Origin of the sequence: Glaciihabitans sp. UYNi722 (assembly GCF_040549465.1) — a bacterium.
Lineage (GTDB): Bacteria > Actinomycetota > Actinomycetes > Actinomycetales > Microbacteriaceae > Lacisediminihabitans.
In genome coordinates this window covers 57,010-114,680 of sequence record NZ_JBEPTL010000010.1, presented here as the reverse complement: position 1 = coordinate 114,680, position 57,671 = coordinate 57,010, and the positions used below count along the sequence as shown (strand labels likewise).

Annotated in this window: 50 protein-coding genes and 1 tRNA gene (2 of these 51 only partly in view); 39 read left to right on the top strand and 12 right to left on the bottom strand. The window is 64.0% G+C overall.

Annotated elements, in window-relative coordinates; translation table 11 throughout:
- From ABIB56_RS09540 to ABIB56_RS09530, 3 genes are all read right to left on the bottom strand, one after another.
- Nucleotides 1-136, bottom strand: the start of a protein-coding gene (locus ABIB56_RS09540) for an alpha/beta hydrolase (protein ID WP_354568968.1). The gene continues 1,100 nt to the left of window position 1, outside the view; the window shows 136 of its 1,236 coding nt (coding positions 1-136); the start codon lies at nt 134-136; its stop codon lies off the left edge, out of view.
- Between the two features lie 303 nt (nt 137-439).
- On the bottom strand, nt 440-1,627 hold the full coding sequence (locus tag ABIB56_RS09535; RefSeq protein WP_354568967.1) for an alkaline phosphatase family protein: 1,188 nt from the start codon (nt 1,625-1,627) through the stop codon (nt 440-442).
- Between the two features lie 163 nt (nt 1,628-1,790).
- Nucleotides 1,791-2,096 (bottom strand): hypothetical protein, encoded by a 306-nt coding sequence (locus ABIB56_RS09530; RefSeq protein WP_354568966.1) that lies wholly within the window; start codon nt 2,094-2,096, stop codon nt 1,791-1,793.
- A gap of 241 nt (nt 2,097-2,337) precedes the next feature.
- On the opposite strand from ABIB56_RS09530, the gene ABIB56_RS09525 reads away from it, so the two are divergent.
- Nucleotides 2,338-4,290, top strand: coding sequence for an ArnT family glycosyltransferase (locus ABIB56_RS09525; RefSeq protein WP_354568965.1), 1,953 nt, complete (start codon nt 2,338-2,340; stop codon nt 4,288-4,290).
- 143 nt (nt 4,291-4,433) lie between these two features.
- On the opposite strand, the gene ABIB56_RS09520 is transcribed toward ABIB56_RS09525, so the two are convergent.
- A tRNA-Arg gene (locus ABIB56_RS09520) sits at nt 4,434-4,508 on the bottom strand.
- Between the two features lie 52 nt (nt 4,509-4,560).
- Between ABIB56_RS09520 and ABIB56_RS09515 the strand changes: the two genes are divergently transcribed.
- Nucleotides 4,561-5,220, top strand: coding sequence for a pyridoxine/pyridoxamine 5'-phosphate oxidase (locus ABIB56_RS09515; protein ID WP_354568964.1), 660 nt, complete (start codon nt 4,561-4,563; stop codon nt 5,218-5,220).
- A gap of 27 nt (nt 5,221-5,247) precedes the next feature.
- Here ABIB56_RS09515 and ABIB56_RS09510 read toward each other — a convergent pair whose 3' ends face one another.
- Nucleotides 5,248-5,853, bottom strand: coding sequence for an arginyl-tRNA synthetase (locus ABIB56_RS09510; protein ID WP_354568963.1), 606 nt, complete (start codon nt 5,851-5,853; stop codon nt 5,248-5,250).
- Between the two features lie 94 nt (nt 5,854-5,947).
- On the opposite strand from ABIB56_RS09510, the gene argS reads away from it, so the two are divergent.
- From argS to ABIB56_RS09455, 11 genes are all read left to right on the top strand, one after another.
- A complete protein-coding gene (argS, locus tag ABIB56_RS09505; RefSeq protein ID WP_354568962.1) occupies nt 5,948-7,603 on the top strand; it encodes an arginine--tRNA ligase in 1,656 nt (551 codons plus the stop codon).
- Nucleotides 7,604-7,605: 2 nt separating this feature from the next.
- Nucleotides 7,606-8,406, top strand: coding sequence for an LmeA family phospholipid-binding protein (locus tag ABIB56_RS09500; protein ID WP_354568961.1), 801 nt, complete (start codon nt 7,606-7,608; stop codon nt 8,404-8,406).
- Complete coding sequence (gene lysA, locus ABIB56_RS09495) at nt 8,403-9,872, top strand: diaminopimelate decarboxylase (RefSeq protein ID WP_354568960.1); 1,470 nt, start codon at nt 8,403-8,405, stop codon at nt 9,870-9,872. The genes ABIB56_RS09500 and lysA overlap by 4 nt, the downstream gene beginning before the upstream one ends.
- Entirely contained in the window at nt 9,869-11,188 is a 1,320-nt protein-coding gene (locus ABIB56_RS09490) for a homoserine dehydrogenase (protein ID WP_354568959.1), read from the top strand. Before lysA ends, ABIB56_RS09490 begins: the two co-directional genes overlap by 4 nt.
- Nucleotides 11,188-12,270: a threonine synthase gene (gene thrC / locus ABIB56_RS09485; protein WP_354568958.1), complete on the top strand. Its 1,083-nt coding sequence runs from the start codon at nt 11,188-11,190 to the stop codon at nt 12,268-12,270. Before ABIB56_RS09490 ends, thrC begins: the two co-directional genes overlap by 1 nt.
- The gene (gene thrB, locus ABIB56_RS09480; protein WP_354568957.1) at nt 12,267-13,211 is read left to right on the top strand and encodes a homoserine kinase; all 945 of its coding nucleotides are present in this window, start codon (nt 12,267-12,269) and stop codon (nt 13,209-13,211) included. Before thrC ends, thrB begins: the two co-directional genes overlap by 4 nt.
- A gap of 174 nt (nt 13,212-13,385) precedes the next feature.
- Nucleotides 13,386-15,629: a transcription termination factor Rho gene (rho, locus tag ABIB56_RS09475; protein WP_354568956.1), complete on the top strand. Its 2,244-nt coding sequence runs from the start codon at nt 13,386-13,388 to the stop codon at nt 15,627-15,629.
- A 3-nt stretch (nt 15,630-15,632) separates the two neighbouring features.
- Nucleotides 15,633-16,712, top strand: coding sequence for a peptide chain release factor 1 (gene prfA / locus ABIB56_RS09470; protein ID WP_354568955.1), 1,080 nt, complete (start codon nt 15,633-15,635; stop codon nt 16,710-16,712).
- A gap of 126 nt (nt 16,713-16,838) precedes the next feature.
- Nucleotides 16,839-17,708: a peptide chain release factor N(5)-glutamine methyltransferase gene (gene prmC, locus ABIB56_RS09465; RefSeq protein ID WP_354568987.1), complete on the top strand. Its 870-nt coding sequence runs from the start codon at nt 16,839-16,841 to the stop codon at nt 17,706-17,708.
- A 104-nt stretch (nt 17,709-17,812) separates the two neighbouring features.
- The gene (locus ABIB56_RS09460; protein WP_354568954.1) at nt 17,813-18,166 is read left to right on the top strand and encodes a PadR family transcriptional regulator; all 354 of its coding nucleotides are present in this window, start codon (nt 17,813-17,815) and stop codon (nt 18,164-18,166) included.
- Nucleotides 18,163-19,128, top strand: a complete 966-nt coding sequence (locus ABIB56_RS09455; RefSeq protein ID WP_354568953.1) for a hypothetical protein — start codon at nt 18,163-18,165, stop codon at nt 19,126-19,128. The genes ABIB56_RS09460 and ABIB56_RS09455 overlap by 4 nt, the downstream gene beginning before the upstream one ends.
- Nucleotides 19,129-19,331: 203 nt before the next feature.
- On the opposite strand, the gene ABIB56_RS09450 is transcribed toward ABIB56_RS09455, so the two are convergent.
- Together ABIB56_RS09450 and ABIB56_RS09445 are read right to left on the bottom strand one after the other, a co-directional pair.
- On the bottom strand, nt 19,332-19,940 hold the full coding sequence (locus ABIB56_RS09450; RefSeq protein ID WP_354568952.1) for an HAD-IA family hydrolase: 609 nt from the start codon (nt 19,938-19,940) through the stop codon (nt 19,332-19,334).
- A complete protein-coding gene (locus tag ABIB56_RS09445; RefSeq protein ID WP_354568951.1) occupies nt 19,940-20,569 on the bottom strand; it encodes an HAD-IA family hydrolase in 630 nt (209 codons plus the stop codon). The genes ABIB56_RS09450 and ABIB56_RS09445 overlap by 1 nt, the downstream gene beginning before the upstream one ends.
- A 111-nt stretch (nt 20,570-20,680) precedes the next feature.
- Between ABIB56_RS09445 and ABIB56_RS09440 the strand changes: the two genes are divergently transcribed.
- The 14 genes from ABIB56_RS09440 to ABIB56_RS09375 all read left to right on the top strand — a co-directional run bounded on the left by ABIB56_RS09440 (nt 20,681) and on the right by ABIB56_RS09375 (nt 31,993).
- Nucleotides 20,681-21,367 (top strand): L-threonylcarbamoyladenylate synthase, encoded by a 687-nt coding sequence (locus ABIB56_RS09440; protein WP_354568950.1) that lies wholly within the window; start codon nt 20,681-20,683, stop codon nt 21,365-21,367.
- Nucleotides 21,364-22,656 carry an MraY family glycosyltransferase gene (locus ABIB56_RS09435; protein WP_354568949.1) on the top strand — a complete coding sequence of 431 codons (1,293 nt, stop codon included), beginning with the start codon at nt 21,364-21,366 and terminating at the stop codon, nt 22,654-22,656. Before ABIB56_RS09440 ends, ABIB56_RS09435 begins: the two co-directional genes overlap by 4 nt.
- Nucleotides 22,653-23,120 (top strand): Cg1360 family ATP-synthase-associated protein, encoded by a 468-nt coding sequence (locus ABIB56_RS09430; RefSeq protein ID WP_354568948.1) that lies wholly within the window; start codon nt 22,653-22,655, stop codon nt 23,118-23,120. The genes ABIB56_RS09435 and ABIB56_RS09430 overlap by 4 nt, the downstream gene beginning before the upstream one ends.
- Before the next feature lie 117 nt (nt 23,121-23,237).
- Nucleotides 23,238-24,041, top strand: coding sequence for a F0F1 ATP synthase subunit A (gene atpB / locus ABIB56_RS09425; protein WP_354568947.1), 804 nt, complete (start codon nt 23,238-23,240; stop codon nt 24,039-24,041).
- Between the two features lie 64 nt (nt 24,042-24,105).
- Nucleotides 24,106-24,345 carry an ATP synthase F0 subunit C gene (gene atpE, locus ABIB56_RS09420; RefSeq protein WP_354568946.1) on the top strand — a complete coding sequence of 80 codons (240 nt, stop codon included), beginning with the start codon at nt 24,106-24,108 and terminating at the stop codon, nt 24,343-24,345.
- Nucleotides 24,346-24,347: 2 nt separating this feature from the next.
- A complete protein-coding gene (locus ABIB56_RS09415) occupies nt 24,348-24,935 on the top strand; it encodes a F0F1 ATP synthase subunit B (RefSeq protein ID WP_354568945.1) in 588 nt (195 codons plus the stop codon).
- A 2-nt stretch (nt 24,936-24,937) separates the two neighbouring features.
- Nucleotides 24,938-25,732 carry a F0F1 ATP synthase subunit delta gene (locus tag ABIB56_RS09410; protein ID WP_354568944.1) on the top strand — a complete coding sequence of 265 codons (795 nt, stop codon included), beginning with the start codon at nt 24,938-24,940 and terminating at the stop codon, nt 25,730-25,732.
- Between the two features lie 49 nt (nt 25,733-25,781).
- Nucleotides 25,782-27,419, top strand: coding sequence for a F0F1 ATP synthase subunit alpha (atpA, locus tag ABIB56_RS09405; protein ID WP_354568943.1), 1,638 nt, complete (start codon nt 25,782-25,784; stop codon nt 27,417-27,419).
- A 79-nt stretch (nt 27,420-27,498) separates the two neighbouring features.
- Nucleotides 27,499-28,398: a F0F1 ATP synthase subunit gamma gene (locus ABIB56_RS09400; protein WP_354568942.1), complete on the top strand. Its 900-nt coding sequence runs from the start codon at nt 27,499-27,501 to the stop codon at nt 28,396-28,398.
- A 26-nt stretch (nt 28,399-28,424) separates the two neighbouring features.
- On the top strand, nt 28,425-29,897 hold the full coding sequence (gene atpD / locus ABIB56_RS09395; protein WP_354568941.1) for a F0F1 ATP synthase subunit beta: 1,473 nt from the start codon (nt 28,425-28,427) through the stop codon (nt 29,895-29,897).
- A 2-nt stretch (nt 29,898-29,899) separates the two neighbouring features.
- The gene (locus ABIB56_RS09390; RefSeq protein WP_354568940.1) at nt 29,900-30,166 is read left to right on the top strand and encodes a F0F1 ATP synthase subunit epsilon; all 267 of its coding nucleotides are present in this window, start codon (nt 29,900-29,902) and stop codon (nt 30,164-30,166) included.
- A 24-nt stretch (nt 30,167-30,190) separates the two neighbouring features.
- Nucleotides 30,191-30,700 (top strand): P-loop nucleotide/nucleoside kinase family protein, encoded by a 510-nt coding sequence (locus ABIB56_RS09385; protein WP_354568939.1) that lies wholly within the window; start codon nt 30,191-30,193, stop codon nt 30,698-30,700.
- Nucleotides 30,700-31,449, top strand: a complete 750-nt coding sequence (locus ABIB56_RS09380; protein ID WP_354568938.1) for a YaaA family protein — start codon at nt 30,700-30,702, stop codon at nt 31,447-31,449. Before ABIB56_RS09385 ends, ABIB56_RS09380 begins: the two co-directional genes overlap by 1 nt.
- A 4-nt stretch (nt 31,450-31,453) precedes the next feature.
- Nucleotides 31,454-31,993, top strand: coding sequence for a DUF5684 domain-containing protein (locus ABIB56_RS09375; RefSeq protein WP_354568937.1), 540 nt, complete (start codon nt 31,454-31,456; stop codon nt 31,991-31,993).
- Between the two features lie 48 nt (nt 31,994-32,041).
- Here ABIB56_RS09375 and ABIB56_RS09370 read toward each other — a convergent pair whose 3' ends face one another.
- Nucleotides 32,042-32,557 (bottom strand): methylated-DNA--[protein]-cysteine S-methyltransferase, encoded by a 516-nt coding sequence (locus tag ABIB56_RS09370; RefSeq protein WP_354568936.1) that lies wholly within the window; start codon nt 32,555-32,557, stop codon nt 32,042-32,044.
- Nucleotides 32,558-32,677: 120 nt separating this feature from the next.
- Between ABIB56_RS09370 and ABIB56_RS09365 the strand changes: the two genes are divergently transcribed.
- Nucleotides 32,678-33,649 carry an aldo/keto reductase gene (locus ABIB56_RS09365; protein WP_354568935.1) on the top strand — a complete coding sequence of 324 codons (972 nt, stop codon included), beginning with the start codon at nt 32,678-32,680 and terminating at the stop codon, nt 33,647-33,649.
- A 14-nt stretch (nt 33,650-33,663) separates the two neighbouring features.
- On the opposite strand, the gene ABIB56_RS09360 is transcribed toward ABIB56_RS09365, so the two are convergent.
- Nucleotides 33,664-34,578: an NADP-dependent oxidoreductase gene (locus ABIB56_RS09360; RefSeq protein ID WP_354568934.1), complete on the bottom strand. Its 915-nt coding sequence runs from the start codon at nt 34,576-34,578 to the stop codon at nt 33,664-33,666.
- Between the two features lie 103 nt (nt 34,579-34,681).
- Here ABIB56_RS09360 and ABIB56_RS09355 point away from each other — a divergent pair, with 103 nt between their 5' ends.
- Genes ABIB56_RS09355 through ABIB56_RS09345 form a run of 3 tightly spaced genes read left to right on the top strand, consistent with a single transcriptional unit; the run spans nt 34,682 to nt 38,989 of the window.
- Nucleotides 34,682-35,290 (top strand): TetR/AcrR family transcriptional regulator, encoded by a 609-nt coding sequence (locus ABIB56_RS09355; RefSeq protein ID WP_354568933.1) that lies wholly within the window; start codon nt 34,682-34,684, stop codon nt 35,288-35,290.
- Nucleotides 35,280-37,013, top strand: a complete 1,734-nt coding sequence (locus tag ABIB56_RS09350) for an ABC transporter ATP-binding protein (RefSeq protein ID WP_354568932.1) — start codon at nt 35,280-35,282, stop codon at nt 37,011-37,013. Before ABIB56_RS09355 ends, ABIB56_RS09350 begins: the two co-directional genes overlap by 11 nt.
- Nucleotides 37,010-38,989, top strand: a complete 1,980-nt coding sequence (locus tag ABIB56_RS09345; RefSeq protein WP_354568931.1) for an ABC transporter ATP-binding protein — start codon at nt 37,010-37,012, stop codon at nt 38,987-38,989. The genes ABIB56_RS09350 and ABIB56_RS09345 overlap by 4 nt, the downstream gene beginning before the upstream one ends.
- A gap of 146 nt (nt 38,990-39,135) precedes the next feature.
- Here the strand turns inward: ABIB56_RS09345 and ABIB56_RS09340 are convergent, their stop codons facing one another.
- The 3 genes from ABIB56_RS09340 to ABIB56_RS09330 all read right to left on the bottom strand — a co-directional run bounded on the left by ABIB56_RS09340 (nt 39,136) and on the right by ABIB56_RS09330 (nt 42,512).
- Entirely contained in the window at nt 39,136-40,506 is a 1,371-nt protein-coding gene (locus ABIB56_RS09340) for an NAD(P)/FAD-dependent oxidoreductase (RefSeq protein WP_354568930.1), read from the bottom strand.
- Between the two features lie 128 nt (nt 40,507-40,634).
- Nucleotides 40,635-42,041, bottom strand: a complete 1,407-nt coding sequence (locus ABIB56_RS09335) for an aspartate aminotransferase family protein (RefSeq protein WP_354568929.1) — start codon at nt 42,039-42,041, stop codon at nt 40,635-40,637.
- 3 nt (nt 42,042-42,044) lie between these two features.
- Entirely contained in the window at nt 42,045-42,512 is a 468-nt protein-coding gene (locus ABIB56_RS09330) for an Lrp/AsnC family transcriptional regulator (protein WP_354568928.1), read from the bottom strand.
- A 123-nt stretch (nt 42,513-42,635) separates the two neighbouring features.
- Between ABIB56_RS09330 and ABIB56_RS09325 the strand changes: the two genes are divergently transcribed.
- From ABIB56_RS09325 to ABIB56_RS09290, 8 genes are all read left to right on the top strand, one after another.
- Nucleotides 42,636-44,072: an aminobutyraldehyde dehydrogenase gene (locus ABIB56_RS09325; protein ID WP_354568927.1), complete on the top strand. Its 1,437-nt coding sequence runs from the start codon at nt 42,636-42,638 to the stop codon at nt 44,070-44,072.
- Between the two features lie 15 nt (nt 44,073-44,087).
- Nucleotides 44,088-44,687, top strand: a complete 600-nt coding sequence (locus tag ABIB56_RS09320) for an FHA domain-containing protein (protein WP_354568926.1) — start codon at nt 44,088-44,090, stop codon at nt 44,685-44,687.
- 28 nt (nt 44,688-44,715) lie between these two features.
- Nucleotides 44,716-45,558, top strand: a complete 843-nt coding sequence (locus tag ABIB56_RS09315; RefSeq protein WP_354568925.1) for a PP2C family protein-serine/threonine phosphatase — start codon at nt 44,716-44,718, stop codon at nt 45,556-45,558.
- A 152-nt stretch (nt 45,559-45,710) separates the two neighbouring features.
- Nucleotides 45,711-47,129, top strand: coding sequence for a serine/threonine-protein kinase (locus ABIB56_RS09310; RefSeq protein WP_354568924.1), 1,419 nt, complete (start codon nt 45,711-45,713; stop codon nt 47,127-47,129).
- A gap of 69 nt (nt 47,130-47,198) precedes the next feature.
- Complete coding sequence (locus ABIB56_RS09305) at nt 47,199-53,006, top strand: Ig-like domain-containing protein (protein WP_354568923.1); 5,808 nt, start codon at nt 47,199-47,201, stop codon at nt 53,004-53,006.
- A 36-nt stretch (nt 53,007-53,042) separates the two neighbouring features.
- Entirely contained in the window at nt 53,043-54,014 is a 972-nt protein-coding gene (locus ABIB56_RS09300) for an AAA family ATPase (RefSeq protein WP_354568922.1), read from the top strand.
- Nucleotides 54,011-55,429 (top strand): DUF58 domain-containing protein, encoded by a 1,419-nt coding sequence (locus tag ABIB56_RS09295; protein WP_354568921.1) that lies wholly within the window; start codon nt 54,011-54,013, stop codon nt 55,427-55,429. Before ABIB56_RS09300 ends, ABIB56_RS09295 begins: the two co-directional genes overlap by 4 nt.
- On the top strand, nt 55,426-57,671 hold the 5' portion of the coding sequence (locus tag ABIB56_RS09290) for a transglutaminase domain-containing protein (RefSeq protein WP_354568920.1). The gene runs 73 nt beyond the window's last position; the window shows 2,246 of its 2,319 coding nt (coding positions 1-2,246); it begins with the start codon at nt 55,426-55,428; the stop codon falls past the right edge of the window. The genes ABIB56_RS09295 and ABIB56_RS09290 overlap by 4 nt, the downstream gene beginning before the upstream one ends.

Genomic DNA, 57,671 nt, shown 5'->3' with positions numbered 1-57,671 from the left:
ACACATTCCACACATCGCTGACCAACCACACCACGATCCAACCGACAAGGGCACCGACCATCGCGATGCCGATCCCCCGGATGAGGAGGCGGCGCTTGCCGCGCACTATCAGATAAATGAACAGTGACGCAGCCACCACGTCGACCGGGAGGAGAAAAGAGCGCCTACCGATGGACAGGTGGAGCAGCCAATTCATGTCGGAGCATCTTTCTGGCCTGTGAAGTGATTAGCGCTGGGACCGTCAATCCTGCAAGATATGCCACGACACAGAAGTGCTCCCCGAATGGCGTGGAGGATTCAAGAAATCGAACCTGACCAGGTGCCCCGATAGGCACATCCCCCTCGAACGCTTTCGCGCTGACTGGATGGTAGCAAACAGAGTTACCGGTCACTCGTATTCACGTCTCGTTGGCGAGTCGAGTTCATGTTGTGGCCGAGTTCAGACTGCCTTCGGCGGCTTCGGTGGAGTCTTTTTGACTATCCCGTCAGTGGGCGCAGGCAGAGAGCTGCCATCCAGGGTCACCAGAGGCGGCATCAGTTCATCGGTTGGACCGGCCCACGGTGCCGGTTGTTTCGGCACCGGAGTCGGTACGGGCGCGGCCGGTTGCACTATTGCGGTGCCGGGTGTGGGCGGTTGCGGTCGCTTCCCGTTCGCGTCGACCAGATGTGCGAGAGTTGGCGCGTCATCGACCCGGGCGACTCCGAATGGCCCGAGGCCGAGAAGGTCGATGATCGTCTTCGGGATTGACGCATGGGAATGCCACTCTGGATCGATGGTCTTGGCCACTTTCCCGCCGAACATCACCAGCGGGATCCGAGATCCGCCGATCGCTTGGAATCCTGCCGGGTGGAGAGCGTCGGGCACGATTTCGCTGCTCGGTGTGGGAACCGAGTCGGCGTATCCGCCCCAGTCATCCCAGGTCAGGATGAAGGTGGTGTCTTCCCAGCCTCCGCCATCGATCACGGCTTGAACTCTCTCCCAGACGAGGTTCTGTCCCTTTGTCGCGTAGCCCGGGGCGCTGATGTGGGGTGGATGTTCGTCATAGCCGGAGGGGCTCCACACGTAACAGACCTGCGGGAGCGTGCCGGCTTTGGCCATGGGGATGAAATCCTTCGGCGGGAAGACGTTCGCTGATCCGGGCGAGGTCGTCAGGCTGGTGTAGAACTTCGTCGGATACCCGGAGCTATCCGGGAACGCCGCCCACGACACGTTCCCGGTCTCAGCGACGGTGAAAATGCTCGGTAGATCCCAAACCGGATGTGGGCCGAAGAATGGTGGGTTCTTCAGGGTCGGCATCTGCCCGCCGATGGCCAGCATGTGGCCGGGCGTCGAGTTGGAGCCAGAGCCGAAATGGTGATCGGAGAACACGAATTGTTTCGCTAACCAGCTGTAGAACGGAATGACCGTGTCCGTGTCAACCTGAACGTCGAGCGCCGGATAGTCACCCATCCGGTAGTGCACCCAGCTGGAGCGGTCGTGGGGTTGGTCGAAGTTCGGTGGCGCCTGAAGCAGCTTCCCATTGTGGGCGACCTGGGCGCCCCACGCCTTCATCGCGGCGAAGTAAAAATCGGTGGTCTTGTTCTCTTGGATGAAGACAATCACCCGGTGCCCGGTTAGTGCAGGCATTGCGCACCTCCTCGTGGCGGTGCCAGAGTTTCCGGAACCCCCAACCAACCCTTCCACTGCGGCGGTCTTTTCACCACAAACAGTTGATGAACAGCAACCATGGCAGGCAACCTGGACAGAATGGTCTGATTCGTCGCGGAGTGCGCCTGCAGCGTGAGCGTGATTATCGGAGCGAGTTCGGAACTGCCGACGATTTCTTCCACTCCACCAACAACTCCTGGCCGTGGGGCAGAGCGCGAAGATCTCTCTCCAAATTGTCCATCAGGGATGGCAACGCCTCTTCGCTGTCCGCGACAAGATCGACGCGGATCCGCCCGGAACCTTCCGTGACTAGAACCTTTCCCACCTTCGGAACGTGAACGACCATCTTGTCGACGACTATCAGGTGGTGCTCGTGATGGCGGCGCAGGTCTTGTGCCAGCAGCGATAGCGACGTCACCGAGGCGGCGGGACGAAGGGTTGCGGTCATTGCGATCATTGACACAGCGTGCGGGGCGAATGAAGACGAATGGTGAATTTCACCTGAGGATCCGCCGCCAAACGGGCTTATATTCATCCCGAATTCAGGATGCCCTTCTCGCCTGGATCATGCACCGCGAGCATGTGGGCGGGCACCGGCAACCTGATCACAACCAATTCTTGTTAGGTTCTCAGATTCGGTCTAGTGATTCATGGATCTTTCTGAGGTTTCGCCCGGGATGCTTGAGCCGATGACATTCACCGGTCCAATCTCCGCTGCCCCTCTCGCGGTTTTACGCGGCCAGCGGCGCAGTACCCTCGTTGCTCTGGGGGCGATTCTGGCGGTCGCGGCGTTGCTCTACACCTGGAACCTCGGCTACAGCGGACTATCCACCTATTACGCTGCTGCGGCTCGCAGCATGTCGCGCAACTGGCACGCCTTCGCGTTTGGAGCTCTCGACCCTGGCGCACACGTGACGCTTGACAAGCTTTCGGGCTTCCTTGTGCCGCAAGCAGTCTCGGTCTACCTGTTCGGATTCCATGCCTGGGCGCTGTCGCTGCCCCAGGCCATTGAGGGTGTCGCTACCGTATATTGCGCCTATGTCGTGGGTACACGGTGGCGAGGAGCGGGGTTCGGGCTCGCTGCTGCCACGCTCATGACGGTGACACCGATGCTGGCCGCGATGTTCGGCCGGCCAATGGAAGACGGCATGCTCACCATGACCATGGTGCTCGCCTTCGTGTGCCTGCAACGCGCAATGCTCACCAACCGAATCGGATGGTTGGTGGGTGCTGGCGCGTGGGTGGCGGTTGGATTTCAGGCCAAAATGCTGCAGGCGTGGCTCATCCTGCCTGCGCTCGCTGTGGGCTACCTCATCGCATCTCGGGAACCATTGAGACGTCGGGTGGGCAAGCTCGTAGCGGTCGGCGCGGTGACAGTAGTGCTGTCGCTGGGTTGGATTACAGCCATTCAGGCGGTTCCCGCAACGGATCGGCCCTATATCGATGGCAGCACGAACAACAACGTCTACTCGATGGTGTTCGGGTACAACGGTGTCGACCGAATCTTGCCGGGGATTGTCCCTGGGGCCGTGCCCCAACTCGGTCACGCGGCAACCGGACCTGCACAGAAGGTTAACCACACTGCAACGAGCGACGCAGGTCACAGCATTGCGAAACTTGTATTGCCGCAGTTCACGACCCAAATCGGGTGGCTGTACCCGACGGCGATCGCCGGCGCCGCGCTAGGGCTGATAGCCGCAATTCGACATCGAAAAAACAGCGATCGAGTCGAACTGGCGACCATAATCACGCTTACGGTGTGGATAGCGGTAACGGGCGCGGTGCTGTCGGTGGCGTTTGTGCCGCACGCGACGTACTTCGCCGTGATCGCCCTCCCGCTCGCGTTACTGGCCTGTCTGGGAGGTATGGAGACAGTGCGTCTCTACTTGTCTCATCGCGGGCGGTCGTGGATTCCGCTGGTCGCCACCCTCGCCGCACAGACGGCGTGGACGGGGACCATCATTCTGAGCGCCCCTCCGGTGCTGCGCTGGATCGCGATCCCAGTCGCACTGTTCGGGGGAGGCGCCGCGATCGCCTTTTTCCTCTTCCGTTCACGTTCACCATCCCGCCGCACCCTTCTAACTCTGAGTGGGGCTGCGGCTTGTGCAGTGCTGATTGCGCCCGTCCTCTGGTCGGCTTGTGTGATTGCCCCCGGCGGGGGCGGAAGCGCAAGCGACGCGTTCGCCGGACCGCGCGTCACTGCCGCTCATGCTCCTGCCGTCCATGCGAAGATCGGATCGCTACGTCCCCCATGGGCAGCACCCACGACTCCTGGGTTGAGTGCCGATCAAAGCAATCTTCTCGCCTACCTGCAATCGCGCACGAGCGGACAGAACGTGCTTTTCGCGACCGACACCATGGCAATCGCCGTCAGTTTCACCCTTTACAGCCACTACGAAGTTCTCCCGATGGGAGGTTTTTCTCGTCAATCGCCGAACCTTTCCCCTCAACAGCTTCGCGCCGACATCGCCGACGGGTCAATCCGATTCGTTCTCCTTTCCGATTCGACCCAGGGTGCCCCACCCAATGCCATACTTTCAGCGACCCGGAGGTGGGTCACAGGGACTTGCTCTGCAAAGCTCACCGGTCATTACCGCGAAGGAAGCCAGACCACGCAAACGCTGTGGGAGTGCCGTGCTTGACTAATGATCAATAGCAGGGTCAGCGTCGGCGGGCCGGTACCAGTGCATCTGGATGTCGATCGCGTTGACGGCCGGATCGAAAGCTCCGAGAATCGTGTGTCCGAACTTCATGGCAGAAGTCCGGAGTTGAGAGGCACGTGACATGGTGCCCCCAGGCAGATTCGAACTGCCGCCCCTGCCTCCGGAGGGCAGTGCTCTATCCCCTGAGCTATGGGGGCCAGGAGTGCGTGTCTACGTTACCAGCCGGGGCGGCATCCGTAGGCTGCAGGTATGAGTAACAATTCCTGGCGCGATCGGCTTCGCGCGCTACCCGTGTTCGGCCATGATCTTCCGGGATTCGCGACGGATGCGGCCCCGGCCGATCCCATTGACCTTGTCACCGAGTGGCTGAGCTTCGCGATCGACGATGGCGTGTCTCAACCGCACGCCATGACTATCGCCACCGCGGACGCGGATGCCGCGGTATCCGCTCGCACGTTGATTCTCAAAGACCTCACGCCCGAGGGACTCTGGTTCTCGACGATGGCCAACAGCCAGAAGGGCCATGACCTTACCGCCAACCCGAACGCCGCGCTGCTCTTCTACTGGCGCGAGCATGGGCGACAGGTGCGGGTGAGTGGTGAGGTCAGCCCAGGCGACCGCACGATAGCCGAAGCGGACTTCCTCCAGCGCAGCACCGAGGCCCGGGCCGTCGCAATCGCCGGCCTGCAGAGTGGCGTGCTGGCTGGGCTGGAGCAGTTCGATTCCGCCGTTGCGGATGCCCGCGCCATTCTCGACTTCAAGCCCGACTACGTACCGGATGCCTGGACCGCTTATCTGGTGAAACCGATGACCATGGAGTTCTGGCAGGCGACGCGTGACCGTGACCAGATTCGCCTGCGCTACACGCGCACCGATGGCGGTTGGGCCCGCGAGCTGCTCTGGCCGTAGTCTGCCGACCGGCCGCTGGGGTCGTTTCTATTTGAGCGCGCCGATCGCGGGGGTGAGCAGCGCGCCGGCGTCGGTCGCCGCCGCGAAGTAGACGGAACTCGCCACGAGCCAGTACTCGCCGGTGAAGACATCCACTCGACCCGTGTCGCCGCTCATCGAGAAGTAGGAGGCATCGCCGTAGCCCGAGGCCGCCGTGCCCTTCGCCGCCGTGGACTTGATATCGCCGAGCTTGCTCACGCCGGGGCGGGCCACAGAGATGGTGATCGTGTCGCCGCTGGTCTGGTTGGTCCAGTTGCAGGCGACGCCGCCGTCGGCGACCGCCGTGGCGGCTGCGCTGCCGGACTTGGGGGAGAACGTGCTGTCGAGTCCGAAGTTGGCGTTGAAGTCGTACATCGCCTGGCGAGAGACCAGGGCATCGCAGCCGATCGTGACGGGCTTACCGCCGGCGGGCACCGTCGGGCTGATCGACGGCGTGGGAGACGACGGCGTCGAACCGGCCGAGGGGGAGCTCGAGGCGCTCGGCGACGGTTTGGCGCTGTGTTCACCCTTCGGAGTCTGGACGCAACCGGCAAGGGCGATTGCGGCCACCGCTGTGACAGCGATCACGAGTGGTGTACTGCGGAAAAGTTTCATGTGACGTGCCCCTCGACGTGTGGCTTCCATCTTCGCTGACGGCACGCAGCGTCGCCCGCGGGGCGCGCCCGGCTGCCGGATAGAATCGATGCTCGTGACTCCCGCCGAACTCTCCGCCCAGCTGCTCGCCATCGTCAACGGTGCGCTCGATCGTCGTGGTGCGAACCTCGTGACGATCGACGACGTCTCGCTCGACCGTCCGAAGAACCGCGACCACGGCGACTGGGCATCCAACATCGCCATGAAGCTCGCCAAGCCGCTCGGCACTAGCCCCCGCGACCTTGCCACCGAGTTCGCCGAAGCGATCAGGGGCGTCGACGGTGTCGCAGGGGTGGATGTCGCGGGCCCCGGTTTCATCAATATCAGCCTCGACGCTGCGGCTGCCGGCGCCCTCGCCAAATCGATCGTTGAGCAGGGCGCTGCTTTCGGACGCGGCGATCTGTACGAGGGTGTAACGATCAACCTCGAGTTCGTTTCCGCGAACCCCACCGGACCGATCCATCTCGGGGGCGTGCGTTGGGCTGCCGTCGGCGATAGCCTCGCCCGCATCTTCCAGGCCGAGGGGGGAATTGTCACCCGCGAGTACTACTTCAACGACCACGGGAGCCAGATTGACCGCTTCGCCCGCAGCCTGCTCGCGAGCTACCTCGGTGAGCCGACGCCGGAGGACGGCTATGGCGGGCAGTATATTTCCGACATCGTGGACCGCGTAGTGGAGCGCTACGACGGCGATCTCACCGGTCGTGCCCGTGATGAGCAGCAGGAAGTCTTCCGCTCGATCGGTGTCGACCTGATGTTCTCCGACATCAAGGCGAGCCTGCACGGTTTCGGTGTCGACTTCGATGTGTACTTTCACGAAAACGACCTGCACGAGACCGGTGCGGTGGAGCGTGCGGTTGCCCGCTTGCGCGAGCTCGGCCACATTTTCGAGGCGGATGGTGCCACCTGGCTGCGCACCACCGATTTCGGCGACGACAAGGATCGCGTCGTTGTCAAAAGTGATGGTGAGGGCGCCTATATCTCCGGCGATCTCGCGTACTACCTCAATAAGCGAGAGCGCGGTTTCGAACGCAACTTCATCATGCTCGGCGCCGATCATCATGGCTACGTTAAGCGGCTCATGGCTATGACCGCGGCTTTTGGCGACGTTCCTCATGTCAACCTCGAGATCCTCATCGGTCAACTCGTCAATCTGCTGCGCGATGGCAAGCCGTTCCGCATGAGCAAGCGCGCCGGCACCACGGTTGTTCTTGAGGATCTTGTTGAGTTGGTTGGAGCGGATGCCGCCCGCTACGCGCTCGTGCGCAGTTCGAGCGACTCGCAGCTCGACATCGATCTCGATCTGCTCAGTCGTCGCACCAACGACAACCCCGTCTTCTACGTGCAGTATGCCCACGCTCGCACGCGTTCGGTGGCGCGTAATGCGGGTGAGTCCGGCGTCGACCGCAGCGCCTTCGACGCGTCGCTTCTCACGCATGAGACCGAGAGCTCGTTGCTCGGCAGCCTCGCGGAGTTTCCACGCATCGTGCGCCAGGCTGCGGAACTCCGCGAGCCGCACCGTGTCGCCCGCTATGCGGAGGAACTCGCCGGCGCCTATCACCGCTGGTATGACAACTGCCGCGTGACGCCGCTCGGTGATGAGCCGGTGACCGACCTTCATCGCACACGGCTCTGGTTGAACGATGCGACCGGTACTGTGCTGCGTAACGCTCTCGGCCTGCTTGGGGTCAGTGCACCGGAACGGATGTAGTGATGACCAACGCCCTGCCGCAGTTCGAATTCGTGGATGTACCCAAGCGCAAGAGTCGCTGGGTGGGACCGGTGATCGTGCTCGTCATCATCGTCAGCCTGCTCACCGCAGCGTTCTTCGTTGTCGACAATTTTGCGCGCGGCTACGCGGCTAATCTGATCGAGACCAAGGTGCGCAGCTCGCTCGCGCTGCCCAAGTCGACGCCGGTTCACGTCACGATCGGCGGAACATCGGTGCTGTTGCAGCTCGCCGGCGGAAAATTCGACCAGGTCGATATCGCGATCGACGCGCTGAGCGTCGGTGACCTGAGCGGGGATGCCGTACTCACGGCACGTGGCATCCCCGTTGACCAGAGCAAACCGATTGATAACGCCCACCTGGTGTTCACGGCCAACCAGGAACAGCTACAGAAACTCCTGGTCGGCATCAAAGACGTCCCCGTCTCCACGGTCGCTGTCAAGTCCGGATCCGTGCAGCTCGGTACCACGATCACCGCACTCGGACTTTCGGTGCCGGTCGGAATCGCCCTCACACCGGCTGCGGTCGATGGGCAGCTGGCGCTCACCCCCACCAGCTTCGACGTGGGTGGAAAGACGCTGACCACAGCGGAGGTCGCCTCGACACTCGGCCCCGTAGGCGGTGCACTCGTGACTACTCGACAGATCTGTGTCGCCTCACTTCTCCCCAAGGATTTCGTACTCGACTCCATCGCGGTGAAGGGCGAGAGTCTCTCGCTCGGCGTCACCGCCAGATCGATCGTGCTGAACAGCCAGCTCCTCTCTACCAAAGGTGTCTGCCCGTGACGGTCAATCCACTTGCCCCGCCGTGGCTCGTCCATCCGCGGGATGCGAACGAACTCGCCACTTCCGTCTGGTCCCGGAACGTCGCCCGTACCGCGTCCGGCGAGATCGCGGTAGCCGGCGTCACAGCATCGGCGCTGGCTGCCGAGTTCGGCACCCCGCTCTACGTCGTGGACGAGGCCGATGTGCGCGCCCGCGCCCTCGCAGCCCGCGAGTCCTTCGACAGTGAGTTCGCCCGCGTCGGTTCGTCGGCGAAGGTCTACTACGCGGGCAAGGCGTTCCTCTCCACCGAGGTCGCGCGCTGGGTGACCGAGGCCGGTCTCTACATCGACGTCTGCAGCGGGGGGGAGCTCGCCGTGGCGCTCGCCGCGGGGGTCGACCCAGCCCGCCTGGGCTTCCATGGCAACAATAAGTCCCTCGCCGAGATCGACCGTGCAGTTTCGACCGGTGTCGGAGTGATCGTGATCGACAGCGTTATCGAGATCGACAGGGTCGCGGATGCCGCGGCTCGCCACCATCGTCAACAGCCGGTGCGCCTCCGCCTCAACAGCGGTGTGCACGCTCATACGCACGAGTATCTCGCCACCGCCCGCGAGGACCAGAAGTTCGGTATCACGCTCGGTGACGCGCCAGCAGCGGTGGCAGCCATCCGTTCGCACGACTCCCTCGACTTTCTCGGCCTGCACTCGCACATCGGTTCGCAGATCTTCGAGTCGGACGGTTTCGTCGAATCGGCGAAGAGACTGCTCGCACTGCAGGCTGAGTTGCTGGTCGACGGACCGATTCCCGAGCTGAACCTCGGCGGTGGGTTCGGCATCGCCTATACCAGTGTCGACGACGCCATGCCCATCGAGGTGGTGGCGGCACGGTTCGCCGACATCGTCGCCTCCGAGTGCGCGCGCCTCGGCATCCCGGTTCCGATCGTCGCCGTGGAGCCGGGCCGTGCCATCGTCGGGCCATCTACTTTCTCTCTCTATGAGGTCGGCACCATCAAGGATGTGGAGGTCACGCTCCCTTCTTTCCCTGCGCCCGGTTCTTCGTTCCCTGAGCCTGTCGACGGGGGCGAGGTCGCGACCCGCAAATACGTGAGCATCGACGGCGGCATGAGCGATAATGTGCGCCCGGCCCTCTACGGCGCCGACTACTCGGTGCGCATCGCCAATCGGAATTCGGATGCGGATCCGGCCCTCGTGCGAATCGCCGGCAAGCACTGCGAGAGCGGCGACATCGTCGTGCACGCCGACTACCTGCCCGGCGACGTGACGCCGGGCGATCTGCTCGCTGTTCCGGCGACCGGTGCCTACTGCTGGTCGCTCGCGAGCAACTACAACTACCTCGGACGCCCCGCGGTGGTCGCCGTGCGCGACGGTCATGCACGTGTGATCGTGCGCGGCGAAACCGAGGCCGACCTGCTTTCACGCGACGCAGGAATTTCGACTGGCTCAATGAACGATAGGGATGCACCATGATCGAGTACCGCAACCTCCGAGTCGCTCTCCTGGGCGCCGGATCGGTGGGCGCTCAGGTCGCCTCGCTCCTGCTCGCACATCGCGACGAATTGGCCAACCGCGCCGGTGCGGGCCTCGAACTCGTCGGGGTCGCCGTGCGCGACCTCGATGCACCCCGCACCGCCGACATCCCGCGTGAGCTGCTGACGACGGATGCCGAGACCCTCATCCTCGGCGCGGACATCGTCATCGAGCTCATGGGCGGTCTCGAGCCGGCGCGCACCCTGATCCTGCAGGCGCTCAACTCCGGCGCGGACGTCATCACCGGCAACAAGGCGCTACTGGCGACCCACGGCCCAGAACTTTTCGAAGCGGCAGAGCAGGTGGGCGCACAGCTCTACTATGAGGCTGCCGTCGCGGGTGCGATTCCGATCATCCGTCCGCTCCGGGACAGCCTGGCCGGCGATCGCATCAAACGAATCCTCGGCATTGTGAATGGCACAACCAATTTCATCCTCGATCGCATGGACACCGCGGGGGAAAGCCTCGAGGCAGCCCTCGCCACGGCCACCGATCTCGGGTATGCGGAGAAGTCGGATCCGTCGGCCGACATCGAGGGGTATGACGCCGCGCAGAAGACGGCCATCCTCGCGAGTCTCGCTTTCCACACCACCGTTCCGCTCGACGCCGTGCACCGCGAAGGAATCACCGGCGTCACGATCGAACAGGTCGATGCGGCACGCAAGGCCGGTTATGTGGTCAAGCTCCTCGCAATCTGCGAACGCCTCACGGATGCCGAGGGCGTCGAGGGCGTGTCGGCCAGGGTCTACCCGGCCCTCGTGCCACGCAGCCATCCTCTCGCCGCCGTGCACGGAGCCAAGAACGCCGTCTTCATCGAGGCCGAAGCGGCCGGGGATCTGATGTTCTACGGTGCGGGCGCCGGTGGAATCGAGACCGCCTCCGCCGTGCTCGGCGACCTCGTCTCCGCTGCTCGCCGTCATGTCATCGGTGGTCCGGGCGTCGCAGAGTCGACCCACGCCAACCTGCCGATCCTGCCGATGTCGCGCGTCATTACCCGCTACCAGATCACCCTCAGCGTCGTCGACCAGCCCGGGGTGCTCGCGGCGATCGCCACGCTGTTCAGCGAGCATGACGTTTCCGTGGAAACCGTTACGCAGTCGGTCCAGGTGCGGCCTGGCGACACCGCGTCCAGCGCTACCCTTGTGATTGGCACCCACGAGGCATCCGAAGCCGATCTCGCCGCAACCGTCACCGCACTGGGGACGAGTGACGTCGTCAGAAGTGTCACATCCGTCCTGAGAGTAGAAGGTTCATAATGGCTCACCAGTGGCGCGGGGTCCTCCGCGAGTACGCAGACCGACTGGACATCTCAGATGCCACCCCCATCATCACTCTCGGCGAGGGTGGCACGCCACTGATCCCGGCCCCCGCGCTCTCCGCGCGCACGGGTGCGACTGTCTGGGTCAAGTTCGAGGGGATGAACCCCACCGGCTCCTTCAAGGATCGCGGAATGACCATGGCCGTCTCCAAGGCTGTCGAGCATGGGGCGAAAGCAGTCATCTGCGCGTCGACCGGCAATACCTCGGCGTCCGCCGCGGCCTACGCCTCGCACGCGGGCATCACAGCCGCCGTGCTGGTGCCGGAGGGCAAGATCGCGATGGGCAAGCTCGCGCAGGCGATCGCTCACAACGCGGAGCTCCTCCAGGTGCAGGGCAACTTCGACGACTGTCTCGACATCGCTCGCGACCTCGCGGCGAATTACCCCGTGCACCTGGTGAACTCGGTCAACAACGACCGCATCGAGGGCCAGAAGACGGCGGCATTCGAGGTCGTCGAGGTGCTGGAAGATGCTCCGGACTTCCACATCGTCCCTGTCGGCAACGCGGGAAACTACACCGCCTACTTCCGTGGTTATAGCGAGGAACTCGAGCGTGGAGCCACCACCAGGCTCCCGCGCATGTTCGGGTTCCAGGCTGCAGGCAGCGCGCCGATCGTGCTCGGCCACGTCGTGAAAGACCCCGACACGATCGCCAGCGCTATCCGCATCGGCAACCCGGCGTCGTGGCAGCCCGCCCTCGCAGCGCGCGAGACCAGTGACGGCTACTTCGGTGCCATTTCGGACGACTTGATCCTCGAAGCCCACCGCATCCTGTCCGCCGAGGTGGGCATCTTCGTCGAGCCAGCCTCGGCGATCAGCGTCGCCGGCCTGCTCGAGCGTTCAGCGGCGGGGGAGATCCCGAAGGGCGCGACCGTCGTTCTGACCGTCACCGGCCACGGCCTCAAAGACCCGCAGTGGGCACTTCGCAATTCCAACGGGTCCGACGTTCAGCCCACCATCGTGGCAAACAACACGGATGAGGTTGCCGGCGTGCTCGGCCTGTCCAAAGTCGTCGGATGACCCGAGGCGTGCCAGCAGCGCGCACTGTCACGGTCCGCGTACCTGCAACCACAGCCAACCTCGGGCCGGGTTTCGACACGCTCGGCCTCGCGCTGTCGCTCTACGACGAACTGACTGTCGCAACGCGCACCGAGCCCGGCGCGAGCGTCGAGGTCATCGGCGTCGGTTCGGGGGAGGTGCCAATCGATTCGTCCAACCTGGTGGTCACGGCGATTGCGTACACTTTCGCTGCCTACTCGCAGCCACTGCCAGGACTCGACCTGATCGCGCACAACAACATCCCGCACGGGCGAGGCCTCGGGTCATCCGGCGCCGCGATCGTCTCGGGCATCATGGCGGCGAAAGGCCTGCTCGAGGGCGTTGTCGAGATCGACTCCAGTGCACTGCTGGCTCTCGCGACCGCGCTGGAGGGGCATCCCGACAACGTGGCACCTGCCCTCTTCGGCGGCCTCACGATCGCCTGGACCACGGATGCCGGCCCACAACACAAAAAACTCATGGTGCACCGCGGTGTCTCGCCCCTGATCGCCGTGCCGGAGAGCACCATGTCCACGGTGCTGGCTCGCAGCCTGCGGCCGTTGTCGGTGCCTCACGAAGATGCGACCTTTAATGTCTCGCGTTCCGCCCTGCTGATCGCCGCCCTCATCCAGAGTCCGGAACTGCTGCTCGCCGCCACCGAAGACAGGTTGCACCAGAGTTATCGTGCCGCAGCCATGCCCGACACCGAATCGCTGATCCTCGAATTGCGCGCGCAAGGCTTTCCCGCAGTCGTCTCCGGTGCCGGACCCTCCATCCTCGTACTCTGCAGTGACCCGGCCCAGCGTCTCGCGGCGGCCGAGCTGGTCTCGGCGCACGGTGGCGCGCCGTGGCAGTCGCTCCTGCTGGCCGTGGACTTCAAAGGTGCTACAGTTACAGTGCACCCGGTAGAAAACTCGGCATAGTCGAGCGCCCGGTTTGCACAATCACTAGCAATCTCTTCACCGCTTTTTGACTCTGTGCGGATGCCTAGAACGGCATACAACCAGCTCGGTGGAAAGTGTGAACGACAAACTCTCCCGCACAACCACTTCGCACCTGTCAGGTGCGGTACGTGCGAGGGGAAAGGAACCCTCTTAGTGACTGACCTCACTGTCCAGGCCTCTCGGCCGGACTCTAACAATCTCTCCAAGCTTCGCCTTCCCGAACTCCAGGCTCTCGCAGCCGAGCTCGGCTTGAGTGGCGCTTCCAAACTTCGTAAAGGAGAACTCGTGGACGCAATCTCCGAGATCCAGAACAACGCTTCCGCCGCCGAAGCGCCTGCGCAGGAGACCTCCGCGCCGGACGCCGCTGTGACGGAGGTTCCGGTGCAGGATGCCGCCACCCCGCCGGTAGTTGCCAAGAAACGCGCACCGCGACGTGCGAGCACCTCCATCGTCGACGCGGGTGCGAGTGCCGCGCCAGTCATCGACGCACCGGAGCGCCAGCCTAAAAAGAGGGCAGAGAAGGCGCCAAAGTCGGTAGTCGAGCACGTCAACGGCGCCGAGAGCGGCGTCGACCTCATCCCGGGTCAGGAGGCCGAGCGTGCCGCTCAGGCGGACGCCCAGCTGTCAGAGGGGCTCGACCGGATTCCCGGCCAGGAGGCAGAGCAGGAGGCGCAGGCCGATGGCGGCAGTGCCCAGCCGCGCCGCAACTCGCGCAACCGCAATCGCAATGACAGCGGTACGGACCTCATTCCCGGGCAGGAGGCCGAGCGTGCCGCCCAGGCCGACTCTGAACTGTCAGAAGGGCTCGACCGAATTCCGGGTCAGGAAGCAGAGCAGGAGGCGCAGGCCGATGGCGACAACGCCCAGCCCAGCCGCAACTCGCGCAACCGCAATCGCAACCGCAACGGCGACCGCCAGCAGAACGACAAGGGCGGCGAGAAGAACACCGACGCCAACCAGCAGGGTGGCAACCAGAACAATGCCGACCAGCAGGGCGAGTCGGGTCGAAACAACCGCAACGCGAACGGTCGCAACCAGAACAACAACGGCAACGATCGCAACCAGAACAATGGTCAGAATGGCAACGGCCAGAACGGCAACCGCCAGGCCCAGCAAGACAGGAACGGCCAGGACAGGAACGGCCTCGACGACGAGAACGATCGCGGCGGACGTAACCGTTACCGCGACCGCAAGCGTCGCGGCCCGGGCGGCAATGACGACTTTGAGCCAGAGATCACCGACGATGATGTGCTCATCCCGGTCGCCGGCATCCTCGACGTGCTCGACAACTACGCCTTCGTCCGTACCAGCGGCTACCTGCCCGGCAACAACGACGTCTACGTCTCGCTCGGTCAGGTCAAGAAGTACAACCTGCGCAAGGGCGACGCCGTGGTCGGCGCCATCCGCCAGCCGCGGGAGAACGACAACAACGGTCGCCAGAAGTACAACGCGATCGTCAAAATCGACTCCATCAACGGGCTGCCGATCGAGCAGGCAGCGGACCGCGTGGAGTTCGGCAAGCTGACGCCGCTCTACCCCTCGGAGCGCCTTCGACTCGAGACCGAGCCGCAGAAGCTCACCACCCGCATCATCGACCTCGTGTCGCCGATCGGCAAAGGCCAGCGCGGCCTAATCGTCTCCCCGCCGAAAGCTGGCAAGACACTCGTGCTGCAGGCCATCGCCAACGCCATCGCGAAGAACAACCCAGAGGTTCACCTCATGGTCGTTCTCGTCGACGAGCGTCCGGAAGAGGTTACCGACATGCAGCGCACGGTGAAGGGTGAGGTCATCGCCTCCACCTTCGACCGCCCGGCAGAAGACCACACCACGGTCGCCGAACTCGCCATCGAACGCGCCAAGCGACTCGTCGAACTCGGCCACGATGTCGTCGTGCTGCTCGACTCGATCACCCGCCTCGGCCGTGCCTACAACCTGGCGGCCCCGGCCTCCGGTCGCATCCTCTCTGGCGGTGTCGACTCGTCGGCCCTCTACCCGCCGAAGCGTTTCTTTGGAGCAGCGCGCAACATCGAAGACGGTGGCTCACTCACCATCCTCGCCACCGCGCTGGTCGAAACCGGATCCAAGATGGACGAGGTCATCTTCGAAGAGTTCAAGGGCACCGGCAACATGGAGCTCCGCCTATCGCGCCAGCTGGCTGACAAGCGCATCTTCCCTGCGGTGGATGTCAACGCATCCGGAACCCGTCGTGAAGAGATGCTCATGGGCGTTGACGAGACCAAGGTCAACTGGAAGCTCCGCCGCGCACTCGCCGGGCTCGAGACCCAGCAGGCACTCGAATTGGTGCTGACGCAGCTCAAGGACACCCAGTCGAACGTCGAGTTTCTCATGAAGATCCAGAAGTCGCTTCCAGGCGCATCAGGCGCAAAAGAGGATTAGTTCATGTTCGAGTCAGTAAAGACATTGCTGGCCGAGCATGAAGGTCTTCAGGAACAGCTCGCTGATCCTGAACTCCACTCCAACCCGGCCAGATCCAAGAAGGTCAATCGCCGGTACGCGGAACTCAGCCGAATCGTCGATGCATACAACCGATGGATGAAGCTCACCGACGACGTCGAAGCGGCGACCGAGATGGCGGCGGAAGACGAGTCCTTCGCCGAGGAACTGCCGAACATCACGGCTGAACTCGACGTGATGGAGGAGCGCCTTCGCCGGTTGCTCATCCCGCGCGACGAGAACGACGGCCGCGACGTGATCATGGAGATCAAGATGGGGGAGGGCGGCGCAGAATCCGCACTCTTCGCCGGGGATCTGTTGCGCATGTACCTGCACTACGCGGAATCCAAGAAGTGGAAGACCGAGATCATCGAGCAGACCTCGAGCGACCTCGGCGGCATCAAGGATGTCCAGCTCGCCATCAAAGGGAACTCGACCGACCCCGCCGACGGCGTCTGGGCACACCTCAAGTACGAGGGTGGCGTGCATCGCGTGCAGCGGGTGCCGGCGACCGAGTCGCAGGGGCGTATCCACACCTCCGCGGCCGGCGTGCTCGTCTTCCCAGAGGTCGATGAGCCGGAAGAGGTCGAGATCAGCCCCAACGATCTCAAGATCGACGTCTACCGTTCGAGCGGCCCCGGCGGCCAGTCGGTCAACACCACCGACTCCGCCGTACGCATCACCCACCTTCCCACCGGAATCGTGGTGGCGATGCAGAACGAGAAATCGCAGCTGCAGAACCGCGAAGCCGGCATGCGCGTGCTCCGTGCGCGGGTGCTCGCGCGGCAGCAGGAAGAGATCGACGAAGCCGCATCTGCCGTGCGCAAAAGCCAGATCCGCACCATGGATCGGTCGGAGCGCATCCGCACCTACAACTTCCCGGAGAACCGTATTGCCGACCACCGCACGGGCTACAAGGCCTACAACCTCGACGCGGTGATGAACGGAGCGCTCGATCCGGTCATCCAGAGCGACATCGAGGCAGACGAAGAAGCGCGGCTCGAGGCTCTGGGGGCCGAGGTTTGATGTCGTGGGGACGCCGGCGATGGTTCTGCCAGCGCCGCCCATAGAGGCCCACCACACCCGCGCTGGCAGAACCATCGGCGGCTCTGTTCGTGAAACGTTCGCCGTCCATAGTCAGTCGAAGTGAAGATGAATCTCGAGAAACGCACTATCGCGAGCGTGCTTGCACTGGCTGGTGAAGTGCTTGCGCGAGCGGGGGTGCCATCGGCTGACGTGGATGCCGAGCTGCTGGTCGGGCATGTGCTCGGGTTGAGCAGGGGCGCGGTGCAGGCGAAAGTGATCACCGACGCGGAGCTGTCGGAGGCCGAATCCACCGCCATCGAGACGCTGGTCGCGCGTCGGGCGGCACGCGAGCCGCTGCAGCACATCACCGGGCGTGCGCCGTTCCGATCGATGGAACTCGCCGTCGGTCCTGGTGTGTTCGTTCCGCGTCCAGAGACCGAGCAGGTCGCACAGTTCGCGATCGATGCGCTGCGTGCTGCGGCGACGCCCGAACCGATCGGCATCGATCTCGGCACGGGCACTGGCGCGATCGCGCTCGCAATGGCCGCCGAGGTTCCGCACGCCAGGGTCTACGGTGTGGAGAACTCGCCTGAGGCCTTCCTCTGGACCACGCAGAACTTCCGTGAGAGCGGCGTCGACAACGCACGGGCGGTGTTCATGGACCTGGCCGATGCGCTGCCGGAACTCGACGGCACAGTCGCCGTGGTGATCTCCAACCCGCCATACATTCCCGACGCGGCCATTCCGCGCGACCCTGAGGTGCGGCTCTTCGATCCGGAGCATGCGCTCTACGGAGGCGAGGACGGCCTGGATGTCGTGCGGCAGGTTTCGCAGACAGCCATGCGCCTGCTGCATCCGGGCGGCACTCTCGTGCTCGAGCACGGGGAGTCGCAGGGTGCCGCGATCGCCGCACTGCTCATCGAGGACGGCTGGAGAGCGGTTGCAACTCACCCAGATCTTCTCGGGCGCGACCGCGCTACGACAGCACTCCGCTAGTCCACTGAAACTCCGCCGGCCTCACTCGGTGGATGACACCGGAGGTTCGCACGACACGCATCATATGATCCGCTATATATCGATCGATTGAGTATTGTCGAAACATGGCAGACAGCGAAATGCGCGAACCGACGTTCTGGATACTGACCGCGCTGGCGAACGGCAGGAAACATGGCTACGCACTCATCGGCGAAGCAGCCGAGCTCTCGAGCGGACGGGTGCAGCTGAAAGTGGGCACCCTCTACGCGGCACTCGACCGACTCGGCCACAGCGGACTCGTCGAGTCGGCGGGGGAGGAGGTGGTCGACGGTCGGCTGCGTCGTTATTACACACTCACAGCGTCGGGTACTGAAGCGTTGAGGGAGCAGGTAACCCGCATGGAGAGCAACGCCCGCGAGGCCCGGATACGACTGAAGCTCCATCCGCTGTCCCCGCGAGTTTCGGAGATGCCAGCATGAACCGCTCCCTCGCCGAACGCTATCGCCGAGCCCTCCGCTGGTATCCGCGATCGTGGCGGAACACGAACGAGGATGAGGTGGTCGGCACTCTTCTCGACGTCGCCGACGGAGAGAGTCGTACCGCGCCAGAGCGTGGCGAACTCGTGAATCTCGCGGTCAACGGGATTGCTGCGCGGATCGGCGCTTTCATTCCCTCCGGAGTGCGCGATCGGGTCGCGGCGGTAGCGCTCGCTGCCGGCACTGCGTACTCGATGGTCTATCTGTTCTTCGACGCCTGGGCTCCATTCGCGACACAGTTCTACGTCGCGCCGTCGCAACGATCGGTCCCGCTCATCACGTCGGCGATGATCATCTGCGCACTCTGGATTCTCGGAATGGTCTTTGCACTTGTCGGGGTATATCGCGGCGCGCGGATCGCGATCGGTGCAACCATCCTGGCAGTCGGCGTACTCACGATAGTGAGCCATTCAGGCGCCACCGAGCTGTACTTCTTCGGGCCAACCGTGAGGGTGTTTGTACTCCTCGCCGGCCTGGGGGTTCTCGGCCTGGCAGGAGCGTCTCGAAGCCGAAAATTGCTGACTATCGCCTTTGTGGGCGCGTTGGCTTTCTTTCTGGCTGTCTATGTCAAGGCGGGCGTCTCCCTGGTCTATTTCCCCAGTGGAAGATCCCTCTGGGAGGAGAATGCTCTCGGCCGACTGGATCTCTCCTGGCTGCTTGTCGTCACGCTCATGGTCGCGATCGGCTTCGCCATTGCGGGGCGTGGCTCCATCGCCGCCGTTATTGCGTTGTCTACTCTGCCGTGGGTGGGCATGTGGTTGGAACTCTGGCTGGCCTACAGCCGGTGGACCATCATCGGCCTGCTCGTGCTCGTTGCACTCGCTGCGGGAGTTGTCGTTCTTCTCACCGTTGCACTGCGCCGGTCAGGATTCGAGATCAGCATCAAGCGCAGCGCGAGAAAGTAGCCTGCTCCATCGACTGGGCAGTTGTGGCGACTTTGCCGTTAGCAAAGCCGCAACAACCGACAAGTGGATGACTAAGCTACGCCGAGGTCGGCGGTGTCAAGGGGCGAAAATGGCGGCCTGAGATTCCCACTGGCTCATCGCCCTGGGGCGAAGAGCCACTTCTGTCCCACGACGACACCCGTCCGTCTACGATCGGCGTGACGCTAGCGGGATGCCGCGAAATCCTCGATCGCCGAGAGCATCGACGCCGAGTCCGAGAAATGATGGGCCGTGATGCCGATGCTGCGCGCCCCTTCGATGTTCACGGCCATGTCATCCGCGAAAAACGCATCCTTCGGCTCGACGCCGTAGCGGGCGAGCACGGCTTCGAAGACCTCCGGCTCTGGCTTGCGCGCGCCATAGTCAGAGGATGTGAAGAGGTGATCGCCGAACACCGGGCTGAGCTCGGGGGCGAGAGTGCGCAGGTGACGCGCGGTGAGCGGACCGTTGTTGGTCAGCAGTGTCACCTGCCCCAGCTGCGACGCACGTTCCACCGCCGCGATCGAATCGCGCCACGGCGTCATCGCCGATCCGCGCACGGTGACCCAGTCGTTCTCCTCCACCCGCACGCCGATGGCGACGTTGAAGGCTTCGAGGTAGTCGTCGGCCATGGCGAAAGCTCCCGCCTCCGCGGCCCGTTCGCCTCCGTCATGCCACCAACGTTCGCGCAACTGCTCGAGTGACAGGCCGGTGAGCCTGGTCATCCCGGCCATCCGCATCCGCCAGTCGTAGCGGTACAGCACCTCGTCCATGTCGAAGATGAAGAGCAGCATCAGTTGTTCCTGTGGGCGAAGCGCTCGATCGCCTCGTGTAGCGCATCGGTCTGCGGCACACCGTCAAGGTAGACCAGTTGGTGACCGGTGATGCCGAGGGATGCCGCCCCCGCGATGTTCTCCGCAGAGTCGTCGGCGAAAAAGGCGTCTTCCGCTCTCACGCCGAGATGGTCGAGTGCCAGCCGATAGATCTTCGGGTCGGGCTTTCGTACCCCGAGCTGGCAGCTTACGAGTCGATTCTCTCCGACGATCTTGGTGACGTCCGATGCCAGCACGGGGAGCGATTCGGCGAACGGGGAGGGATTGTTCGAGAGCACGGCGGTGGTGCCGAAGGTCGAGGCGAGGGCCAGGGCGTCCAGGCTGGCGGGTATCCGGGTGCTGGCGAGAGCACGGGCCTCCTGCCAGTTCTCCAGCGTGAGGTGGGCGCCGGTCACCCGCTCGAACTCGGCGAGGTATTCCTCGGAAGTGTTCCATTCGCCCGCCTCGGCGCGCTTCTCGAAACCGCCAGCCCACCAGGTTTTCGCCAAGTGGTACTGGCTCGAGCCGGTGACCAGGCTGAGCGCCGGGAGCCGCATCCTGAAGTTGTAGGCATAGAGCGTCTTGTCGAAATCAAAGAAGTACAGGTCCACCGGTCCGCTTTCGTCTCTTGATTATTCCAAGACTCCCTGAACAGCGATAATTCCGGCCACGCGCCGCTCCCACAGAACAACCACAGTCGCCGAAGTAGGATGGCTTCCGATATGGCGACGATCTACGACTGCTCGGACCCCGCCGAGCTTCTCACCGGCACGCGACTCGCCAGAGTCGCGATCGGCCGTGGCGAGCTCGTCGTGCTGCCTACCGATACCGTTTACGGCCTCGCCGCTGACGCTTTCAGCCCTGAGGCGGTGCAGCGTCTCCTCGACGCCAAAGGCCGCACCCGGCAGTCGCCGCCGCCCGTGCTCATCCCGGGGATCCCCACACTCGACGCACTTGCCGAAGAGGTTCCGCCAGAGGTGCGGGCGCTCGTCGCAGCCTTCTGGCCTGGCGGCCTCACGGTGATTCTCCCCGCCCAGGAGTCGCTGAAATGGGATCTCGGCGAGACCAACGGAACCGTGGCGCTGCGGATGCCGAATAACCACGTAGCGCTCGAACTGCTGTCGGAGACTGGACCGTTGGCCGTGTCATCCGCCAATCTGACCGGCGATCCGGCGGCCATGACCGTCGCGGACGCCGAACGGATGCTGGGCGCCAACGTGGAGATCTACCTCGATGGTGGTCCCGTCGGCGGCGACTATGAGGTCGAAGTGCCGAGCACCGGATCCACCATCATCGATGCCACCGGCCTGCTCCTGCCGGACGGAAAACTGCGCATCGTGCGTCACGGAGTGATCTCCGAGGAGGCGATCAACGCGGTCATCGCGGGCATGGAGGAGTCCTCCCCGTGAGATTCATCTTCTATGTCGCCGCCGGCGGTCTGGCCGCTGCGGTGACATTCCTGCTGGCGAAACTCACCGCCAGGCTCGGGATGAAGTATCGCCTGTATCCGCAGATCCGCGAGCGCGACGTGCACAAGAGGCCGACACCGCGTCTGGGGGGCGTCGCGATGTTCCTCGGCATCCTCGTCGCCTTCGGCGTTGCCTCTCAGCTGCCGCAGTTTCATCTCATCTTCGCCAAACCCGGGCCGATCTTCGCCATTCTCGGATCGGCGCTGATCATCGTGCTCATCGGTGTCGCCGACGACATCTGGGATCTCGACTGGGTCACCAAACTGGCCGGCCAGATCATCGCCGCAGGGTTCCTCGCCTGGCAGGGCGTGCAGCTCACCTCGTTGCCGATCATCGGTGGCATCGTGGTGCTGTCGTCCTACTCCGGGCTGATCGTCACGATCCTGGCGATCGTGCTCGTGATGAACGCCATCAACTTCATCGACGGTCTCGACGGACTCGTAGCCGGCGTGGCGATCATCGCCAATGGCGTGTTCTTCATCTACAGCTACATCCTGGCGAACCGCATCGCCGAGACCGAGTACTTCAATCTGGCCTCCCTCATCACGGCCGTTCTCATCGGTGCCTGCGTCGGCTTCCTTCCGCTCAACTGGCATCCGGCCAAACTTTTCATGGGGGATGCCGGCGCACTCCTCGTCGGCCTCCTCATGGCGACCTCCGCGATCTCGGTCACCGGCCAGGTCGACATCGCCTCGCTACAGTTTCCCAAGCAGCTCGCACCGGCCTTCATCCCGATCCTGCTGCCTTTCGCGATCCTGATTGTGCCGCTGCTCGATTTCGCGCTCGCCGTGTTCCGTCGGCTGCGCGCAGGCAAGTCTCCGTTTACCGCCGACCGCAAGCACCTGCATCACCGCCTGCTTGACATGGGGCACTCCGATGTTCGGGCTGTGCTGATCTTCTACTCCTGGACCGCCGTCGTCTCCGTGGGGTGTCTGGTCTTCCTCTTCGTGCCAGCGGTATGGGCGCTCACCTTCGTGGCCATCGGCTTCGTGGTGTGCATCTGGTTCACCCTCGCTCCGCTCACCAAGCGCAAGTCTGTGGAGGCCGCCGTGCAACTGGCGAGCCCGGATGAGGCCGACCACGCAGAAGCCACCAGGTTCGATCCGCTCGACGCTGCATCCAACTCCATCGAGCACGAGATCGTGATCGAGCAACAACAGCTCGAACTGGATGCCGCCGAGACCGCGGCCCTCGCCGCACTCACCAAGAAAGAAGGCCCCACCCCATGAGCGCAGTGCCGATCTTCAAGCGGATCCTTCTCTATGGCGGGATACTGGCAATCGTTCTCGGCGTGGTCGGCTCTGTCGTCGGCGCCCTGGTCGCCGGCAGCATCGGGGTGCTGAGTGCCCTCGTCGGCACCGTCATGGCGGTGGTTTTTCTCGGGATCACCACCCTGAGCGTTGTGATCGCAACCAGGGTGGCGAAGGGTGATCTGCTGAGTATCGCGTTCTTCGGCATCATCATGGGCGCGTGGCTGGTCAAGTTCGTGGTCTTCCTCATTCTGATCATCGTGCTCAGGGATCAGCCATGGGTGCAGACGACAGTGCTGTTTATCACCCTCATCGTCGCGGTCGTCGGAACGCTTGTGGTGGATGTCGTGGTCATCGCACGTTCGCGACTCCCGTACGTGAGTGACCTGCGCTCGACGGGCACTGCGGCGACCACTCCCGACGGTGCGGATCGATCCGAATAGCGATTCGGTTGCCCCTGATTCTGTTGATAGACTCGGTAAGAACGTTCCCCCTTTTTCATCGCCGCGTGAAGCCACGCCCCGATTCTGGAGACAGCGCTGTTATCTAACGCTCTCAAAATGCTCCTCCCCTTCGCGACTGATGGCGGTAGCGGGGCTGGAGGCTTTGTCGGGCCCAACATCGGCGAATTTTTCCCGCCGGTGGTGCTGTTCGCCGACACACCGTTCGAGTTAAATCGCCTGATGTTGATCAGGGTCATCACTACCCTCGTCATCGTCCTGGTGTTCTGGCTTGGCACACGCAACCTCAAGATCGTCCCGGGCCGTGGTCAGAGCATCATCGAGTGGGGGCTGGACTTCGTGCGGGTCGGAATTGCCGAAGACCTGCTCGGCAAGAAGGATGGTCGGCGGTTCCTCCCGATCCTCACCACGTTTTTCTTCATGATCCTGGCGATGAATCTGACCGGGGCTGTGCCCGGATTCAACCTCGCTGGAACCTCCGTGATCGGGGTTCCGCTGCTTCTCGCGGCGATCGCCTACGTGACCTGGATCTACGCGGGCCTTCGTAAGCATCCCGGCAAGTTCCTGCGCAACGCGCTGTTCCCGCCCGGTGTTCCGTGGTATTTCTACATCATCGTGACTCCGATCGAGATCCTCTCGACCTTCATCGTGCGGCCGGTCACGCACGTCCTTCGACTACTCATGAATATGATTGTCGGGCACATCCTGCTAGTGCTGTTCTTTCTAGCCACCTCATTCTTCTTCATCGAGGCCCCCGGCTTTTTCAAGCTCTTCGGTGTAGGTACGCTCGCCCTCGGGTTTGCGTTCACGCTCTTCGAACTCCTCGTCGCGGTGCTCCAGGCATACATTTTCACCATCCTGACCGCTGTCTACATCCAGCTCGCGCTGGCAGACGAGCACTAACTGAATCAGCACTACGCGAGTCGGGCAACCGCCCGGTTCACCATCACGGAAGGAATCACACAACGTGGACAGCACAACTGTCGCCGCGCTCAGCGGGAACATCGCGACAATCGGTTATGGTCTCGCGGCCATCGGTCCAGCTATCGGTGTCGGGATCGTCGTCGGCAAGACGATCGAGTCCGTCGCTCGCCAGCCGGAACTCCAGGGCCGTCTCCAGGTCCTCATGTACATCGGTATCGCCTTCACCGAAGCGCTCGCGCTGATCGGTATTGCGACGTACTACCTCTTCACCACCGGCCAGTAAACGTGTTGTCCACTGTCGTTCGCGCGGCCGAGACTGCCCCGAACCCGCTGTTTCCCGGAATCCCGGACCTCATCTGGTCTGCTCTGTGTTTCCTCATAATCCTGTTCTTCTTCTGGAAGAGGGTCCTACCCAACGTGCAGAAGAACCTCGACGCCCGCGCCGAGATCATTGAGGGCGGGATAAAGAAGGCGGAGAACGCCCAGGTTGAGGCGGCTGCTGCGCTGGACAAATACACCGAGCAGCTCGCCGAGGCTCGCGCCGAAGCTGCGAAGATTCGCGACCAGGCTCGCCAGGATGGCACGAAGATCCTGAACGAGCTCAAGGAGCAGGCATCCGGCGAGGCTGCACGCATCACGACAAGCGCGCAGGCGACGATTGAGGCAGAGCGTCAGGCCGCCATCGTCTCGCTGCGCTCCGAGGTCGGATCACTTGCGATCGATCTGGCATCCGGTGTGATCGGGCAGAGCCTCACAGACGACAAGAAAGCGACGAACCTCGTCGACCAGTTCCTTGCCGACCTGGAAGCGTCTGAAAAGCAGAGCGCTTCTGAAAAGCAGAGCGCGTCTGAATCAGAAAAGAAAACGAAGTAGACATGGGCTCAGCGACCAGAGGTGCTCTCGCCGCGTCCAGGGCGGAGCTGTCCACCCTGGGCAAAGTCGATTTGGCCACCGCCTCCGAGCTGTTCTCGGCAGGCAGGGTGATCGGTGAGTCATCACAGCTCATCTCGATCCTGTCCGACTCTGCGATCGAATCAGACGAGAAGCAGGCTGCTCTCAAAGCGGTCTTCGGATCGAGCCTCGGTGAGAAGTCGCTCGCGCTGCTCGGCGTGGTGGTCAGCAACCGCTGGTCACGCCAGGACGACCTGCTCGCCGGCATCGAAGAACTCGGCTTCCGCGTCGCGGCCGAATCGGCTCCGGCCAGTGTGAATATCGACGCTGAGCTCTTCACCTTCGGCGAAGCCGTCAATTCGGATGCCGAACTCGAGCTCGCGGTCAGCAGCAAGCTGGGCAGCACAGAGTCCAAGGTGGCGCTCGTCGAAGCGCTGCTCGCGAAGAAGGTCTCCCCGCAGACCCTCGCGATCGTACGGCACCTGATGCAACAGCCGCGCGGCCGCCGCATCGGTGAATTGCTGCGCACCGCAGCATCCATCGTCGCGGACCAGGCCAACCTCTCGGTGGCCATCGTGACGAGTGCGACGCCTGTAGCCGCGCCGCAGCTCAAGCGCCTGCAGGAGGGCCTCGCCAAGAGCTACGGCCGCGAACTCAAAATCAACCTCGTGGTCGACCCCGCTCTCATCGGCGGACTGCGCGTTCAGGTCGGCGACGACGTGATCGACGGCAGCGTCGCCAGCAAGCTCAAGGAACTCAGACTTCAACTCGCCGGCTAAGCGAGCAACAGCCCCGAAGCCCACCCGCTTCGCGAAGACAAGGAAAACAATGGCAGACCTAACGATCAGCCCGGACGAGATCCGCGACGCGCTCAAGGACTTCGTCAAGTCCTACGACCCCAGCACCTCCTCGAAGACCGAGGTCGGCTACGTCGTGGATGCCGCGGACGGCATCGCCCACGTGCAGGGCCTTCCCGGCGTCATGGCCAACGAGCTCATCCGCTTCGGCGACGGCACCCTGGGGCTCGCCCAGAACCTGGACGAGAACGAAATCGGCGTCATCGTGCTCGGCGCGTTCGGTGGCATCGTCGAAGGCCTCGAAGTCACCCGCACCGGCGAGGTTCTCTCCGTACCCGTCGGTGACGGCTACCTCGGCCGCGTCGTCGACCCGCTCGGCAGCCCGATCGACGGTCTCGGCGACATCGCCTCGGAGGGTCGCCGCGCGCTCGAACTTCAGGCCCCCGGCGTCATGCAGCGCAAGTCGGTGCACGAGCCCATGCAGACCGGAATCAAGGCCATCGACGCCATGATCCCGATCGGTCGTGGCCAGCGCCAGCTGATCATCGGCGACCGCCAGACAGGTAAGACGGCCATCGCGATCGACACGATCATCAACCAGAAAGCGAACTGGGAGTCCGGCGACACCAACAAGCAGGTTCGCTGCATCTACGTCGCCATCGGCCAGAAGGGTTCGACGATTGCCTCGGTGAAGGGCGCGCTCGAGGATGCCGGAGCCATGGAGTACACGACGATCGTCGCGTCCCCAGCCTCGGACCCGGCCGGCTTCAAGTACCTCGCTCCCTACACCGGTTCGGCCATCGGCCAGCACTGGATGTACGGCGGCAAGCACGTGCTGATCATCTTCGACGACCTGTCCAAGCAGGCAGAGGCCTACCGCGCCGTCTCGCTGCTGCTGCGTCGTCCGCCGGGGCGTGAGGCGTACCCGGGTGACGTCTTCTACCTGCACTCCCGCCTGCTCGAGCGTTGCGCCAAGCTCTCCGACGAGCTGGGCGCGGGATCGATGACCGGCCTCCCGATCATCGAGACCAAGGCGAACGACGTCTCGGCCTACATCCCGACCAACGTGATCTCGATCACGGACGGCCAGATCTTCCTGCAGTCCGACCTCTTCAACGCCAACCAGCGTCCTGCGGTCGACGTGGGTATCTCGGTCTCCCGAGTCGGTGGTGACGCCCAGGTCAAGTCGATTAAGAAGGTCTCGGGAACGCTCAAGCTCGAGTTGGCGCAGTACCGCGCACTCGAAGCCTTCGCACTCTTCGCCTCGGACCTCGATGCGGCCAGCCGTCGCCAGCTCGCCCGTGGTGCTCGCCTCACCGAACTGCTGCGCCAGCCGCAGTACTCGCCGTACCCCGTAGAGGAGCAGGTCGTCTCGATCTGGGCCGGAACCAACGGAAAGTTCGACGAGGTCGCTGTCGAAGACGTTCTCCGCTTCGAGCGCGAGCTGCTCGACTATCTCGGTCGCAACACCGAGGTACTGAAGACGCTGCGCGAAACCAACGTGCTGGACGACGACACCGCCAAGGCGCTCGACGAGGGCGTCGACAAGTTCAAGCTTGAATTCCAGACCGGTGAGGGTAAGCCGCTCGACTCCGTCGGAACCGAGAGGTTCGAGTCCGCAGAGGTCGAAGACATCAACCAGGAAAAGATCGTCAAGCAGAAGCGATAAGGCTTCGACAGGCTCAGCACAAGCAAGCTCAGCATAAGCAAGCTCAGCACAAGCAAATACGACAAGAAAGACACAGGACATGGGAGCGCAACTTCGGGTCTACCGGCAGAAGATCAAGTCTGCCCAGACGACCAAGAAGATCACTCGGGCCATGGAGCTGATCTCCGCTTCGCGCATTCAGAAGGCGCTCGGGCGGGTGCAGGCATCCGGCCCCTACGCGCGCGCCGTGACGCGCGCCGTCTCGGCTGTCGCGACCTTCTCGAACATCGATCACCTCCTCACCACAGAGCCGGAGAAGGTCGAGCGCGCCGCGGTCGTCATCTTCTCCTCCGACCGTGGGCTCGCCGGCGCGTTCAACACGAACGTGCTGCGTGAGGCCGAAGAGCTGAGCACCCTGCTCCGTTCGCAGGGCAAGGAGATCGTCTACTACCTCGTGGGACGCAAGGCTGTCGGCTACTTCGCATTCCGTCGCCGCGAAGCGGTGCAGGAGTGGATCGGTGGCACCGACAGTCCAGCCTTCGAGCTGGCGAAGGAGATCGGCGAAACCCTCGTCGCGAAGTTCATCCAGCCCGCGAGCGAGGGTGGCGTCGACGAGATCCATGTCGTCTACAACCGTTTCGTCAACATGCTGACGCAGACGCCGGAGGTTGTTCGCCTGCTACCACTCGAGGTCGTCGAAGGCGTCGAAGTGCCCGAGGATGACGACATCCTTCCGCTGTACGAATTCGAACCGGAAGCGGGGGATGTGCTCGACGCACTGCTGCCCGTCTACATCGAGAGCCGCATCTTCAACGCCCTGCTCCAGTCGGCGGCGAGCAAGCACGCGGCCACCCAGAGAGCGATGAAGTCGGCAAGCGACAATGCCGACAAGCTGATTACCGACTACACCCGGCTCGCGAACAACGCTCGCCAGTCCGAGATCACCCAGCAGATTTCCGAGATCGTCGGCGGCGCAGACGCCCTCTCGGTGAAGAGCTAGCACCCAAGAGAAGAGTAGAGAAGCCAATGACTACCACAGCCCCTGCTTCCAAGAAGGACGCTTCGGACGAGACCACCATTGCCGGCGTCGGGCGTATCGCCCGCGTCACCGGCCCGGTCGTCGACATCGAGTTTCCTCACGATGCGATCCCCGGAATCTACAACGCGCTGAAGACCACCATCACGATCGGCGACGAGTCGAACGAGATCACCCTCGAGGTCGCCCAGCACCTGGGTGACGACCTCGTCCGTGCGATCGCCCTCAAGCCGACAGATGGGCTCGTCCGTGGCCAGGAGGTGCGCGATACCGGCGGCCCCATCACGGTCCCGGTCGGCGATGCCACCAAGGGCAAGGTGTTCAACGTCATCGGCGAGGTGCTGAACGGCGAGCCCGGCGAGACCTACGAGTTCGCCGACCGCTGGTCGATCCACCGCGAGCCACCGCCCTTCGACCAACTCGAGTCAAAGACCGAGCTCTTCGAGACCGGCATCAAGGTCATCGACCTGCTGACCCCGTATGTTCTGGGTGGAAAGATCGGCCTCTTTGGTGGTGCTGGTGTCGGCAAGACGGTGCTCATCCAGGAGATGATCCAGCGCGTCGCCCAGGACCACGGTGGTGTCTCGGTGTTCGCCGGTGTCGGTGAGCGCACCCGTGAGGGCAACGACCTCATCGCCGAGATGGAAGAGGCCGGAGTCTTCGACAAGACCGCCCTCGTGTTCGGTCAGATGGACGAGCCGCCGGGGACGCGTCTGCGGGTAGCCCTCTCGGCCCTCACCATGGCCGAGTACTTCCGTGACGTGCAGAACCAGGATGTGCTGCTCTTCATCGACAACATCTTCCGCTTCACGCAGGCCGGTTCGGAGGTGTCGACGCTTCTCGGTCGTATGCCTTCCGCCGTGGGTTACCAGCCGAACCTCGCGGATGAGATGGGCACGCTCCAGGAGCGCATCACCTCCACGCGCGGTCACTCGATCACCTCGCTGCAGGCGATCTACGTGCCGGCCGACGACTACACCGACCCGGCCCCGGCGACCACCTTCGCGCACCTCGACGCGACGACGGAGCTCAGCCGCGAGATCGCATCGCAGGGTCTCTACCCGGCCGTCGACCCGCTGACCTCCACCAGCCGCATCCTCGACCCCCGCTACCTGGGCGCCGACCACTACCGCGTGGCGACGAACGTCAAGGCCATCCTGCAGAAGAACAAGGAACTCCAGGAGATCATCGCGATCCTCGGAGTCGACGAGCTCTCCGAGGAAGACAAGATCACCGTCTCCCGCGCACGTCGCATCCAGCAGTTCCTCTCCCAGAACACCTACATGGCGAAGAAGTTCACCGGTGTCGAGGGTTCGACGGTTGCGCTCAAAGACACCATCGAGTCCTTCGACGCGATCGTGAAGGGTGACTTCGACCATGTGGCAACCCAGGCGTTCTTCAACGTCGGATCGATCTCGGATGTCGAAGAGCAGTGGGCGAAGATCCAGAAGGAAGACGGCTAGCGATGGCCGACCTCACGGTGAGTGTGGTCTCGGCGGACAGCGAAATCTGGACCGGCGAGGCCTCGATGGTGGTGGCACGCACCACCGAGGGCGAGATCGGTATTCTGGCCGGGCACGAGCCGCTGCTGGCGATCCTCGCCGCCGGTGAGGTGCGGATCACGGATGTCGGCGGCAAGGGTGTCACCGCCAAGGCCGACGACGGCTTCCTCTCGGTCGAGCACGACACGGTCACGATCGTCGCTCGGTTCGCCGAACTCGTCCAGGCCTAGGCCGGCGCACCCATGCTGATTGCGATGGCGGGTCTTCCCGGTGCCGGAAAGAGCACGATCGCCGAGGTGCTCGGGGGTCGGCTCAACGCCACTGTCGTCTCGGTGGACCCGATCGAGTCGGCCATCCTCGAGGCGGGTATTGACAGCGACCAGCCGACGGGCCTCGCTGCCTACCTGGTCGCTGAGAAGCTGGCGGAGTTCGTTCTCTCGTCTGGACATCATGTGATTGTGGACGCGGTGAACGCTGTGGAACCGGCTCGTGAGCAGTGGGTGAAACTGGCCCAGCGCGAGAGTGAAACGCTGCGGTTCATCGAGGTCGTCTGTTCGGATGCCGACCTGCACCGCGAACGCCTCGAAGCTCGCAATCGCAAGCTGGCGCACCTGTCGGAACCCACCTGGCACGCGGTCGAGCAGAGCCTCGACGAATACGATAGCTGGACAGGTCCGAGTGCCGTCGTGGCTCGCATCACCCTCGATTCCGTGAACCCGCTCGGGGTGAACGTCGAGGCAGCACTCGCCTTTCTCGACAGCTAGTGCTGATCGTTCTGCCGCCCTCCGAGACCAAACGGGACGGGGGAGCGGAGGGCACGGTGCTCGACCTGGCCCGGCTGAGCCATCCTGAGCTTCGTGCGCCGCGGCGTACCACCCTCTCTTCAATGAGGAAGCTGGCCAGAAACCTGACCACCATGTCGGCAGCGCTGAAGCTTGGACCGAACCAGCGCTTCGAGCTGCTGCGTAACCGGGCACTCGTCACTTCTCCAACGATGCCCGCTATCGATCGCTACACCGGCGTGCTCTACGAGGCACTGGAGGCAGAATCACTATCGGATGCCGCTCGTGCCTTCGCAACGGAACATCTGGTCATCCATTCGGCGCTGTTCGGACTTCTGGGGGCTTCCGATGCTGTGCCCGCCTATCGGCTGTCACACGATTCCCGGCTGCCAGGCATCTCGCTGAAGTCGACCTGGCGCGAGCCGATAGCCCGAGTGCTGGCCGGGCATGACGGACTCATTCTCGATCTGCGTTCTGAGGCCTACGTCGAGTTGGGTCGGGCCCCCGGCGACCGCGAGAACGTGTTCTTTCTGCGGCTGCTGTCGGAGGGTCCCGATGGCCAGCAGCGCGCCCTCAACCACTTCAATAAGAAGGGCAAAGGGGAGTTCGCTCGTGCGCTTCTCGAATCGGGGATCGTCTTCGACGATGTCGAGCACCTTCTGGCCTGGGCTTCGTCACGCGGCATCATGCTCTCGCGGGGCGCGCTGGGTGAGCTCCATCTCGTAGTCTGAGGGCATGAACGACATCAACCCCGACCTGCCCAGCGGCTACGAGTACGGCTTCTTCGCCGCATATTTCGCGATCATCGGCGTAATAATCGTGATCAGCATAGTCATCGCCGCGGCTTACTACGTGGTGATGGCGATCGCGCTCTCCACCTTTTTCCGCAAGGTCGGCGTGAAGCCGTGGATCGCCTGGGTGCCGTTCTACAACAACTGGGTGTGGCTCGAGGTGGGCGGTCAGCGCGGCTGGCTCTCGCTGCTGTCGATAGTGCCCTACGGCGGAATCGTGTCCGCTGTCTTCCTCTACATCGGGATGTATCGCAGTGGAATCGCCTTCCGCAAGCACGGCGGATATGTCGTGCTCGGCATCTTTCTGCCCTTCGTCTGGGCCTTCATCTTGGGCAGCCGGGCAGAGGTCTACCAACCGGAACTCATCACCGCCGCGGGTTTCCCGCCACCGCTCGCCGGGTATGGTTCCGTGGCGTTCAACTACGCGAGCACCGAGCAGCCTGCGCCCGGATATGGCACGCAGCCGCCGAGCTACCAAGGCTAGTCGCCGCTGCTCGTGATGGTCCTGACTTCGTCACGAAGCGGGCCGCCATCACACCCTGTGTTCGATGCCCTCGTGATCGAGCAGCCAGACCTTGGTGGGGATGCCGTTCCCGGCGCTGTAGCCGGTGATCCTGTTGTTCGAGGCCAGTACCCGGTGGCACGGCACGATGATCGGAACGGGGTTGGCCCCGACGGCGCCGCCGACGGCACGGCCGGCCGTGGACCGACCCGTAGAGAGGCCGAGTTCGCCATAGGAGATCACCTCGCCAAAATCCAACTCGCTGAGTTTCTCCCAGACCGATCGTTGGAACTCGGTGCCGCCGACCTTGACCGGAATGTCGAAGTCGCGGCGGTTGCCCGCGAAGTATTCGCCGAGTTGCTCCGCTGCGCGGTCGAGCACCCGATCGCTGTGTTCATCGAGGGTCTCATGGGGAAGATGGCCGGCACGCTCAATGGTGAGCGAGGTAACGGCTTCACCGTCGCCGGTGAGTTCGAGGCGACCGAGAGGGCTGTCGACCCTGCGGAGGAAGGCCGGGTCGGGGATGGTGGAGATTCGAAGGGTCATGGCTTGACTTTAGCCGCGGCATCCGACGGTGATCTGGCGTCTTTCGGACATCGGGGACAGGTGGCCTTCGTACGCATTGTGACGGAGTAGAGCCCCGAGCGCGCGGCCTAGGCTTGAGCTATGTCAGCAATCGAATATCGCACTCTCGGTCGGTCAGGACTCGTCGTTTCGACTGTAGGACTCGGCTGCAACAACTTCGGTCGCGCGGGAACTGCCACCGAATCGCAGGCGGGAACCGATGCCGTCATCCACGCCGCTATCGATGCGGGTGTGACGCTGTTCGACACCGCTGATATCTATGGTGCCGAGCGCGGACTCAGCGAGACCCTGATGGGCAACTCGTTGAAGGGCCGGCGAAGCGACATCGTGCTGGCGACCAAGTTCGGTATGGACATGGCAGGCAAGAACGGGCCGGACTGGGGTGCAAGGGCGTCACGACGTTATGTGCGACTGGCGGTCGAAGCATCCCTGCGTCGGCTGCAGACCGACTGGATCGACCTGTACCAACTGCATCGTCCCGACGAGAACACGCCGATCGAGGAGACGCTCGCCGTGCTTGACGACCTGATCACCGAGGGCAAGGTGCGCTATATCGGGCACTCGAACCTGAGCGGATGGCAGGTCGCCGACGCCGAGTACACGGCCATGCTCGGCAGACATCCGAAATTCATCTCCGCTCAGAATGAGTATTCGCTGCTCGAGCGGAGCGTCGAAGCCGAGGTGCTCCCCGCCGTTGTCGAGTACGGTCTCGGCTTCCTGCCCTTCTTTCCGCTCTACAACGGCCTGTTCACCGGCAAGTTCAGCCGCTCCGGCGGCCCAGCCGACAGCCGCATCATCTCGCAGCGACGCCACCTGCTCGACGGCGCACCATGGGACACCATGGAGAGATACGAGGCGTTCTGCTCCGCGCGCGGAGTGAGCATGCTCGCCGCGACCTTCGCCTGGCTGCTGGCCCAGCCGGGACTCACCAGTGTCATCGCCGGCGCGACCAAGCCGGAACAGATCGTGCAGAACGTGGCGGCTGCTGCCGAGTGGTCGCCGAGTGAAGCGGATGTCGCGGAGATCTCCGAGATTTTCACCGACCCGAGCTGACTCGAGCCGGCCTGTCAGGGCAGCAGCAGTACGATCTTGCCGAGCAGATGGCGCGATTCGAGACGTTCGTAGGCCTCGCGCACTTCGGCTAGCGGATAGGTGGCCGCGATCGGCATCACGATATCGCCGTCTGCCACCCAGCGGGCGAGTTCGGCCAGCTCCTGGGTGTTCTTCGCACCACCGCCGACTGCCTGGATGCCGTATTCCTCAACGCCGGCGTAATAAACGATGGTGTTGATGCGCTCTGGTGCCACGCCCAGCTCGAGTCCCGCCTCGATCGTCTCGCGGCCAACCGTATCGATGACCGCGGTGATGCCCTGTGGCGCGGCCTCGCGAACACGCTCGACCAACCCCGGTCCGTAGGTCACCGGTACGACTCCGAGAGTGCGCAGGAATCCGTGGTTGCTCTCACTCGCGGTGCCGACCACTGTCGCGCCCGCGCGGATGGCGAGTTGCGCGCTGAACAGCCCGACGCCGCCGGCGGCACCGCCGACCAGCACGGTGTCGTGTGGGCCGGGCGCGACGGCATCCGTCGCCCGCTTCGCGGTGTTGCCGACGAGCCCGATGGCCCCGGCAGTCGGCCAATCCAGCGTGGCCGGCTTGGGCGCAACATGGGTGGATCGCACGACGACATAATCCGCCTGTGCGGCGAAGCCGGCCCAGCCGAGTACTTCGTCGCCGATACCCACGTCGGTGACATCCTCGCCGACCTCGTCGACGACGCCGGCGAACTCCGCGCCCTGTCCGCTCGGCAGCTTATGGTTCGGCATGTAGTCGGGATCGCTGCGCACTTTGAAGTCGAAGGGGTTGAGCCCTGCCGCACGAACAGCGACCCGTACCTGGCCGGGCGCGGCGTGCGGCTCTGATACGTCGACGATCTCGAGCACTTCGGGGCCGCCATTGCTCGTGTATCGGACCGCTCTTGACATCGGTGTCTCCGTCTTCTCGTGATTTCCCAACGCTAGCGGTCGTCCACTACATTCGTCCGCATGAGAACTTGTGAGTGAGCGCTCACTCCGCTACGGTGAGGCCATGGTCGAGAAAGCACAGCGCGCAAGCCCGCTTTCGGTGGATGACCGGCGCGCGATGATCATCGACGCGGCTATCCCCCTTCTCATCGAAAACGGCCGGTCAGTCACAACACGTCAGATCGCCGACGAAGCTGGAATCGCGGAGGGCACGATCTTTCGTGCCTTCGGCGACAAGGAGAGCCTGATACAGGCCGCGATCGTCAGACACCTGGATCCGGCGCCACTGGAACGCGGGCTCGCAGACATCTCGCCGGACATGCCATTGGCCGACAAGGTGTGTCGCGTCATCGAATTGATGCGGGACCGATTCGAACAAGTCATCGGGTTCATGTCGGTGCTCGGCGAGGTGGGCAGACCGCCCGTGGCCAACCGGCGCATCGAGTTCGCCGAGACCATCGCCAGAATTCTCGAACCCGACCTGGTCGAACTGAATCTTCCGCCGGAACGCGTCGCGCACTACATCCGATTGATTTCATTCGCCTCGTCGATACCCCAGTTCAACGTCGGAACTGAATTCGATCCCCCAGCCCTCACCTCACTCATCATGAACGGAATCGCGGGGCAACCCAGCCACGCAACCAGCGAACAACAGGAAATCCATGCTTCTTAGAATTCTTCGTCGGTACCTCCGACCACATCTCCGCCTCCTGGTGGCGGTGATCGTGTTCCAGTTGCTGCAATCGATCGCCTCGTTGATCCTGCCCACGCTCAACGCCGACATCATCGACACGGGCGTCGCCAAGGGCGACACCGGATACATCCTGAACACCGGCGCGGTAATGCTCGGCGTCACGCTCCTGCAGGTCGCCTGTGCGATTACCGCCGTCTATTTCGGTGCAAAGGTTGCCATGGCCGTCGGTCGTGACCTGCGCGCGGCGGTATTCCAGCGCGTCGGCGGCTTCTCCGAGCGGGAGGTCACCCACTTCGGCGCACCGTCGCTCATCACCCGCTCCACGAACGACGTGCAGCAGGTGCAGATGCTGGTGCTGATGACCTGCACGATGCTGGTGTCGGCGCCGATCCTCGCCATCGGTGGAATCATCCTCGCCCTGCAGCAGGACCTGCAGCTCTCATGGCTGATGGCGGTCAGCGTTCCGTTGCTCATCATCCTGATCGGACTGGTCATCTCACGGATGGTTCCGCAGTTCCGCCTGATGCAGAAGCGCATCGACAACATCAACCGCATCCTCAGGGAGCAGCTCACCGGCATCCGTGTCGTGCGCGCCTTCGTTCGTGAGGATGTCGAGGTCGACAGGTTCCGCACGGCCAATGACGAGGTCACGCGCACAGCATTCAACGTCGGACGCCTCACCGCCCTGATGTTCCCGATCGTCATGCTGGTGCTGAACGTGTCGAGCGTCGCGGTCATCTGGTTCGGTTCGTTCCGTATCCAGGACGGCTCGATGGAGGTCGGCACACTCACGGCCTTTCTCTCCTACCTCATGCAGATCCTGATGGCCGTGATGATGGCCACCTTCATGGCGATCATGATTCCTCGGGCATCGGTGAGCGCCGACCGCATCAGCGAAGTGCTCGACACCGAGTCGACTGTTCGCACGTCGTCACAGCCGGTGACGACGCTCGCCGAGGCCGGCACGATCAGTTTCGCCGAGGTCGGGTTCGCCTATCCCGGCGCGGAACAGCCGGTGCTCAGCGACCTGAACTTCACGGTTCCCGCTGGCAAGACCACGGCCATCATCGGCAGCACGGGCGCCGGCAAAACCACGCTGGTCAACCTGCTGCCCAGGCTCTTCGATGCGACATCTGGTTCGGTGAGGGTCGACGGCGTGGACGTAAAGCAGATCGATCCTGACCTGCTCTGGAGCAGGATCGGCCTCGTGCCGCAGAAGCCCTACCTGTTCTCCGGCACGATCGCCAGCAACCTTCGTTACGGAAAGACGGATGCGACCGATGGAGAGCTCTGGGCGGCCCTGGAGACCGCGCAGGCAAAAGACTTCGTCTCCGAGATGGCCGAGGGACTCGATGCCCCAATCGCGCAAGGCGGTACCAACGTCTCCGGCGGTCAGCGCCAGCGACTCGCTATCGCGAGGGCTCTGGTCAAGCGGCCGGAGATCTACGTTTTCGACGACTCATTTTCGGCGCTCGACCTCGCCACGGATGCCCGCCTCAGGTTCGCCCTGAAGCGTAACGTCTCAGAGGCGACGATGATCATCGTCGCCCAGCGCATCTCGATGATCATCGATGCCGACCAGATCATCGTGCTCGAGGACGGCAGGATCGTCGGTCAGGGCACCCATGAACAGCTACTCGAGAGCTCGCCGACCTATATCGAGATCGTCGAATCGCAGCTCACCGCGGAGGAGGCAGTATGAGCGACAACGAGGAGGCCACGGAGACGGCTAGACCGCCGATGCGACGCGGTCCAGGCGGCGGCGGACCATTCGGTGGCGCAGGAATGCCCGCAGAGAAGTCGATGAACTTCGGTCCGTCGGCCAAACGTCTGCTCGGTCGGCTGCGGCCGGAGCGTGCCCGCATTGCGTTGGTGACCATGCTCACCGTCGTGAGCGTGACCATGACAGTGCTCGGTCCGCGCCTGCTCGGCAACGCGATCAACCTGGTGTTCGAGGGCTTCATCTCGGCAAAACTGCCAACCGGTGCCACGAAGGCGCAGGTCATTGCGGGGCTTCGGGCCAAAGGCGACGACTCGCAGGCCGACCTGCTCAGTGGCATGAATCTGCACCCCGGCGTGGGTATCGACTTCACCGCTGTCGGCGCGGTGCTGATCTGGGTGCTTGCGCTGTACATCCTGTCCTCCGTGTTCGGCTATCTGCAGGGACTCGTGCTCAACGGGGTGACCCAGCGCACCGTCTATCGCCTGCGCACCGAGGTCGAAGGGAAGGTCAATCGCCTTCCGCTCAGCTACTTCGACAGGATGCAGCGCGGCGAACTGCTCAGTCGTGTGACGAACGACATCGACAACATCTCGCAGAGCCTCCAGCAGACGATGAGCCAGCTGCTCACCTCCCTGCTCACGGTCGTCGGTGTGATCGTGATGATGTTCCTCCTCTCGCCGTTGCTCGCGCTGATCGCCCTGGTGACGATCCCGCTCACCATCGGCATCACCACGGTGATCGCCAAGCGTTCGCAGAAGATGTTCGTCGCCCAGTGGAAGCACACCGGAGAACTGAACGGCCAGATCGAGGAGACCTTCACCGGTCACGCCCTGGTCAAGGTCTTCGGTCGCCAGCGCGAGGTGGAGGAGAAGTTCCGCGAGAAGAACGAGGAGCTCTACGCCGCGAGCTTCGGCGCCCAGTTCGTGAGCGGCATCATCATGCCGGCCATGATGTTCGTCGGAAACCTCATCTACGTGGTGATCGCCGTCGTCGGCGGGCTGCTGGTGGCATCCGGCAGCATGCGCCTCGGCGACGTGACGGCCTTCATCCAGTATTCGCGCCAGTTCACCCAGCCGCTGACCCAGCTCGGGTCGATGGCCAACCTGCTGCAGTCGGGCGTGGCCTCGGCAGAGCGCGTGTTCGAGCTGCTGGATGCCGACGAGCAGTCGACGGATCCGTCGCCTGCCGCGACGCCGGGCACCGCGACCCGTGGACGACTGGCCTTCGAGGATGTGTCTTTCCGTTACACGGAAGACAGGCCGCTGATCGACGGTCTCTCCCTGGTGGCAGAACCCGGCCAGACGGTCGCGATCGTCGGTCCGACCGGTGCGGGCAAGACCACACTGGTCAACCTCATGATGCGGTTCTACGAGCTGGACGGCGGGAGGATCACTCTCGACGGTGTCGATACCTCCACCATGACGCGGGACGACCTGCGCTCACGCATGGGCATGGTCCTGCAGGACACCTGGCTGTTCGGTGGGACCATCAGGGACAACATCGCCTACGGACGACCGGATGCCACGGAGGAGGAGATCTTCGAGGCAGCGCAGTCCACCTATGTCGACCGCTTCGTGCACTCGCTGCCCGACGGCTACGACACGGTGCTGGACGATGAGGCCTCGAACGTGAGTGCGGGGGAGAAGCAGCTACTGACGATCGCGCGGGCCTTCCTCGCTCGACCGAGCGTGCTGATCCTGGACGAGGCGACCAGCTCGGTGGACACCCGCACCGAGGTGCTGGTGCAGAAGGCCATGAAGGCGCTACGCAGTGACCGGACCAGTTTCGTGATCGCGCACCGTCTGTCCACGATTCGTGACGCCGACCTCATTCTCGTGATGGAGGCCGGCAACATCGTGGAGCAGGGCACCCACAGCGAGTTGTTGGCGGCGGAGGGCGCCTACTACCGCCTTTACAACGCCCAGTTCGCGGCGCCGGTCAACGAAGAGGTCTAACCAGGTGGTGCGCCACTGCCTGTGTTGTGCCAAATGAAGGCACTCTCGCAGCGGACTCCCCGTGTTTCGGGGGCGCGGAATACTGCAGCAGGCGAGAGTGCCTTCATTTGGCACTCGGGTGATGCGATCTGCCCGATCGGCAGGGGTTAGTGGCCGGTGAGCGGACCCATGACCTTGGCCGCGAGTGACGGGCGACGGGTCAGCCGCTCCTCGACATCGGCGATACCCATCGATACCGTGCCGAGGTTCGCTCCGAGGAAGCGAAGAGGTTCCGGTTCCCACCGCGGTGAGCGGTGATTCGCCCACGGCAGTCGGGTGAGCTCCGTGTCGCGCCGCAGGATGAGGTCGCGCAGGGTGCGACCGGCCAGATTGGTGGTGCTCAGCCCATCGCCGACATAGCCGCCGGCGGTGGCGATACCCGTCGCGGGGTCGAAGCTGGCGGTGGCGTGCCAGTCCCGTGGCACGCCGAGCGGGCCTCCCCAGTGGTGCGTGATCGCGGCATCCTTCGCGGCGGGGAAGATCTCGCCGAGTGTTCGCCGAAGGTGTTCGAAGACCCGCGGTACCCGGTCGTAATTCGAACGGATGCTGCTGCCCCAGTGGTAGCGCGCGCCGCGTCCGCCGAATGCGAAGCGATTGTCGGCTGTGCGCTGCCCGTAGACCAGCAGATGGCGGAAGTCGGTGAAGGTCTGGCCGTGCTCCAGTCCAATCTCCTGCCACAGTTCGTCGCTGAGCGGTTCGGTGGCGATCATCAGCGAGTACAGCGGGAGAACGGAGCGGTGGGTTTTCGACGGTGTCGCACCGTAGCCCTCGGTCGCGACGACGATCGTGCCGGCGGTGACCGTCCCGTTCGTCGTGCTGACGCGATGCGGTTCCCAGTCGAGCACCTCGGTGCCCTCGTAGATGGTCGCCCCGAGATTCTCGACGGTGCGGGCGAGGCCACGCACCAGCCTGGCCGGCTGCAGTCGAGCGCAGGCCGGGTCGAAACTGGCGGCGGCGGATCCGCCGGCTCCGGATGGCGCATCGACGAGCGTGATCGCGTCGACGCCGTAGCGTGCCGCCTCCTGGACCTCGGCTTTCGCGGCATCCAGTTGCACGGTTCCGCTGGCGAGACTGAGTGTGCCACCCTTCACGAAATCGCAGTCGATACCCTCCGTCGCAGCGACTGCGCCAACCTCGTCGACGGTAGCGATCATCGCTCGACGCATCGCAATGGCCGCGTCCCGGCCGTGACGTCGCTCCAGCGAGGCCGTCGACGCGGGAAAGAGTGCCGAGCACCAGCCGCCGTTGCGCCCCGACGCGCCGAAACCGGCGATGTGCTTCTCGATCACCGCGATCGCGAGGGTCGGATCGGCCTTCGCCAGGTAGTAGGCAGTCCACAGCCCGGTGAGGCCGCCTCCGATGATCGCGACATCCACCTCGCTGTCGCCGGGCAGCGCAGGACGCCGTACCAGGTCGTCGGAGCCGGATGCCGCCAGGGCGTCCAACCAGAAACTCAGGTGACGATAGCTGTTCGTCATGACGGAAATTCAGGAGATCGGCACGTCGAAGGGCAAAAATCCGTCCGCACGTCTCGGGATGTGCACCGAAGTCCTGAATTTTCGACGGTAGTGGTCAACGGCAGGCCTCGGGCGGCAGGCGGCGGGCGCTAGAGACGCGTCCAGGCCTCGGTCAGCACGCCGCGCAGGATGCCCTCGATCTCGTCGAACTCCTTCGGGCCGACGGTGAGCGGGGGAGCGAGCTGTACGACGGGGTCTCCGCGGTCATCGGCCCGGCAGTACAGGCCGGCATCGAACAGTGCCTTCGACATGAAGCCGCGCAGCAGGCGTTCCGACTCGTCGTCGTCGAAGGTCTCCTTCGTCGTCTTGTCTTTGACCAGTTCGATGCCGAAGAAATAGCCGTCGCCCCGCACATCACCGACGATTGGCAGGTCAAGCAGTTTCTCCAGGGTCGCGCGGAAGATCGGCGAGTTCTCACGCACATTCTCGAGCAGCTTTTCCTCCTCGAAAATGTCGAGGTTAGCGAGTGCGACGGCCGACGACACCGGATGCCCACCGAAGGTGTAGCCGTGATAGAACGAGGTCTGACCGTGCTTGAAGGGCTCGTAGATCCTGTCGCTGACGATGGTCGCGCCGATCGGGGAGTACCCGCTCGTCATGCCCTTCGCGCAGGTGATCATGTCGGGCTGGAAGCCGTAGGTGGTGGAGGCGAACATCTCGCCGATCCGACCGAAGCCGGTGATGACCTCGTCGGCGACGAGCAGCACGTCGTACTGGTCGCAGATCTCGCGCACCCGCTGGAAGTAGCCGGGCGGCGGCGGGAAGCATCCGCCGCTGTTCTGCACCGGCTCGAGGAAGACGGCGGCGACGGTCTCCGGGCCTTCGAAGAGGATCATCTCTTCGATGCGGTTCGCGGCCCACTGGCCGAAAGCGTTGAGGTCGTCGGCGTGCTCTGGCGCGCGGTAGAAGTTGGTGTTCGGCACCCGGAAACCGCCGGGAGTCACCGGCTCGAACATCTCCTTCATACCGGGGATGCCGGTGATGGCCAGTGCACCCTGTGGCGTGCCGTGGTAGGCGACGGCGCGCGAAATGACCTTGTGCTTCGTCGGTCGCCCCTGCAGCTTCCAGAAGTACTTGGCGAGCTTGAAGGCGGTCTCCACCGCTTCGCCGCCGCCGGTGGAGAAGAAGACGCGGTTGAGGTCGCCAGGCGCGTAGGAGGCGAGGCGATCCGCGAGTTCGATGGCGTTCGGATGCGCGTAGGACCAGATGGGGAAGAAGGCCAGCTCTTCTGCCTGCTTCGCCGCGACCTCGGCGAGACGCCTGCGGCCGTGGCCGGCATTCACCACGAAGAGGCCGCTCAGGCCGTCGAAGTACTTCTTGCCCGCGCTGTCCCAGATGTGGTGGCCGTCACCCTTGACGATGATCGGCACACCGTGGCCGTCTTCCATCAACGACTGGCGGGCGAAGTGCATCCACAGGTGGTCTTTCGCCTTCTGCTGCAGGTCTGCGTCGTCGTACCGGGCCGAGGCGAGGTCGACGGGGGTTGGCATGGTCATGATTTATCTCGTTCCCCAGTTGTAGAACTGCTTCTGCAGTTTCAGGTAGACGAAAGTCTCGGTCGATTGAACGCCCGGGATTCCGCGGATCTCTGTGTTGAGCAGGTCGATCAGGTCTTCGTCGTTCTCGCAGACCACCTCGGCCAGGATGTCGAAACTGCCGGCCGTGAGAACCACGTAGTCGACGGCGGGGATGCGTCCGAGCTTCTCGGCGACGGTCGTGGTGTCTCCTGTCACGCGGATGCCGATCATGGCCTGGCGGTAGAAGCCGAGCTGCATGGGGTCGGTGACCGCTACGACCTGCATCACCCCTGAATCGGTGAGTTTCTGAACCCGCTGGCGCACGGCGGCCTCGCTGAGCCCCACAGCCTTGCCGATCTCGGCATAGCTGCGTCGACCATCGGCCTGCAGCTGCTCGATGATCGCCTTCGAGACTTCGTCGAGTTGCACTGGCTTCGCATTCGCGCTCATACCGTGATTCTGTCAGTGCAGCGGGGGAGTCACAAGCGAATCCGCATCTCTCGGCGTGTTTCGCGACGGAATCGGTAGTGTCAATTACTGGTGCGGGCGCAGCATGCTGGCTAAGTTGGGAGCATGAGCGCAGCTGAACTCCGCAACTTCATCAATGGCGAGTACGTCGAGGCGCGATCGGAGGCGGCATTCGACCTCATCGATCCGGCGACCGAGGAGGTCTACGGCTCCTCGCCGGTCTCCAGTGCCGCGGATGTCGATACCGCATTCGGCGCGGCAGCGGCGGCCTTCGAAGAGTGGGGTGACACGACCCCGGCGGAGCGCCAGCTCGCGCTGTTCCGCATCGCCGACGCGATGGAGGCTCGCGCTGAGGAGTTTGCGGACCTCGAGTCGAAGGACACCGGAAAGCCGCGGGCATCCCTTGTGGCCGACGAGATCATGCTCTCCGTCGACCAGATCCGTTTCTTCGCCGGCGAGGCGCGCCATCTGAGTGGGATGGCATCCGGCGAGTACATGAAGGATCACACCTCGCAGATCAGGCGGGAGCCGATCGGTGTGATCGGCCAGGTCACGCCGTGGAATTACCCGCTCAACATGGCGGTCTGGAAATTCGCGCCGGCGCTCGCCGCGGGCAACACGACAGTGCTGAAGCCGAGCGATACCACGCCGTCATCCACCCTCTTTCTCGCCGAAGTCGCTTCGGAGTTCCTGCCGAAGGGTGTTCTCAACGTGATCACCGGCGATCGAACAACCGGTGGCGCGATGATCGAACACAAGACTCCGCAGATGGTGTCGATCACCGGATCCGTGCGCGCCGGCATGGAGGTGGCGAAGTCCGCGGCGAGCGACCTGAAACGGGTGCATCTCGAACTGGGCGGCAAAGCGCCGGTCATCGTCTTCGACGATGCGGACATCCCCTCGGCGGTCGAGGGCATCGCGATCGCCGGCTACTTCAACGCCGGCCAGGACTGCACTGCGGCTACCCGCGTACTCGTGCAGGCTGGCATCCACGACGAGTTCGTCGCGGCCCTTGCTGCCTACGCCCGCGACAACGCCAGAACCGGTGCGCCGAGCGAGACGGGCATCCTGTTCGGCCCGGTCAACAACGTGAACCAGCTCGCCCAGGTGCAGGGATTCATTGATCGCCTGCCCGACAACGCGAACATCGAGCTCGGCGGGCACCGGCAGGGTGACAGGGGGTACTTCCACGAGGCCACGATCGTCAGCGGCCTGACGCAGACGGATGACGCGATCCAGAACGAGATCTTCGGTCCGGTGATCACCGTGCAGAAGTTCACCGACGAGGCCCAGGCGCTCGAATGGGCGAACGGCGTGCAATACGGTCTCTCCTCCAGCGTCTGGACGCAGAACCACGGCCGGGCGATGCGCCTGGCGAAGCGCCTCGACTTTGGCTGCGTCTGGATCAATACGCACATCCCCCTTGTCGCCGAGATGCCGCACGGCGGTTTCAAACACTCCGGCTACGGCAAGGATCTCTCCTCGTACGGTTTCGAGGATTACACGCGGGTGAAGCACGTCATGAGCTTCATCGGCGAATAGTCGACAATGGTCCCCATGGAACCGGTTGAGGGTGAAGAGACCGTCATCAGGCCTGTACTGCCTTCGATCGTGGATCCGGGCATCCTCACCGACGACACCATTATTCGTGAACGCAGGCCATTTGCAGACGTGCCTGCCGAAGCCCTCCGTGAGCTGCAGGAGCCTCCGGCCCTTGTCGAGCCGCCGTCGGGTTGGGTCGAGCCGCCGCGAACCGCGACTCCCCCGCCCCGCCCACCCGCGCCGGTTGTCGAGACATTCCACCGTTTCAGGATCAATACGCACGAGCCGGTCTCGCTCGACACTCCTGCGCTCGTCGGCCGAAAACCCGTCGCGCCGCGGATATCGACAGGCAAGCCGCCGCGCCTGGTTCGGGTTTCCTCACCTCTGCATGAGGTGTCCAGCACCCATCTCGAGCTACGACAGCACGGTAACAGCGTGGTGGTCACCGACCTGAAATCGACCAACGGCACGCTGGTGACGATCCCGGGTGCGACGACACAAAAACTCCGGCAGGGCGAGTCGGTGGTGGTGTCATCGGGCACACTAGTGGATATTGGTGACGGCAATATCCTCGAGATACTGCCCGTTCCACGCATAGTGTCGTCGAATCCCTGACGACCGACCACCCCGGCGAAAGGCTCCCGTGACCCAGATTGGCAGTAGTGCCGCAGAACAGATCATCTCTGTTCCCGGACGCCCTGATGCGGTCATCTCGCTCGCCTGGGGTGCGGCGACCGACACCGGCCACAAGCGCAGCCACAACGAGGACAGCTTCGTCGCGAAGGCGCCGATCTTCGCGGTAGCCGACGGCATGGGAGGGCACTCCGCGGGCGATGTCGCGAGTGCAGCCGTCGTCACCCGTCTCGCCGAGGTGATCTCTGCAGACTTCACCGAGGCGGATGCCGTCGAGCAGGGACTGCGCGCCGCGACGATCGACATTAGCCGCGCCGCCGACGAGAAGGAGCTGGGGGTGGGAACGACTGTCGCCGGTGCCGCGCTCACTCTGCAGGGTGGCGATCCTTACTGGATGGTCTTCAACGTCGGCGACTCCCGCGTCTACATGTTCGAACAGAACGAACTGACCCAGGTGTCCGTCGACCATTCTGTCGTGCAGGAACTCGTCGACGCCGGCATGATCCGCGCGGAGGATGCGGAGTCGCATCCCGACAGCAATGTGATCACCAGGGCCGTCGGTTTCAACGCTGAGCCGATGCCCGACTACTGGATGGTTCCGGTGCGCAAGGAACTCCGGCTGCTGCTCTGCTCCGACGGACTTACCAAGGAGCTCGACAAAGAACGGATCAGGCTGCATATGGCCGCGGGCCTCGCCCCGTCCGAAACGGCCCAGGCGCTCGTGGATGCCGCCTTGGCGGCAGGCGGAAGGGACAACGTCACCACGATCGTTGTCGATGTCGTCGATTCGACCGGCGCGTTCGACCTCGATCACACCATCCCCCGAGGGGGACAGAACCCATCCTCGGAGTGACCGTGCCCCCCGAAGGGGGGTCAAAAACAGGCCTGTGATCAGCAGATTTGTTAGCCGAGGGCTGGCGGGAGCATGCCTACAATGGGACACCGGGTGCGGCACTCTTGCTGAGCGCCCGATCCGATCAGGTAACCGCAGGGAGAGGGGGCGTTATGGCACGACGTTTGCCGTCGCAACCTCCCGTGCTGCCCGGATTCTCGAATATCCGCATCCTCGGTTCCGGCGGATTTGCCGACGTGTTCCTCTACGAACAGAACATGCCGCGGCGACAGGTGGCGGTCAAGGTGATGCTGAGCGAGGTCGTCAACGACCAGGTACGCCAGATGTTCCAGGCCGAGGCCAACCTGATGGCCCAGTTGAGCGCGCATCCCTCAATCCTCACTGTGTACCAGGCGAGCGTGTCATCCGACGGTCGTCCCTACCTGGTGATGGAGTTGTGCTCTTCCTCGCTGAGCGAGCGATACCGGCGGGAGCGGATTCCGGTACCGGAGGTGCTGCGCATTGCCGTGAAGATTGGCAGCGCCATTGAGACAGCTCATCGCGCCGGCGTGCTGCATCGGGATATCAAACCGTCGAACATCCTGCTCACCGCCTACGGTCACCCCGTGCTCTCCGACTTCGGTATCGCCTCGACTCTGAGCGAGGCCGACACGCAGGAATCCGTCGGCCTTTCCATCCCATGGTCCGCTCCGGAGGTACTCATGGACGAGACTCCGGGGAGTATCGAGTCGGAGGTCTGGTCGCTGGCGGCCACCGTCTACTCCCTCCTCGCCGGTCGATCGCCGTTCGAGGTTCCGGGGGAGTCGAACAAATCGGCCGACCTCATCTCTCGTATCAACCGCGCGAAGGTGCAGCCGATCGGGCGCTCCGACGTGCCACCGACCCTGGAGCGCGTGCTGCAGAGAGCGATGTCCCGGAAGCCAGAGGCCAGACCGCTCAGCGCCCTCGAATTGGTGAGAGAATTCCAGTCGGTCGAGACCGAGCTCGGCGTTCCGCAGACCCCCATCGAAGTCGCCATGGACGACTGGGCTCTCGCGACGGTCTCCGATCTCGAGGATCGCACTCGCGTGCGCGCGGTGTCCGGTGCTGCGGTTCCGACCAAAAAGCGTCGGAGGAGACGGGTGCAGGCCGACAGCTATTCGACTGTCGGCACTGTTCTGCGACAGAGTGCGGCCGGACCACAGAGCAGCGGCACCTCGCCGATCGCCCAGAGCAGGAAGATGCGGACGCTCTCCTTGGCGCTCGTTGTAGGCGCCGTGCTCGTGGTCGGGCTCGGGGCCATCGCGACCATCGTGCTGATCAAGGCCAACACAGACGCGATCCCCACGGTCACCGACATCTCGGCGACGACATCCTCGGATGCGGTCACCTTCACCTGGAGCGACCCGGGACTCACCACCGGCGACGCGTACCAGATCACCACCGGTGCCGGCGGCTCGAGCATCCAGCAGGCCGCCGCCTATCGTGTCGACGCGAAGGTCGGCGACCGCGTGTGCGTCACCGTCACTGTCAACCGCGAGGGAAAAACCGGTGACGCAAGCGGCGAGAAGTGTGTGGATTTTGGCGGGTGATGATCACCCGTGATTAGACAGTGGCTCTCAGCTCACAAATCACTTGTCGCAACCGCGACGAGTGGTTCTGTGATTGCTGCCCTCGTGGCGACGGTCGCCATCGTCTCGACCGGCTATACCGCCCAGCGCCTGGACCTCAATGACGGTTCCGTCTGGGTGGCGAACGGCTCGAGCCAGGTCATCGGCCGCGCCAACACCCAGGTGCTCGAGCTCAACACCGTCGTGGCGTCCACCGGTGCGAACATCGAAGTGATCCAGCGTGGCTCGACAGTTCTGCTCTTCGACCACAGCAACAGCAAGGTCGATATTGTGGATGCCGCGACCTCGAAGGTGCTCGACAGCGTGCCTCTTCCGCCGCAGGATCCGCTGCTCTCGCTCGCGGGCGACAACGTCGTCATCGGCTCCGGCGGCACTGGCGAGTTCTGGATCGTGCCACTCACCGAACTGACCAATTTCCATGCGGAGTCGCAGCCGACGCTGAGCCTCGGTGCGAGTTCGGTCGCCAGCATGACCCCCGACGGCATGCTCTTCGTCTATTCGTCTGACACCAAACAGGTCTACCGCATCGACGCGGCGCACTCCGACACCGTGGCACAGACCAGTAAGGCGAGCATTGGCGGCAGTGGAGCGAAGGTCACCATCACCTCGATCGGTGGCCACTGGGTGCTGCTCGACTCGGTCGGGCGCACTCTCCTGACCGAGAACGGCACAACGGATCTCCGGGACCGTATCTCCACGACCGACAACCCGGTGCTCCAACAGGCGGCAACTGATGGCACCACGGTGCTGGTCGGATACGCGGGCGGTCTCCTGCGCATTCCTGTCGGCGGCGGCGCCGTCACGTCAGTGGTCACCGGGCAGGCCGGTACTGCCGCGGCACCCGTCGTGACCGGTGGCTGTGAACTCGCGGCGTGGTCTGGTGGGTTGGCCTGGAGGAAGTGCGGATCGTCAGACGCCGCCCAGCTTCCCCTCCGGTCGATGCCGATCGCTGCTACCGCCCTCGCCTTCGTCGCGAACGGCGACCAGGTGGTACTCAACGATCCGCGCGGAGGCGGTACGTGGGCGGTGCAGCAGAACGGTGAACTGATCGACAACTGGTCGGACCTGATCACTGTTCCCGACAAGCAGCAGGAGGTCGTGCAACAGAACGAAGACACTCCCCCCAACTACGAGAAGAATCAGCTTCCGCCGGTGGCGGTAAACGACTCCTTCGGTGCACGTCCCGGTCGATCGAGTGTGCTTCCGTTGCTTCTCAACGACTACGACCCGAACGGCGACGTGCTGGTCATCTCCGACGTCACGGCGATCGATGCCACCGTCGGCCACCTGGATCTCATCAACAACAGCCAGCAGGTGCAGCTCACACTGACCCCTTCCGCTCGGGGTACCGTCTCGTTCGGGTACTCGATCACCGACGGCCGAGGGGGCACCGCACAGGCGACGGTCACCGTGGCCGTTCGCCTGCCATCCGAGAACTCCCCACCCCAGCAGGTACGGCAGAGCAAGGCGAGCGTGACCGAGGGCGGTCGGGTCACCACCGAAGCCCTCACCAGCGACTGGGTCGATCCCGATGGTGACGCCTTCTATCTGGCGACGGCGACCACACCGGCGCCGGACGCGGTGAGTTACCGGCCAGAGGGCAATGTCGTCTTCACCGAAAACGGTGGCCCGGGCGCCCTGCGATCGGTGGCCGTCGTGATGTCGGATGGCCGGGCTGAGGGCACAGGCAGCCTCGCTGTCACGGTGAAGGCTCGCGGGCAGCTGCCCATCTTTCCCGGGGCCTACGTTTCGTTCGCCTACGCCGGACAGGTCCAGACCCTCAACCCGCTCGATCATGTGCGTGGCGGCACGGGAACGCTCCGCCTGGTCAGTGTGCCCGCCAAAACGGGAGTGACGATCACCGCCAGCCTTGAGAAGGGCACCTTCCGTTTCCTGAGCGACCAGATCGGCACGCACTACATCGACTACGTGGTGACCGACGGCGACAAGACCGCCACGGGAACTGTGCGTATCGATGTCGCGGCGCCGCCGGACGCGAACACCAGGCCGATCACGATTCCGAAGACTGTCTACGTCCAATCGCTCAGCAGTAAAACCATCGACGTGGCGGCGAGTGACATCGATCCCGCCGGCGGGGTGCTGCTCCTGACAGGTGTCTACAACGTGCCGACCAATGCCGGTGTGCAGGCAGAGGCGCTCGAACAGAGATCGATCAGGGTGACGCTCACCGGGCCGCTGGCACCTGGCGGGGTCGGCTTCAACTATCGCATCAGCAATGGTTTAGCCCAGGCGGAAGGTGTCGTCACTGTCATCGAGATTCCGCGGCCGGCACGCCTCCAGCCGCCGATCGCGAACGACGACCTGGTGACCGTGCGCGTCGGCGACGTCATCGACATCCCGGTACTCGACAACGACGTGCAGCCGGATGGAGAAGCGCTCACCCTGAACCCGCTGCTCTCCACGACCCTCAGCGGCGACTCCGGACTTCTGTTCACCTCTGGTAACGTGCTGCGCTACCTCGCCCCGCAGAAGACTGGTGACTTTACCGCCATCTACTCGATCTCCGATCCGAGCGGACAGACAGCCCAGGCCCAGGTAAAGATCTCGGTACGCGAGGCCGTGCAGGCGACCAACAATCCTCCGGTGCCGACGACAGTCATCGCGCGAGTACTGGCCGGCGAGAAGGTGCGCATCCCCATCCCACTGACCGGCATCGACCCGGACGGCGACTCCGTGCAGTTTCTCGGGCAGGCGACAAACCCGCAGAAAGGCTCAGTCATCGATGTCGGGCCCGACTACATCGACTACCAGGCCGGCGGATATTCCGCAGGAACCGACAGCTTTACCTACACGGTCATCGACAGTCTCGGCGCACGCGCCACCGGTGCGATCAGGGTCGGGATCAGTCCGAAGATGGACGGCGCGCGCAACCCGGTGGCTGTCGAGGACGAGGTGACGATGCGGCCGGGCGGAACGGTCTCCGTACAGCCGCTTGCCAACGATTCCGACCCCGACGGCGGCACGCTGAAGATCACTAAAGTGGAGCCGAACTCGAAAGACATCGTCGCCAAGGTCGAAGGCGATCTCGTGAAGATCACCCCGCCGCGCCAGCCTGGTCGATACGGGCTTGTTTACACCATCGAGAACTCCTTCGGCGGCACCAGCTCCAACTTCATCACCGTCGTCGTGGCCACCGACGCACCACGGGCTTATCCGGTGGTGACCGACACGGTGCTGACCCTCACCGACATCCTCGGACGCGACTCCATGGACGTGAACGTGCTGAAGAACGTCTTCTTTGCCGACGGCGAGGTGAACACGCTGAAAGTGTCGCTGCTGCCCGGCTACAGTTCGAGTGCGACGGTGACCAGCGGCAAGCGCATCCATGTCACCATCGAGAACAAGAGCCAGATCATCCCCTTCGCCGTCGCGAACCCCGACGATGCCAGCATCGTCTCCTACGCTTTCGTCTGGGTTCCTGGGCTGGATGACGCGCTCCCGCAGGTCAACCGGAAGGCGCCGCCTCTCACGATTTCAAGCGAATCGGCACTGACGATCAATCTCGACGACTATGTCGTGGCGATCGGCGGCAAGAGCGTGCGCCTGACCGGAACAGCCAACGTGCAGGCCACGCACTCCAACGGCGACGATCTCGTGATCAACAGTCACACGCTCCGGTTCACCTCGGCCGACAAGTACTTCGGCCCGGCATCCATCTCCTTCGAGGTCACGGACGGCACCTCGGCGACCGATCCGAACGGTCGCACGGCGACACTTGTGCTGCCGATCACCGTCACGGCGCGAGCGAACCAGCCGCCGGTCTTCGTCGGAGGGCAGATCGACTTCGAGCCTGGCCAGTCCAAGGAGCTGGACCTGGTCAAGCTCACGAACTACCCCTACCTCAAAGACATCGGTGAACTGGCCTACAGCGTGCTGACGCCGCTTCCCCAGGACTTCACCTACAGCGTCAGCGGACAGACGCTCACGCTGCGCGCGAATGAGAATGCCCAGAAGGGGTCGACGTCAGCGATCACTCTCGGAGTGAAAGACGCCCTGGCGAGTGGGCAGTCGGGGCGCATCCAACTCAACGTCGTCGCCTCCAGCCGTCCGCTGGCAAGGCCCGCCGCGGACTCGGTTCTCGCCCCGCGCGGACAGACCACCACGGTGGACGTGCTGGCCAACGATGAGGCGACGAATCCCTTCCCCGGTAAGCCGCTCAGGGTCGTAGCGATTCGCGGACTGGACGGCAGCAGCTTGCCCGATGGGCTGGGGATCACACCGAGTGCCGACAACCGTCGCCTGACAGTGACGGCGTCGTCCGCCGCCGTGCCCGGCGACACCACGCTGCAGTATCAGGTCGCTGATGCGACCGGGGACCCCAACAGGTATGTCTGGGGTGCGATCACCGTGTCGGTGCAGGACAAACCGGCTGCCGTCACGGCTGTACAGCTCGCATCATTCGGCAATAAGACGCTGACTGTGCGGTGGACGCCGGGGCAATCGAACAACTCGCCGATCACCGGATACGACGCGCTGGTCTACTCGCCATCGCTGGAGTTACTGAACACCGTCTCGTGCGCGGCAACCATCTGCGACATCGCCACGTCGGGCAACGGTCCGGACAATGGGGTTCGAATCCGCGTGGTCGCCAAGAACGCGCTCGGTTCGTCTTCCCCGACCGGGTTGGGTTCCACGGTCTGGTCAGACGTCATTCCGTCGGCTCCTACCGGAGTGAACGCCGCCCCGAAGGACGGTGGCCTGGAGATCAGCTGGAATCCGGTCACCACCGGATCCGGAGGCAGCCCGGTCACCAGCTATCGCGTGACCGCCGGCACAGTCACCACCGATGTTGCGGCCAGCAGCTGCTCGAACTCGAACTGCGACGTCGTCGTGAACGGTCTCAGCAACGGGCAACAGGTGGCGGTGTCGGTGAGCGCGCGCAACTCCGCCATTGCCCAGCTCGCCGTGTGGAACTCGACAGAGACCAGCGGCATCCCGGCCGGTCCGCCGATCGCCAGCGGCGCCCCGACCGCCACCGCGACCGACAGCACCATCGACGTCAGCTGGGCAGGCGTCTTCACCGACAACGGACGACAGGTCAGCGGATACACCGCCGTCGCGTATACCGGAACCGCCCCCGCCTGCGAGGCGATGAACCCGCCAGGTTCGGTCATCCGCTCGACAGGAACGGCAACCCAGGCGACCTTCACCGGGCTCTCCAATGAGGCGAGCTATTCGGTGATGGTATTCGCGACGAACAGCCAGGGCTGTGGAGCGAGTGCGGCCGTCGCCGCCCATACCAGCCCCGGCGTCGTCTCTGGTATCACCGCGGCAGGTCCCACGAGGGGCGGCTCGACCTTCGACTACTCCTTCACCGGCGCCTCGATCGGTGGCACGGCGCTGACCGGCGACTACCGCTTCTACTACCGCTACATCGGCGTTCCCTCGAGTGAGTTCGGTCCCGTCGCTTTCGGCGATCTCCTGGTCGGCGGCGGTCAGCAGTACGGCCACAACGTCTCGGTGCAGGTGCGTGCCTGCCGCAGTTATGCGGGCACCGGCCAAATTTGCCAGTCGAACTGGTCCAACTCCTTCGCCCTCGGCACGCCGGTCAACCCCCGCGTTGGCACCGTGAGTTTCGTTTCAGCCGGCAACGTTCTGAACGCCGACGGTACCTTCAGCTGGCTGCAGCGGCCTGCCGGATACGAGAACGTGCAGTATTCCTGTGGCTCCGACCCGACCTTCTTCGACATGAACGCCACACTGACCTGCGATGCAGCGGTGCCACTTTCCGGCTCACCGCAGCTGAGGATCAGGGTCATCGCGAATGGCGGCAAGAGTTATGACATCACGTACGATCAGGCCGGCAATGTCCAGTAGCGCGCGGACGGACCGAACCACACGAGAGGCATCCGCATGACGATGACACCCGAGCAGGCGACCTGGTTCTCCGATATCTTCAACCGCCTGGTGGCGAACGTTGAGCATGTGCTTCTCGGAAAGACCTTCGTCATCAAGCTCTCGTTCACCGCCCTGCTCAGCGAGGGGCACCTTCTACTCGAGGACTACCCAGGCACCGGCAAGACCTCGCTCGCCCGCGCCATGGCGCAGAGCGTGCGGGGATCGACGAATCGGGTGCAGTTCACCCCCGACCTGCTGCCGGGCGACATCACCGGCGTGAGCATCTACGACCAGGGTGCAGGGGAGTTCGAGTTTCACCGCGGGCCGATCTTCGCCAATATCGTCCTGGCCGACGAGATCAACCGGGCGAGCCCGAAGACCCAGGCGGCACTCCTCGAGGTGATGGAGGAGGGCCGGGTCACCGTCGACGGCGTGAGCCACGACGTCGGTGCGCCGTTCATGGTCATCGCAACCCAGAACCCGATCGAACAGGCGGGAACCTATCGCCTGCCTGAGGCCCAGCTCGACCGCTTCATTATGAAGGCCTCGATCGGCTACCCCGATCACGCGTCGACGGTGCGCATCCTGGAGGGTGCGGGCATCAAGGCCCACGACGTGACCCTCCCGCCGATCGCCACCGCAGAGGTCATCATCGAAATGGGATCGCTCGCACGTACCGTGCACGTCGACCCATCCATCAACGATTATGTTTCCCGACTCATCGAGGCGACGCGGTCGGCGACAGAGGTACGCCTCGGCGCCAGCGTTCGCGGAGCTCTCGCGCTCATCCGCACCGCCAAGACGCTCGCCGCGGCAAATGGACGGCACTACGTGATTCCGGATGACGTGAAGGCTCTGGCCGAACCGGTGCTCGCCCATCGCCTCGTGCTCGACCCCGAGGCGGAGTTCGACGGCGTGACGGCGTCCAGCGTGATCAGCCAGATCCTGATCGAGACCCCGCCACCGAGCGACAGGCAAGCGGTGTGAGCAATCGCGTCGAATCGACGAGGGGCGCCGGCCGATCGGTGCGGTCGGCGACATCCACGTCGTCAGCGCACTTCGACTCCACCAACGCGACATCCTCGGTCGGCCTGACCAACGCCCGAACCCGGATCGTCGGTGAACGCACAGGGGCGATGGCCGATGTGATCATCACGATCGTGCGCGCCTCGCAGGTACTCGGTGGGATTCTCGCGCGCTGGTTCCGTCGCGTCTCAGCGGTGGTCACGCCGCTCGGCTGGACCATGCTCGTCGTCGTCCCCGTCGCCTTCGTGCTCGGCTATCGTTTCGGCTGGCTGGAACTGGTTGCGGTGGCCTTCGCCTGCAGCGTGCTCATCGTGGTCGCCGCGATCTACCTGGTCGGACGCAACGCCTTCACCATCGACCTCAGCGTGCCGCACAGCCGGGTGGTCGTCGGTGAGCGGGCCGTCGGGTTCATCAGGGTGAGCAACCCGACCAGGCGACGACTGCTCGGCGTGAAAGTCGAGGTTCCCGTCGGCAAGGGGCTTGCCGAGTTGGCGATGCCGAGCCTGGGGCGGGACGCCATCTTCGAGCATGAGTTCCTCGTTCCGACCACCCGCCGCGGTGTGCTGCCGATCGGGCCGGTGCGCACGGTGAGGGCCGACCCCGTGGGGCTGGTGCGCCGCGAACTGGTGTGGACAGGGACATCCGAACTCTTCATCCACCCGCGCACCATCGGCATTCCGAGCACGAGCACTGGATTCATCCGCGACCTCGAGGGCAATCCCACCCGCGACCTCTCGAACAGCGACGTGTCGTTTCACGCGCTGCGCGAGTACGTTCCGGGCGATGAGCGGCGCTACATCCACTGGAAATCGACGGCCAAGACCGGCACCTACATGGTTCGCCAGTTCGAAGAGACCCGGCGGAGCCACCTCGTGATCGCCCTGAGTCTCGCGACGGCGAATTACGCGACGGAGGAGGAGTTCGAGATGGCCGTGAGCGTCGCCGGGTCGCTGGGCGCCCGCGCGATTCGTGATGCCAGGAATGTCGCCGTCGTGGTCAGCGAGAAGACCCCGGAGTTCGCGAAGCACAAGGTGCTCGCGGTCAGGCACCTCAACACACTCACCAGGAGCCGACTGCTCGACGACCTTGCCGTCGTCGAACATGCGGAGTCGGCCCTTGGCATCGTGGATGTCGCGCGCGTGACGGCGGATGACGTGGTCGGCATCTCCGTCGCCTTCCTCGTCTGCGGCTCGCTCGCGACACCGGCAGAACTCCGAGCGGCGTCCACCAAGTTCCCGGCAGGGGTCGAAGTTGTCGCCGTGGTCTGCGACCCCGATGTCATTCCCGGCCTCCGCCGCGTCGCAGGGCTCAGCGTGCTCACCATCGGATACCTCGAAGACCTCCAGAAGTCTCTCGCCAGGGCCGCAGCCGCATGAGAAGGCGCCGCCTCCCGCTCAGCTTCGTCGTGGTCAACACGGCGATGCTGTGGTTGGCGACGGCGATCGCATCGGCAGCGCTCTGGCCGATCTACCAGAGCACCCAGCTCGTTGTCCTCATCGCCGTCACCATGGTGGTTGGATCGGCGATCGCGATCCTCGGCGCTCTCTACCGCTGGCCAAGCTTCGTCATGGTGTTGGTCTCGGTGGTGGCCTACCTCGCGCTCGGGGTGCCGCTGGCGGTTCCGGCATCCGCCCTGTACGGCGTGCTGCCCTCACTGCAGGGTTTCACCGACCTCGTCACCGGCACCGCGCTCGGCTGGAAGCAACTGCTGACCATCACCCTGCCGGTCGGCGACTACCAGGCGCTGCTCGTCCCGGCCTTCGTTCTGGTGCTCGCCACCACTGTCGTCGGTCTCTCCGTGGCCCTGCGCACCACCTGGGGGGAGCTGGGGGCGATCGCACCCATCGTGCTGTTCCTGGCGGCGAACATCCTCGGTCCTGCGTCGACGAGCTGGCCGTTGCAGCTCTCACTCGGGTTGCTCGGAGCGGTGCTGGTGTGGTTCATCTGGCGACGCTGGTACCGGCGAAGGGAGGCGATCCGGTTTCTCGCGGCCCAGGCTGCGGATGCCACCGGCCAGCCACTCGAGACCACGGCCGATCGCGGCTTCGTCGGCTTTCGCACCGTGCTCGGTGCCGCGCTCATCATGGCGATCGCCGGGGGTGCCGCCGTCGCAGCCACTATTGCGCTGCCGCCGACCGCCGGTCGTGCCGTGCTGCGTTCCGCGATCGAGCAGCCGTTCGACCCTCGCGACTATCCGAGTCCGTTGAGCGGATTCCGACGCTATGAGCAGCCGACGGCCGCGAGCAGCGTCATGCTCAGCGTGACGGGGCTGCCGGCTGGTGGTCGCATCCGTGTCGCCACTCTCGACACCTATGACGGCATCGCCTACACGGTGGGCAGCGCCACAGTGGCGAGCGCATCGGGCTCCTTCACCAGGGTTCCCTATTCCTTCGATCAGTCGGTGGTGCGAGGAACGCAGGTATCGCTCGGGGTAACCGTCGAGGGCTACAGCGGAGTGTGGCTGCCCACGATCGGCAAGTTCGAGAACGTCGATTTCTCCGGTGCTGACGCGACGGCGCTGCGGGACGGTTTCTACTACAACGACACCAGCGGCACGGCGGCCGATGTGCACCAACTCGCCACTGGCGATAAATACAGCATCAGCGCGGTGATTCCCCGTCAGCCGGATGACGCACAGCTCGCTTCGCTCACACCCGGAACGGAGGAGGTACCGCGAGTCGACGTGCTCCCGGTCCAGCTCTCTTCGACGCTCGATAACTGGGTGAGCGGCGCCGTCGGACCGGGAGCGAAGCTGGTGGCGATGATTGCGGCGATGAAGGAGAACGGCTACATCAGCCACGGCGTCTCTCCGAATGAGCCGGCGAGCCGCTCCGGCCATGCCGCCGACCGGATCACCGAACTGCTCACCGCCCAGCGGATGATCGGCGACCAGGAGCAATACGCGGTGACGGCAGCACTCATGGCCGGGCAGCTCGGCTTTCCCGCGCGGGTGGTCTTCGGTTTCGCGCCCTCCGCCGCGTCGAGCGGCGGCGCGACCGAGGTGCGCGGATCGGACGTATCGGCATGGATCGAGGTCGACACCGCCCGATACGGCTGGGTCACCATCGACCCGACACCGCCGGTGCGCATCATTCCGGAAGAGCAGCCGAAAGACCCCTCGACGATCGCCAGGCCGCAGTCACCCGTGCAGCCTCCGCCGGAGGAACCGAAGACCAACAATGCTCAAACCCCACAGGACACGTCGCAAGAACCACCGAACGATCCCAACCCGATCCTGGTAATCCTGCTCGCCGTGCTCCAGGTGCTCGGCTGGGTGGTGCTCGGTGCCGCGATTCTGCTCTCGCCGTTCATCGCGATCATCATCGCGAAGGTCAGGCGACGCTCACTGCGTAAGCGCGCTCCGACCCCGATCCAGAGAATCCGCGGGGGCTGGCAGGAGTTCGAAGACGCCGCGCTCGACCACGGCTATACACCCCCGGAGTCGTCGACCAGGAGCGAGGTCGCGACAACGGTGGGGGGCATCCAACCCCTGGTGCTCGCCGCTGTGGCCGACAGGGCGACGTTTTCGCCGCAACCCCCCGACGCGGCTGAAGCCGACACCGTATGGCGCTCGGTGACCGACCTGCGCCTGTCCTTTCGTGAGGGGCGCACGCGCTG

Bases quoted from the DNA above. Each gene is read 5' to 3' on its own strand.
- atpD (WP_354568941.1), top strand. From the start codon at position 28,425: ATGACTACCACAGCCCCTGCTTCCAAGAAGGACGCTTCGGACGAGACC.
- ABIB56_RS09320 (WP_354568926.1), top strand. From the start codon at position 44,088: ATGGAACCGGTTGAGGGTGAAGAGACCGTCATCAGGCCTGTACTGCCT.
- thrB (WP_354568957.1), top strand. From the start codon at position 12,267: ATGACCCGAGGCGTGCCAGCAGCGCGCACTGTCACGGTCCGCGTACCT.
- ABIB56_RS09375 (WP_354568937.1), top strand. From the start codon at position 31,454: ATGAACGACATCAACCCCGACCTGCCCAGCGGCTACGAGTACGGCTTC.
- ABIB56_RS09350 (WP_354568932.1), top strand. From the start codon at position 35,280: ATGCTTCTTAGAATTCTTCGTCGGTACCTCCGACCACATCTCCGCCTC.
- ABIB56_RS09410 (WP_354568944.1), top strand. From the start codon at position 24,938: ATGGGCTCAGCGACCAGAGGTGCTCTCGCCGCGTCCAGGGCGGAGCTG.
- ABIB56_RS09310 (WP_354568924.1), top strand. From the start codon at position 45,711: ATGGCACGACGTTTGCCGTCGCAACCTCCCGTGCTGCCCGGATTCTCG.
- ABIB56_RS09500 (WP_354568961.1), top strand. From the start codon at position 7,606: ATGACCAACGCCCTGCCGCAGTTCGAATTCGTGGATGTACCCAAGCGC.
- ABIB56_RS09440 (WP_354568950.1), top strand. From the start codon at position 20,681: ATGGCGACGATCTACGACTGCTCGGACCCCGCCGAGCTTCTCACCGGC.
- ABIB56_RS09515 (WP_354568964.1), top strand. From the start codon at position 4,561: ATGAGTAACAATTCCTGGCGCGATCGGCTTCGCGCGCTACCCGTGTTC.
- ABIB56_RS09525 (WP_354568965.1), top strand. From the start codon at position 2,338: ATGACATTCACCGGTCCAATCTCCGCTGCCCCTCTCGCGGTTTTACGC.
- ABIB56_RS09460 (WP_354568954.1), top strand. From the start codon at position 17,813: ATGGCAGACAGCGAAATGCGCGAACCGACGTTCTGGATACTGACCGCG.
- prfA (WP_354568955.1), top strand. From the start codon at position 15,633: ATGTTCGAGTCAGTAAAGACATTGCTGGCCGAGCATGAAGGTCTTCAG.
- ABIB56_RS09340 (WP_354568930.1), bottom strand. From the start codon at position 40,506: ATGACGAACAGCTATCGTCACCTGAGTTTCTGGTTGGACGCCCTGGCG.
- ABIB56_RS09455 (WP_354568953.1), top strand. From the start codon at position 18,163: ATGAACCGCTCCCTCGCCGAACGCTATCGCCGAGCCCTCCGCTGGTAT.
- ABIB56_RS09510 (WP_354568963.1), bottom strand. From the start codon at position 5,853: ATGAAACTTTTCCGCAGTACACCACTCGTGATCGCTGTCACAGCGGTG.
- ABIB56_RS09325 (WP_354568927.1), top strand. From the start codon at position 42,636: ATGAGCGCAGCTGAACTCCGCAACTTCATCAATGGCGAGTACGTCGAG.
- ABIB56_RS09370 (WP_354568936.1), bottom strand. From the start codon at position 32,557: ATGACCCTTCGAATCTCCACCATCCCCGACCCGGCCTTCCTCCGCAGG.
- ABIB56_RS09345 (WP_354568931.1), top strand. From the start codon at position 37,010: ATGAGCGACAACGAGGAGGCCACGGAGACGGCTAGACCGCCGATGCGA.
- ABIB56_RS09400 (WP_354568942.1), top strand. From the start codon at position 27,499: ATGGGAGCGCAACTTCGGGTCTACCGGCAGAAGATCAAGTCTGCCCAG.
- ABIB56_RS09430 (WP_354568948.1), top strand. From the start codon at position 22,653: ATGAGCGCAGTGCCGATCTTCAAGCGGATCCTTCTCTATGGCGGGATA.
- ABIB56_RS09365 (WP_354568935.1), top strand. From the start codon at position 32,678: ATGTCAGCAATCGAATATCGCACTCTCGGTCGGTCAGGACTCGTCGTT.
- ABIB56_RS09335 (WP_354568929.1), bottom strand. From the start codon at position 42,041: ATGACCATGCCAACCCCCGTCGACCTCGCCTCGGCCCGGTACGACGAC.
- ABIB56_RS09300 (WP_354568922.1), top strand. From the start codon at position 53,043: ATGACGATGACACCCGAGCAGGCGACCTGGTTCTCCGATATCTTCAAC.
- ABIB56_RS09360 (WP_354568934.1), bottom strand. From the start codon at position 34,578: ATGTCAAGAGCGGTCCGATACACGAGCAATGGCGGCCCCGAAGTGCTC.
- atpA (WP_354568943.1), top strand. From the start codon at position 25,782: ATGGCAGACCTAACGATCAGCCCGGACGAGATCCGCGACGCGCTCAAG.
- ABIB56_RS09490 (WP_354568959.1), top strand. From the start codon at position 9,869: ATGATCGAGTACCGCAACCTCCGAGTCGCTCTCCTGGGCGCCGGATCG.
- prmC (WP_354568987.1), top strand. From the start codon at position 16,839: ATGAATCTCGAGAAACGCACTATCGCGAGCGTGCTTGCACTGGCTGGT.
- atpB (WP_354568947.1), top strand. From the start codon at position 23,238: ATGCTCCTCCCCTTCGCGACTGATGGCGGTAGCGGGGCTGGAGGCTTT.
- ABIB56_RS09450 (WP_354568952.1), bottom strand. From the start codon at position 19,940: ATGCTGCTCTTCATCTTCGACATGGACGAGGTGCTGTACCGCTACGAC.
- ABIB56_RS09330 (WP_354568928.1), bottom strand. From the start codon at position 42,512: ATGAGCGCGAATGCGAAGCCAGTGCAACTCGACGAAGTCTCGAAGGCG.
- ABIB56_RS09535 (WP_354568967.1), bottom strand. From the start codon at position 1,627: ATGCCTGCACTAACCGGGCACCGGGTGATTGTCTTCATCCAAGAGAAC.
- thrC (WP_354568958.1), top strand. From the start codon at position 11,188: ATGGCTCACCAGTGGCGCGGGGTCCTCCGCGAGTACGCAGACCGACTG.
- ABIB56_RS09390 (WP_354568940.1), top strand. From the start codon at position 29,900: ATGGCCGACCTCACGGTGAGTGTGGTCTCGGCGGACAGCGAAATCTGG.
- ABIB56_RS09355 (WP_354568933.1), top strand. From the start codon at position 34,682: ATGGTCGAGAAAGCACAGCGCGCAAGCCCGCTTTCGGTGGATGACCGG.
- ABIB56_RS09530 (WP_354568966.1), bottom strand. From the start codon at position 2,096: ATGACCGCAACCCTTCGTCCCGCCGCCTCGGTGACGTCGCTATCGCTG.
- ABIB56_RS09385 (WP_354568939.1), top strand. From the start codon at position 30,191: ATGGCGGGTCTTCCCGGTGCCGGAAAGAGCACGATCGCCGAGGTGCTC.